This is a genomic window from Nocardia sp. NPDC058499, assembly GCF_042719915.1.
Taxonomy (GTDB): Bacteria; Actinomycetota; Actinomycetes; order Mycobacteriales; family Mycobacteriaceae; genus Nocardia.
Genome location: NZ_JBHXMZ010000009.1, coordinates 111,369 through 168,041 on the forward strand (window position 1 = coordinate 111,369; position 56,673 = coordinate 168,041).

At 67.8% G+C, this 56,673-nt stretch carries 55 protein-coding genes and 1 riboswitch (2 of these 56 running past the window's edge); of the genes, 34 read left to right on the forward strand and 21 right to left on the reverse strand.

Going from position 1 to position 56,673, the window contains the following annotated elements; translation table 11 throughout:
• A protein-coding gene (locus ACFWPH_RS25315) for a nuclear transport factor 2 family protein (RefSeq protein ID WP_378754598.1) crosses the window boundary here: on the forward strand, positions 1 to 74 show its final stretch. 304 nt of this gene lie to the left of the window's left edge; 74 of the gene's 378 nt are visible here — the last part of the coding sequence; its start codon lies beyond the left edge, outside the window; its stop codon occupies positions 72 to 74.
• A gap of 17 nt (positions 75 to 91) precedes the next feature.
• Here the strand turns inward: ACFWPH_RS25315 and ACFWPH_RS25320 are convergent, their stop codons facing one another.
• Positions 92 to 772 carry an EthD domain-containing protein gene (locus tag ACFWPH_RS25320; protein WP_378754599.1) on the reverse strand — a complete coding sequence of 227 codons (681 nt, stop codon included), beginning with the start codon at positions 770 to 772 and terminating at the stop codon, positions 92 to 94.
• Between the two features lie 76 nt (positions 773 to 848).
• On the opposite strand from ACFWPH_RS25320, the gene ACFWPH_RS25325 reads away from it, so the two are divergent.
• The 5 genes from ACFWPH_RS25325 (at position 849) to ACFWPH_RS25345 (ending at position 4,857) form a co-directional block, all read left to right on the forward strand.
• Positions 849 to 1,721, forward strand: a complete 873-nt coding sequence (locus ACFWPH_RS25325) for a TIGR03619 family F420-dependent LLM class oxidoreductase (protein ID WP_378754600.1) — start codon at positions 849 to 851, stop codon at positions 1,719 to 1,721.
• A gap of 29 nt (positions 1,722 to 1,750) precedes the next feature.
• The gene (locus ACFWPH_RS25330) at positions 1,751 to 2,491 is read left to right on the forward strand and encodes an SDR family NAD(P)-dependent oxidoreductase (protein WP_378754601.1); all 741 of its coding nucleotides are present in this window, start codon (positions 1,751 to 1,753) and stop codon (positions 2,489 to 2,491) included.
• A 96-nt stretch (positions 2,492 to 2,587) separates the two neighbouring features.
• Positions 2,588 to 3,091: a thioesterase family protein gene (locus ACFWPH_RS25335; RefSeq protein WP_378754602.1), complete on the forward strand. Its 504-nt coding sequence runs from the start codon at positions 2,588 to 2,590 to the stop codon at positions 3,089 to 3,091.
• Between the two features lie 139 nt (positions 3,092 to 3,230).
• Positions 3,231 to 4,028, forward strand: coding sequence for a mycofactocin-coupled SDR family oxidoreductase (locus ACFWPH_RS25340; protein WP_378754603.1), 798 nt, complete (start codon positions 3,231 to 3,233; stop codon positions 4,026 to 4,028).
• A 1-nt stretch (position 4,029) separates the two neighbouring features.
• Positions 4,030 to 4,857: a mycofactocin-coupled SDR family oxidoreductase gene (locus tag ACFWPH_RS25345; RefSeq protein WP_378754604.1), complete on the forward strand. Its 828-nt coding sequence runs from the start codon at positions 4,030 to 4,032 to the stop codon at positions 4,855 to 4,857.
• 272 nt (positions 4,858 to 5,129) lie between these two features.
• On the opposite strand, the gene ACFWPH_RS25350 is transcribed toward ACFWPH_RS25345, so the two are convergent.
• The 3 genes from ACFWPH_RS25350 to ACFWPH_RS25360 form a co-directional block, all read right to left on the reverse strand.
• Positions 5,130 to 5,387 carry a hypothetical protein gene (locus ACFWPH_RS25350; RefSeq protein WP_378754605.1) on the reverse strand — a complete coding sequence of 86 codons (258 nt, stop codon included), beginning with the start codon at positions 5,385 to 5,387 and terminating at the stop codon, positions 5,130 to 5,132.
• Positions 5,388 to 5,470: 83 nt separating this feature from the next.
• Positions 5,471 to 5,842: a nuclear transport factor 2 family protein gene (locus ACFWPH_RS25355; RefSeq protein ID WP_280417069.1), complete on the reverse strand. Its 372-nt coding sequence runs from the start codon at positions 5,840 to 5,842 to the stop codon at positions 5,471 to 5,473.
• A gap of 28 nt (positions 5,843 to 5,870) precedes the next feature.
• A complete protein-coding gene (locus tag ACFWPH_RS25360) occupies positions 5,871 to 7,406 on the reverse strand; it encodes an FAD-binding protein (protein ID WP_378754606.1) in 1,536 nt (511 codons plus the stop codon).
• A 234-nt stretch (positions 7,407 to 7,640) separates the two neighbouring features.
• Here ACFWPH_RS25360 and ACFWPH_RS25365 point away from each other — a divergent pair, with 234 nt between their 5' ends.
• Positions 7,641 to 8,258, forward strand: a complete 618-nt coding sequence (locus ACFWPH_RS25365) for a PadR family transcriptional regulator (protein WP_378754800.1) — start codon at positions 7,641 to 7,643, stop codon at positions 8,256 to 8,258.
• A gap of 475 nt (positions 8,259 to 8,733) precedes the next feature.
• Here the strand turns inward: ACFWPH_RS25365 and ACFWPH_RS25370 are convergent, their stop codons facing one another.
• On the reverse strand, positions 8,734 to 9,576 hold the full coding sequence (locus tag ACFWPH_RS25370) for an IclR family transcriptional regulator (RefSeq protein WP_378754607.1): 843 nt from the start codon (positions 9,574 to 9,576) through the stop codon (positions 8,734 to 8,736).
• 190 nt (positions 9,577 to 9,766) lie between these two features.
• Complete coding sequence (locus ACFWPH_RS25375; protein ID WP_378754608.1) at positions 9,767 to 10,957, reverse strand: Rieske 2Fe-2S domain-containing protein; 1,191 nt, start codon at positions 10,955 to 10,957, stop codon at positions 9,767 to 9,769.
• Positions 10,958 to 11,268: 311 nt separating this feature from the next.
• Here ACFWPH_RS25375 and ACFWPH_RS25380 point away from each other — a divergent pair, with 311 nt between their 5' ends.
• Entirely contained in the window at positions 11,269 to 12,189 is a 921-nt protein-coding gene (locus ACFWPH_RS25380; protein ID WP_378754609.1) for a universal stress protein, read from the forward strand.
• Positions 12,190 to 12,382: 193 nt separating this feature from the next.
• Here the strand turns inward: ACFWPH_RS25380 and ACFWPH_RS25385 are convergent, their stop codons facing one another.
• The 4 genes from ACFWPH_RS25385 to ACFWPH_RS25400 all read right to left on the reverse strand — a co-directional run bounded on the left by ACFWPH_RS25385 (position 12,383) and on the right by ACFWPH_RS25400 (position 16,933).
• Positions 12,383 to 13,699: a ferric reductase-like transmembrane domain-containing protein gene (locus ACFWPH_RS25385; RefSeq protein WP_378754610.1), complete on the reverse strand. Its 1,317-nt coding sequence runs from the start codon at positions 13,697 to 13,699 to the stop codon at positions 12,383 to 12,385.
• Positions 13,700 to 14,618: 919 nt separating this feature from the next.
• Positions 14,619 to 15,698 (reverse strand): saccharopine dehydrogenase family protein, encoded by a 1,080-nt coding sequence (locus tag ACFWPH_RS25390; protein WP_378754611.1) that lies wholly within the window; start codon positions 15,696 to 15,698, stop codon positions 14,619 to 14,621.
• Between the two features lie 120 nt (positions 15,699 to 15,818).
• The gene (locus ACFWPH_RS25395; protein WP_378754612.1) at positions 15,819 to 16,151 is read right to left on the reverse strand and encodes a rhodanese-like domain-containing protein; all 333 of its coding nucleotides are present in this window, start codon (positions 16,149 to 16,151) and stop codon (positions 15,819 to 15,821) included.
• Positions 16,152 to 16,492: 341 nt separating this feature from the next.
• The gene (locus ACFWPH_RS25400) at positions 16,493 to 16,933 is read right to left on the reverse strand and encodes a MarR family winged helix-turn-helix transcriptional regulator (RefSeq protein WP_378754613.1); all 441 of its coding nucleotides are present in this window, start codon (positions 16,931 to 16,933) and stop codon (positions 16,493 to 16,495) included.
• A gap of 267 nt (positions 16,934 to 17,200) precedes the next feature.
• Here ACFWPH_RS25400 and ACFWPH_RS25405 point away from each other — a divergent pair, with 267 nt between their 5' ends.
• Positions 17,201 to 18,268, forward strand: coding sequence for an enoyl-CoA hydratase/isomerase family protein (locus tag ACFWPH_RS25405; RefSeq protein WP_378754614.1), 1,068 nt, complete (start codon positions 17,201 to 17,203; stop codon positions 18,266 to 18,268).
• A 229-nt stretch (positions 18,269 to 18,497) separates the two neighbouring features.
• The gene (locus ACFWPH_RS25410) at positions 18,498 to 19,202 is read left to right on the forward strand and encodes a FadR/GntR family transcriptional regulator (RefSeq protein ID WP_378754615.1); all 705 of its coding nucleotides are present in this window, start codon (positions 18,498 to 18,500) and stop codon (positions 19,200 to 19,202) included.
• Positions 19,203 to 19,298: 96 nt separating this feature from the next.
• Here ACFWPH_RS25410 and ACFWPH_RS25415 read toward each other — a convergent pair whose 3' ends face one another.
• Complete coding sequence (locus ACFWPH_RS25415) at positions 19,299 to 20,225, reverse strand: enoyl-CoA hydratase (protein ID WP_378754616.1); 927 nt, start codon at positions 20,223 to 20,225, stop codon at positions 19,299 to 19,301.
• Positions 20,226 to 20,242: 17 nt separating this feature from the next.
• Positions 20,243 to 21,289: a phosphotransferase family protein gene (locus ACFWPH_RS25420; RefSeq protein ID WP_378754617.1), complete on the reverse strand. Its 1,047-nt coding sequence runs from the start codon at positions 21,287 to 21,289 to the stop codon at positions 20,243 to 20,245.
• A 236-nt stretch (positions 21,290 to 21,525) separates the two neighbouring features.
• On the opposite strand from ACFWPH_RS25420, the gene ACFWPH_RS25425 reads away from it, so the two are divergent.
• The 7 genes from ACFWPH_RS25425 (at position 21,526) to ACFWPH_RS25455 (ending at position 29,755) form a co-directional block, all read left to right on the forward strand.
• Positions 21,526 to 23,016 (forward strand): AMP-binding protein, encoded by a 1,491-nt coding sequence (locus ACFWPH_RS25425; protein ID WP_378754618.1) that lies wholly within the window; start codon positions 21,526 to 21,528, stop codon positions 23,014 to 23,016.
• Positions 23,017 to 23,058: 42 nt separating this feature from the next.
• Positions 23,059 to 24,237: a thiolase family protein gene (locus tag ACFWPH_RS25430; RefSeq protein WP_378754619.1), complete on the forward strand. Its 1,179-nt coding sequence runs from the start codon at positions 23,059 to 23,061 to the stop codon at positions 24,235 to 24,237.
• Between the two features lie 15 nt (positions 24,238 to 24,252).
• Complete coding sequence (locus tag ACFWPH_RS25435; RefSeq protein WP_378754620.1) at positions 24,253 to 25,014, forward strand: SDR family NAD(P)-dependent oxidoreductase; 762 nt, start codon at positions 24,253 to 24,255, stop codon at positions 25,012 to 25,014.
• Positions 25,015 to 25,048: 34 nt separating this feature from the next.
• The gene (locus ACFWPH_RS25440; RefSeq protein WP_378754621.1) at positions 25,049 to 25,813 is read left to right on the forward strand and encodes an SDR family NAD(P)-dependent oxidoreductase; all 765 of its coding nucleotides are present in this window, start codon (positions 25,049 to 25,051) and stop codon (positions 25,811 to 25,813) included.
• 38 nt (positions 25,814 to 25,851) lie between these two features.
• The gene (locus ACFWPH_RS25445) at positions 25,852 to 27,144 is read left to right on the forward strand and encodes an acyl-CoA dehydrogenase family protein (RefSeq protein WP_378754622.1); all 1,293 of its coding nucleotides are present in this window, start codon (positions 25,852 to 25,854) and stop codon (positions 27,142 to 27,144) included.
• Positions 27,145 to 27,638: 494 nt separating this feature from the next.
• Positions 27,639 to 28,247 carry a TRAP transporter small permease gene (locus ACFWPH_RS25450; RefSeq protein ID WP_378754623.1) on the forward strand — a complete coding sequence of 203 codons (609 nt, stop codon included), beginning with the start codon at positions 27,639 to 27,641 and terminating at the stop codon, positions 28,245 to 28,247.
• Positions 28,244 to 29,755 (forward strand): TRAP transporter large permease, encoded by a 1,512-nt coding sequence (locus tag ACFWPH_RS25455; RefSeq protein WP_378754624.1) that lies wholly within the window; start codon positions 28,244 to 28,246, stop codon positions 29,753 to 29,755. Before ACFWPH_RS25450 ends, ACFWPH_RS25455 begins: the two co-directional genes overlap by 4 nt.
• Positions 29,756 to 29,830: 75 nt before the next feature.
• Here the strand turns inward: ACFWPH_RS25455 and ACFWPH_RS25460 are convergent, their stop codons facing one another.
• Entirely contained in the window at positions 29,831 to 31,066 is a 1,236-nt protein-coding gene (locus ACFWPH_RS25460) for a CoA transferase (RefSeq protein WP_378754625.1), read from the reverse strand.
• A 111-nt stretch (positions 31,067 to 31,177) separates the two neighbouring features.
• On the opposite strand from ACFWPH_RS25460, the gene ACFWPH_RS25465 reads away from it, so the two are divergent.
• From ACFWPH_RS25465 to ACFWPH_RS25500, 8 genes are all read left to right on the forward strand, one after another.
• On the forward strand, positions 31,178 to 32,365 hold the full coding sequence (locus ACFWPH_RS25465) for an acyl-CoA dehydrogenase family protein (RefSeq protein ID WP_378754626.1): 1,188 nt from the start codon (positions 31,178 to 31,180) through the stop codon (positions 32,363 to 32,365).
• 2 nt (positions 32,366 to 32,367) lie between these two features.
• Positions 32,368 to 33,576: a CaiB/BaiF CoA transferase family protein gene (locus tag ACFWPH_RS25470; RefSeq protein ID WP_378754627.1), complete on the forward strand. Its 1,209-nt coding sequence runs from the start codon at positions 32,368 to 32,370 to the stop codon at positions 33,574 to 33,576.
• Positions 33,577 to 33,615: 39 nt separating this feature from the next.
• Entirely contained in the window at positions 33,616 to 34,356 is a 741-nt protein-coding gene (fabG, locus tag ACFWPH_RS25475; protein ID WP_378754628.1) for a 3-oxoacyl-ACP reductase FabG, read from the forward strand.
• Between the two features lie 156 nt (positions 34,357 to 34,512).
• Positions 34,513 to 34,662, forward strand: coding sequence for a hypothetical protein (locus ACFWPH_RS25480; protein WP_157112558.1), 150 nt, complete (start codon positions 34,513 to 34,515; stop codon positions 34,660 to 34,662).
• A gap of 25 nt (positions 34,663 to 34,687) precedes the next feature.
• Positions 34,688 to 34,828 carry a hypothetical protein gene (locus tag ACFWPH_RS25485; protein WP_280417694.1) on the forward strand — a complete coding sequence of 47 codons (141 nt, stop codon included), beginning with the start codon at positions 34,688 to 34,690 and terminating at the stop codon, positions 34,826 to 34,828.
• A 94-nt stretch (positions 34,829 to 34,922) separates the two neighbouring features.
• Positions 34,923 to 37,286: a CaiB/BaiF CoA transferase family protein gene (locus ACFWPH_RS25490; protein ID WP_378754629.1), complete on the forward strand. Its 2,364-nt coding sequence runs from the start codon at positions 34,923 to 34,925 to the stop codon at positions 37,284 to 37,286.
• A 3-nt stretch (positions 37,287 to 37,289) separates the two neighbouring features.
• A complete protein-coding gene (locus ACFWPH_RS25495; RefSeq protein ID WP_378754630.1) occupies positions 37,290 to 38,549 on the forward strand; it encodes an acyl-CoA dehydrogenase family protein in 1,260 nt (419 codons plus the stop codon).
• A gap of 53 nt (positions 38,550 to 38,602) precedes the next feature.
• A complete protein-coding gene (locus ACFWPH_RS25500) occupies positions 38,603 to 39,706 on the forward strand; it encodes an acyl-CoA dehydrogenase family protein (RefSeq protein ID WP_378754631.1) in 1,104 nt (367 codons plus the stop codon).
• 238 nt (positions 39,707 to 39,944) lie between these two features.
• Here the strand turns inward: ACFWPH_RS25500 and ACFWPH_RS25505 are convergent, their stop codons facing one another.
• Positions 39,945 to 41,336: an amidohydrolase family protein gene (locus tag ACFWPH_RS25505; protein WP_378754632.1), complete on the reverse strand. Its 1,392-nt coding sequence runs from the start codon at positions 41,334 to 41,336 to the stop codon at positions 39,945 to 39,947.
• Positions 41,333 to 42,526, reverse strand: coding sequence for a CoA transferase (locus ACFWPH_RS25510; protein WP_378754633.1), 1,194 nt, complete (start codon positions 42,524 to 42,526; stop codon positions 41,333 to 41,335). Before ACFWPH_RS25510 ends, ACFWPH_RS25505 begins: the two co-directional genes overlap by 4 nt.
• A 195-nt stretch (positions 42,527 to 42,721) precedes the next feature.
• Here ACFWPH_RS25510 and dctP point away from each other — a divergent pair, with 195 nt between their 5' ends.
• Entirely contained in the window at positions 42,722 to 44,005 is a 1,284-nt protein-coding gene (gene dctP, locus ACFWPH_RS25515) for a TRAP transporter substrate-binding protein DctP (protein WP_378754634.1), read from the forward strand.
• A 75-nt stretch (positions 44,006 to 44,080) separates the two neighbouring features.
• Here dctP and ACFWPH_RS25520 read toward each other — a convergent pair whose 3' ends face one another.
• From ACFWPH_RS25520 to ACFWPH_RS25530, 3 genes are read right to left on the reverse strand one after another with little or no spacing between them, the layout of a single operon-like run.
• Positions 44,081 to 44,872, reverse strand: a complete 792-nt coding sequence (locus ACFWPH_RS25520; RefSeq protein WP_378754635.1) for an SDR family NAD(P)-dependent oxidoreductase — start codon at positions 44,870 to 44,872, stop codon at positions 44,081 to 44,083.
• Positions 44,873 to 44,900: 28 nt separating this feature from the next.
• A complete protein-coding gene (locus ACFWPH_RS25525) occupies positions 44,901 to 45,905 on the reverse strand; it encodes a MaoC family dehydratase (protein ID WP_378754636.1) in 1,005 nt (334 codons plus the stop codon).
• Entirely contained in the window at positions 45,895 to 46,749 is an 855-nt protein-coding gene (locus tag ACFWPH_RS25530; protein WP_378754637.1) for an HpcH/HpaI aldolase/citrate lyase family protein, read from the reverse strand. Before ACFWPH_RS25530 ends, ACFWPH_RS25525 begins: the two co-directional genes overlap by 11 nt.
• Positions 46,750 to 46,954: 205 nt before the next feature.
• Between ACFWPH_RS25530 and ACFWPH_RS25535 the strand changes: the two genes are divergently transcribed.
• The 8 genes from ACFWPH_RS25535 (at position 46,955) to ACFWPH_RS25570 (ending at position 53,962) form a co-directional block, all read left to right on the forward strand.
• A complete protein-coding gene (locus ACFWPH_RS25535) occupies positions 46,955 to 48,109 on the forward strand; it encodes an acyl-CoA dehydrogenase family protein (RefSeq protein WP_378754638.1) in 1,155 nt (384 codons plus the stop codon).
• A gap of 3 nt (positions 48,110 to 48,112) precedes the next feature.
• Entirely contained in the window at positions 48,113 to 48,565 is a 453-nt protein-coding gene (locus ACFWPH_RS25540; RefSeq protein ID WP_378754639.1) for a MaoC family dehydratase, read from the forward strand.
• A gap of 14 nt (positions 48,566 to 48,579) precedes the next feature.
• Complete coding sequence (locus ACFWPH_RS25545; protein WP_378754640.1) at positions 48,580 to 49,776, forward strand: acetyl-CoA C-acetyltransferase; 1,197 nt, start codon at positions 48,580 to 48,582, stop codon at positions 49,774 to 49,776.
• Between the two features lie 51 nt (positions 49,777 to 49,827).
• Positions 49,828 to 49,924, forward strand: a riboswitch (TPP riboswitch).
• Positions 49,918 to 50,622 carry a TenA family protein gene (locus ACFWPH_RS25550; protein WP_378754641.1) on the forward strand — a complete coding sequence of 235 codons (705 nt, stop codon included), beginning with the start codon at positions 49,918 to 49,920 and terminating at the stop codon, positions 50,620 to 50,622. It overlaps the preceding riboswitch by 7 nt.
• Entirely contained in the window at positions 50,619 to 51,638 is a 1,020-nt protein-coding gene (locus ACFWPH_RS25555) for an ABC transporter substrate-binding protein (protein WP_378754642.1), read from the forward strand. Before ACFWPH_RS25550 ends, ACFWPH_RS25555 begins: the two co-directional genes overlap by 4 nt.
• Positions 51,616 to 52,458 carry an ABC transporter permease gene (locus ACFWPH_RS25560; RefSeq protein WP_378754643.1) on the forward strand — a complete coding sequence of 281 codons (843 nt, stop codon included), beginning with the start codon at positions 51,616 to 51,618 and terminating at the stop codon, positions 52,456 to 52,458. The genes ACFWPH_RS25555 and ACFWPH_RS25560 overlap by 23 nt, the downstream gene beginning before the upstream one ends.
• Positions 52,451 to 53,266, forward strand: a complete 816-nt coding sequence (locus tag ACFWPH_RS25565) for an ABC transporter ATP-binding protein (RefSeq protein WP_378754644.1) — start codon at positions 52,451 to 52,453, stop codon at positions 53,264 to 53,266. The genes ACFWPH_RS25560 and ACFWPH_RS25565 overlap by 8 nt, the downstream gene beginning before the upstream one ends.
• 102 nt (positions 53,267 to 53,368) lie before the next feature.
• Positions 53,369 to 53,962 (forward strand): hypothetical protein, encoded by a 594-nt coding sequence (locus tag ACFWPH_RS25570; RefSeq protein ID WP_378754645.1) that lies wholly within the window; start codon positions 53,369 to 53,371, stop codon positions 53,960 to 53,962.
• Between the two features lie 93 nt (positions 53,963 to 54,055).
• On the opposite strand, the gene ACFWPH_RS25575 is transcribed toward ACFWPH_RS25570, so the two are convergent.
• The 3 genes from ACFWPH_RS25575 to ACFWPH_RS25585 all read right to left on the reverse strand — a co-directional run.
• Complete coding sequence (locus ACFWPH_RS25575; RefSeq protein WP_378754646.1) at positions 54,056 to 55,126, reverse strand: alpha/beta hydrolase family esterase; 1,071 nt, start codon at positions 55,124 to 55,126, stop codon at positions 54,056 to 54,058.
• Between the two features lie 176 nt (positions 55,127 to 55,302).
• Positions 55,303 to 55,860, reverse strand: coding sequence for a G/U mismatch-specific DNA glycosylase (gene mug / locus ACFWPH_RS25580; protein WP_378754647.1), 558 nt, complete (start codon positions 55,858 to 55,860; stop codon positions 55,303 to 55,305).
• Between the two features lie 128 nt (positions 55,861 to 55,988).
• On the reverse strand, positions 55,989 to 56,673 hold the 3' portion of the coding sequence (locus ACFWPH_RS25585) for a LysR substrate-binding domain-containing protein (protein WP_378754648.1). Its footprint extends 299 nt past the window's final position; the window shows 685 of its 984 coding nt (coding positions 300-984); the start codon falls outside the window, past its right edge — the gene reads right to left on this strand; it ends in the stop codon at positions 55,989 to 55,991.

The window sequence follows — 56,673 nt, forward strand, 5'->3', positions numbered from 1 at the left end:
TGGTCGAGGACGGCGCGGTCAAGGAGAAGCATTCCTACGTCGACGGTGTCGCCATGCAGGCAGCTCTGGGATGACGTAGCCGGCGCCCGGGTCAGCGTCGGAGAGACCACCGGTATCGGCTGGTGGGTACCAGGTCCAAACCTTTATCGGCACCGAAGCGTGCGACGCTGGCCATGAGCTCGCTGATCCGGCGCTGGAGTTCGGCGTTGTCACCGCGGCTGCCGTAGAACGTATGCGGGTCGGTCATCGCGCCCATGGGGAAATGTTCCTCGACGATGGCCGCGACATCCGGTGCCGAGGGCGTGAGTTTCTCCTCGACGGTGTTCTGGACGTAGGCGACGGTGTTCTGGGTGCGGATGGCGATCGGGGTGTGCTGCACCTGCCAGTACTGCAGGTATTCCGCTCGCGGCATTCCTTCGGGCCTGCGCAGCAGGGCGATATTCGCCAGGGTGTCGCAGCGGGTGCCGTCCGGGACCGGCAGCGGGTCGAGGCGGATATGTTCGTGCACGCGATAGGCGTGGGGGGCAGGATCGCCTGCCGCATCGGCCACCGCGGAGGCGATCGCGGCGGGGTCGCCGTCGGTCCACACCGAAACGAGCGCGGTGATCGGTTCGCCGGGGCCGAACCGCATCGACGCGGGCGCGACCTCGGCATCGTCGAGGTTCACCTGCACCGCGTCCGCACCGCCGGCAGCCAGCGTTTCGCGGAATTCCGGTGTGTGGAACCGGCCGCCGATATCTGCGCCGTGCAGAGCGATGATCAGTTTCGCCATGGCGAAAAAGTAGCACGTGTTCTAATTTTGCCGAGACGAAACGGCCACCCGACGCCGAGCGCAGAAAGGCCGACCCATGCGGTTCACCTATGCCGAGACCATGACCGACCCCACCTACTACGTGCCGCTGGCACAGGCCGCCGAGGCCGCCGGGTACACCTCGATGGTCCTCGCCGACAGCATCGCCTACCCCCGCGACTCCGATTCCACCTACCCCTACACCCCGGACGGCAGCCGGGAGTTCCTGGAGGACAAACCGTTCGTCGAAACCTTCGTCCTCGCCGCCGCGCTGGCCGCGGCGACCACCACCCTGCGGTTCACCCCCTTCGTGCTGAAACTGCCGATCCGGCCGCCGGTACTGGTCGCCAAACAGGCGGCGTCGGTGGCGGCGCTCAGCGGTAACCGTCTCGGCCTGGGCGTCGGGATCAGCCCGTGGCCCGACGATTTCGAGATCTTCGATGTGCCGTTCGAGAAGCGCGGTAAGCGGATGGACGAATGCCTCGATATCGTCCGCGGACTCACCGCGGGTGGCTATTTCGAATTCCACGGCGAGTTCTACGATCTGCCGCCCATCAAGATCTCACCCGTGCCCACCGAACCGATCCCGCTGCTCATCGGCGGGCACAGCCGCCCGGCCCTGCGCCGCGCCGCCCAGCGCGGTGACGGCTGGATGCACGCCGGCGGCGACCCGGCCGAACTCGACCGCCTGCTCGCCGAACTCACCACCCTGCGCGCCGAATACGGCACCCGCGAGGATTTCGAGATCCACGTCATCTCGCTGGACGGTTTCACCGTCGACGGCGTGAAACGCCTCGAGGACAAGGGCGTCACCGATGTGATCGTCGGCTTCCGCGACCCCTACGGCCGCGAACAGGACACCGAGAGCCTGGACACCAAGATCGCGAATCTGTCCCGTTTCGCCGACGATGTCATCGCCCGCACCCAGTGAGCGCCGAAAAACGAGCCGAGGAAGTCGTAATGAGTAGTTTGGCGGGGAAAGTGGCGCTGGTGACCGGCGCCTCGTCCGGGCTCGGGGCGGCGGTCGCGCGACTGTTCGCTGGTCGCGGGGCCCAGGTCTTCGGCGTGGCGCGCGACGAAACCCGGCTGTCGGAGGTGTTCGCGGAGGTGCCCGGCGGCCGGTTCACCACCGGTGATATCGCCACCGCGCAGGCGTGCCGGTCGGTGGTCGAGGACTGCGCCGGCGCGTTCGGTCGCCTGGACATCCTGGTCAATGTCGCGGGCACGCATCGAATGCGCCACACCGGGGACGTCACCGACGAGGACTGGGAGCACGATCTCGCGGTGAACCTCAACGGCCCCTTCTACCTGTGTCGCGCCGCGCTTCCGCACTTATTGGAGACCGGCGGCAATATCGTCAACGTCGCCTCTATCGCCGGAGTCGAAGGCCAGGCGTATTCGGCAGGCTACTGTGCCGCCAAACACGGTCTGGTCGGCCTGACCCGCGCGCTCGCGGTCGAGTTCACCGCGGACCGGCTCCGCGTCAACGCGGTCTGCCCCGGCGGCATGCTGACCCCGCAGGTCACCGGGTTCACCCTGCCCGACGGTGCCGACCCGAACCTGGTCATGCGAGTCGCGTCCCCGCGGGGGATGAACCAGCCGGAGGAAGTCGCCTCGGTGATCGCGTTCCTGGCCAGTGCCGACGCCTCCGCGGTCCACGGTGCCGTCTACCTCGCGGACAACGGTAAAACCGCGGGATAGCCGTACCGTCGCTACCGGCCACGGCGGCGGAAAGGAGTGGTTCGCTGAGCGGGCAGCTCGGTGGATGTCCGGCGCCGTCGCTTCGAGAATGGCGGGATGATCGCTGAACTCCCCACCGCAGACGATATCGCCGCGCTGTCCGAATCGGCGACCGGCACCGTGACCGCCGAAATACTGGACGGTAACGACCATATGGATATCGTGCAGTATCTGACCTGGGGTTCGGCGGGAGCAGACGCGCTGGTCCGGGCGGTCGGTATCGACGATACCTACCGCAGCGAACGAAAAATGGGCGTGTTCACGGCGCAGCATCACCTGGCCTACTACCGGGAACTCCGCGCCGGCGACCGATTCGCCGTCGCCGGCCGGATCCTGGACCGGAGCGCGAAGGCGGTCCATATGATGACCTTCCTCGTCGACACCGGGCGCGGCCGAATCGCCAATACCCTCGAAATCCTGCTGATCCACGTGGATCTGCAGGATCGTCGTTCGGTCGAACTACCCGCCGATATCGCCGAAGCCCTGGACGAGCACATCGCCCGCTCCCGGGCGCTGCCGTGGCCCGCCCCGGTATGCGGTGCCATCGGGATCCGGCGATGAATGGTCACATTCGACCCGCGGTTTCCGCTCACCGGGAACGGTGCGCCTGACGGCCCGGTCAATGGGAAGACCGAGCTCGCCGGGAATCCGGCGGACCTAGCGTCGCCGGTATGAGTGCAGAAATCACCGGAGGTGCCCGATGACGCGCCTACCGGAACGAGTGGCGGTGGTAACGGGTGCGGCCGGCGGGATGGGCCGCGCTCACTGCCGCCGGCTGGCCGAAGAGGGGGCCGATATCATCGCCCTCGATCTCGCCGAGAACGCGGACGGCCTGGCCGCCACGGCCACGGAGGTCGAGCGCACCGGTCGCCGGTGTATCACCGGATTCGCCGACGTACGCGACCCACTGGCCGTAGAGGAAGCAGTGAACACGGGCGTGGCGCAGCTGGGCCGCCTCGACGTGGTCGTCGCCAACGCCGGTGTCTACGCGGACCACGCCCCGGCCTGGGAGGTGACCGACGAATCGTGGCAGCGGGCGCTGGATGTCAACCTGACCGGTGCCTGGCATACGGTCCGCGCCGCCGGTGGGCATCTCGGTGCGGGCGCGTCGGTCGTGATCGTCGGTTCCACGAACGGTGTGAAAGGTGGTGCGCGCGCCGCGCACTACGCGGCGAGCAAACACGCGGTGGTCGGGCTGGCCCGCACCCTCGCCAACGAACTGGGGCCGCGGGGTATCCGGGTCAATACGGTGCACCCCGGATCGGTGGCCACACCGATGATCCTCAACGACCGCGTATTCGCGAAATTATGCCCGGAGCTGCCGAACCCGACGCGGGAAGACGCGGCCAGGGTGCTCGCACAGCGCACGATTCTCCCGGTGCCGTGGGTGGATCCGGTCGATATCAGCAATGCCGTGTTGTTCCTCGCGTCCGACGAGTCCCGGTACATCACCGGGATCGAGCTCGTCGTGGACGCCGGACTTACTCAGAAGGTGTGAGATGGGACGGGTTTCGGGCAAGGTCGCGCTGGTCACCGGCGCGGCACGAGGAATCGGACGGGCACAGGCGATCCGGCTGGCGGAGGAAGGCGCCGATATCGTCGCCATCGATATCTGCGGGCCGGTGGATACGGTGATCATTCCACCGGCGACCCCGGCGGACCTCGAGGACACTGTGCGCGCGGTGGGAGCGACCGGGGCGCGCATCATGCCCGCGGTGGTCGACGTCCGCGACGGCGCGGCACTGCGCGCGGCCACCGACGCCGCGGTGAACGAGCTCGGCGGTATCGATATCGTCTGCGCTACCGCGGGCATCACCTCCAGCGCCCCCGGACTGGAACTGACCGAACAGCAATGGCAGACCATGCTGGATGTCAATCTGACCGGTGTATGGCAGACCTGCAAGGCAGCGGCCCCGCATCTCATCGCCCGCGGTAGCGGGTCGATGATCCTGACCAGTTCGATCGCCGGCCTGCGCGGGCTGGTGGGCGTGGCCCACTACACGGCGGCCAAACACGGTGTGGTCGGGTTGATGCGGTCGCTGGCGCAGGAACTCGCGCCGCACGGGATCAGGGTGAATTCGGTGCATCCGACCAACGTCGATACGCCGATGATCCAGAACGATATGGTCCGCGGATCCTTCCGGCCGGATCTCGAGCATCCCACCCGCGAAGAGTTCGCCGAGGCGGCAAGAACCATGAATATGCTGGCGATTCCGTGGGTCGAACCGGTCGATATCGCCAATGCCGCACTGTTCCTGGCCTCCGAGGAGGCCCGCTACATCACCGCGGTGACGCTGCCGGTGGACGCCGGCAGCACCCAGCGCTAGAAGGCGGTGCGGGGAAGCTGCCGTGCTTCCCCGCACCGTGGTTGATCAGCCCTGGGCTCCACCCTCTGCGAAGGTCCTCTGCCTCGTCGTCGTTGAACCACCTCGATGGCCGGGTCCTCGCAGTACAACCGGGGACGCCCGGCTGCCCGCCGCCACCGGGGGTGACCGTTTTATCGCATCGGACCGCCACCGCGGCGAAGGTCAGACAGACCCGGGGCGGGGTGGCGGTCCGGCCGGATTTCTGAGGGCACCTCCAGGGCCCCTCGGGTCGATCAGCCGAGCCGCCCCGGGACGGGTTCGCTGCGGTACTCGTCGGTGCGTAGTTCCCCTTCGGCGACCGCCCGTTCGATCGAATCGCGCAGCGCCGGACAGGTCGGGATCCAGTTGCTGGGCTCGCCCAGGGCCGCCCGCCGGGCGAACTCGGGGCAGGCGGCTTCGGCATCGTCGAGCCATTGCACGCTGGTATGACTGAGGCTGTACTTCTCCACCAGAACGCGGTTTCCGCAGTTGGCGCACTGAATATTTCGCACGATCACTCCTTTGTCCGCCGGGCGCGCGCCGCGCGCCGATATAGCCGTTCACCCTGGCATGGCCGAGGTGTCCGATCCAGGGCTCAGCCGAAATCGACGTCTTCGGCCGACCAGAACGCGCGCATACCGGTGATCCGCGCATCCTCGTCGAAGGTCATGACATCGATCGGCTCGACCGTGATCGTTTTTCCGCCGGTTTCGGTGACCACCCGGAAGGAAAACGCGGCGTTGTCGCCGCTCACGCGCACGCTCAGCAGTTCTGTCTGCCGGCGCGCCGATTCGAGAGGGCTGTAGAACTTCTCGATGGCCGCGCGGCCGGTATGCGCCGGCGAGCCGACGGGGTCCTCCAGTGTGGCGTCCGGGTGGTAAAGCGCGGCGATCTCGGCCGCGGTCCCGGTGGCGACGGTGTCGAGGTAGCGGCGCACGGCCGCACGGATCCGGTCCGGTTCCGGCATGATGTACTTCCTGTTCTGGTCGGGTGGGTCAGCGGCCGAGCATGTCGCGGACGGCGAGGTGGCTGAACAGCATCGAGGCGCCGATCGGATTACCGCCGCCGGGATAGACGGTGCCGCTGACGGCGGCCATGGTGTTGCCCGCGGCGTAGAGCCCCGGAATCGCGGTGCCGTCGCCATCGAGGACCCGGGCACCGGTATCGGTGCGCAGACCGCCCTTGGTGCCCAGATCGGACAGGCCGAACGCCGCCGCGTGGAAGGGGGCCCGATCGATCGGCACCAGGGGCGATTCGCCCTGGGAGAACGCGCGATCGTAGGCTTCGTCGCCGCGGCCGAAATCGGTATCGGCACCGGTCGCGGCCATCGCGTTGTAGCGTTCGACGGTCTCCACCAGGTTCGCGGCGGGCACACCGATCACCTCGGCCAGCTCCTCGAGGGTGTCGGCGGTCCGCCACAGTCCGGCGGCCACGTATTTCTCGGTCGCGTCGAACGACACATTGGGGGCCTGCACCGGAGGTGTCACACCGTCGCGATCGTCGTAGATCATCCAGTAGGGGAGGGTGAGCTCGCCTGCGCGCATACGGTCGATGGCGGCGCGCCCGAGCCGGTCGTACGGTGCGGATTCGTTCACGAATCGCCGCCCGTCCTGGTCGACGAAAATACCCCCGGTGAACCAGAGCGCGAACGCCGATCGGCCGTCCGGGTGGGTGAGTCCCGGCGACCACCAGGCCTGATCCATCAGATCGGTATCGGCGCCGGCCGCGATCCCGGCCTCGTGCGCCCGGCCCTGGTTTCCGGGCGGTCCCATGGTGTCGCGTGCACTGCCGGGCACACCGTAGCGCCGGCGCAGCTCGTCGTTGCCCTCGAATCCGCCGGCGGCCAGGATCACGCCGCGCCGGGCCCGGATCGCCATGGTGCCGCCGGGCCGTTCGATCAGCGCGCCGACCACCGCTCCGTCCTCGACGACGAGTTCGGTCAGGGCGGCGTTGCGGTGCAGACGGACCTCCGGATACGCGGACAACGCCCGCAGGAAACGTCCGATCAGGGCCTGGCCGCCGATCAGCACATCCGGCAGCGGTGCGCCGAGCCGGTCGGTGTCCAGCGGCCCGCGCAGATGCTCACGCAGTTCCCCGAGTTCGCCGGCCGGCAGCGGGACCGGCATGATGTGGCGCTGCCCGTCCAGACGGGCTTTCGGCGCCGCACCGAAGTAGTCGGGCCAGGGCAGCATCTGGAACGCGAAACGGTCGTCGGCCTCCAGATACTCGATGAGATCGCGGCCGCGGCGCACATAGGTTTCCTGTAGTTCGCGCGGGGTCCGGTCGCCGACGACCGCCCGGTAATAGGTGAGCGCGTCGTCGAGGGTGTCGTCGGTCCCGGCCCGCTCCAGCACCGGATTGCACGGGAACCAGACGCCGCCGCCACCGGAATACGCGGTGGTGCCACCGAACTTGTCGGTCGCCTCCACCACCGCGACCGACAGCCCCTCCCGGGCCGCGGTATAGGCCCCGGCGAGACCTCCGCCGGAACCCGCCACCAGCACATCGACCTCATCGTCGAAGTTCACCACTGCTCTACCGCCTTTTCGCGTTCCCGGGATTGTGCCGCCGCCGACGCTAGATCGGCCGCCGCGCGACGCGGGGTCGCCCTCCCGGTGACCGGGACACCCGGTTCGGCATCCGCCTCGTCGCGTAATGGGTGTTACGGACCGGTATACCGGCGTTGATAGCATTCGGCGGTGACTACGAGCGAACCCGATCCGGCGCAGGTCAACCTGCCGCCGACCAGCTGGGCGGTGCTCGCCATGCTCTCCTACGAGGAGGAGATCTCCGGGTACGACCTGAAGAAATGGGCCGACTGGAGTGTCCGGTACATCTACTGGAGCCCGTCCTACAGCCAGATCTACTCCGAGCTGAAGAAGCTCGAACGGCACGGATTCGCGCAGTCCCGGGTGGACAGCGACAACGCCATGCGCGGTCGCCGGCTCTACCGCATCACCCCGGCCGGCCGGGCCGCTGTCACCGTGTGGAGCAACAGTGCGCCCGTCGACCCGCCGATGCTGAAACACCATGTGATGCTGCGGGTCATGTTCGGGCACCTCAGTTCCCCGGACCGGCTCAAAGAAATCCTGCGCGACCATATCGCCGATGCCGAGCGCCTGGAACACAGCGCCGCCGTCGATTCCGAAGCCGCGAAATCCGAACCGGGATGGGCGTACTCGCAGATCGTGCTGCAATGGGCGCAGCGCTACTACGCGAGCGAACGCGACCTCGCCCGGCAGCTGATCGACGATATCGATGCGGCCGAATCGGCGCTGGTGACAGCCGAACACGATGAAACGTCCGACTATCCGCATCCGCTCCCGGGGCGTTGGCGTGAGGTCGAGCAGCGGGTCCGGCAGGAGGATCCCGAACGGCGCTGACGGTGTTCCGGTAGCGATGGGGCGACCCGGCCGATGTGGCCGGGGCGGGTCGTGGGCGGCCGTGAACCGTTCACACCGCTCCGCGAAGCCTATACCCTGGGTGTGGGTCACGTAGCCGCTGAGGAGATCGGTAGTCGCGCAATGTTTCTCACCGTCGCCATCGATATTCTGGGGCAAGCCGGTACTACCCCGCTCGAGTCGCCGCCCGGATCGGATAAATTCCTGCAGCTCACCCGGTACCTGATCTGGCTCGTCGTGATAGTGCCGATTGTGGCGTCGGCCATTGCGGTCCCACTGATCCTGGTGGTGGTGACTCGCCGATCCCGTCGGCGTGGACCGGATGGTGGCGGACCTGCCGGGCCGGGTATGCCCGGAGCCGGTCCGGGCTATGGCGGTCCGCACGGCCCCGGGCCGGGCGGCTCGGGCTGGACAGGCCCAGCGGGCGACGGGCCGCCCGGTTCCGGTGGTGGTCCGGTCAGGTGAGTGCCGGCTCGGCGTGGACGCCCGGCCGGAGTTTCGGTGCCGGTCCCAGGGGGCGGGGCTGTTGCAATGTGGGATGCACTCGTACCTCGCCGTCCTCGACATTGCGCCATATCCCGAGGGCGGTCATCCGTACCGGTGCCGCCAGCCGGTGGTCGAGGGTCATCCGCTGGATCGGCCCGCAGATCGATACTGCTGCCACCGCCCGGCCGATTTCCCCGATCGGCGCCGCCACGCAGCCGAACCCCGGCAGTGACTCTTCCCGTTCGAAGGCGACCCCGTGCGCCCGGACTTTGGCCAGCTCGGCCCGCAACTGCGCCGCCGTGGTGATGGAGTAGCGCGTTTTCGTCCGGGCGGTGCCGGCGTCGAAGAAATCGGCGGCCTCGGTATCGGCGAGGATCGCCTTGCCGACGGCCGTGCAGTGGGCGGGCTGGCGGCCCCCGACCCGGGTGGGGACCGCGTTACCGAGCCGGCCACCGACCTTGTCCAGGTAGACGACGTCCGCCCCGTCGAGTACGGCCAGGTGTACGACGTATCCGGTGCTGCGGTGCAGTTCGTGCAGGAAGGGGACGGCGGCGCGGTGCAACCGGTCCTGGTGTACCGCGAGCGAGCCGAGTTCCATCAGTCGCAGCCCGAGTTGGTAGTCGCGTCCGTCGCGGCGTAGCCAGCGCAGGCGCACCAGTTGCTCGAGGATGCGGTGTACCGAGGACCGGGGTAGCCCGGTCCGCCGGACGACCTGCGCATGCGTCAGGCGTCCGGGCCCCTCGAACGCGTCGAGGACCAGGGAAATGCGGTCGATCACTGCGCTCGGGGTCGCGGTGTCGGCGGGGATGGTCATGGAGCCCTCCATCGGGGTCTGCGAGCTGATGCCCAACGGAATATGCCGATTAGGCATATACCTATTTGTAACACCATGTTGTGCTCGCTGTCACACGAATCCCGGAAGATGGCCGAAAATGACGAACGGCCCTCCGGGTCGAGCGAAATGCTCGACTCGGAGGGCCGCATCCGGCGTCCGGCGGTATCGGCTACCGGGTGGTGGTGTCGACCACGGCGCCGCGGGCGATGTTGTCGGCGACCTCGGCTTCCCAGCTGCTGACCGCGCGTTCGGTATCGATCTCGAACTCGAACCGTTTGGTCATATCCTCGGTGATGTCCTCGACATCGACGTAGAACTGCTTGTACCAGCGACGCAGCTGGTAGACCGGGCCGTCCTCCTCGGACAGCAGCGGATTGTCGATCGGTGCCTTGTTCTTCCAGATCTCGACGTCCTGTTCGAAACCCACCTCGACACCGTGGGCGAACTGCGCCGCCATCGCGTCGGCATCCGCGTCCGACATCCCCTCCGGCTTCTTCACCATGGCGCCGTACTGCAGGACGAAGGCGTTCGAGGAGACCGGATAGTGGCAGTTGATCAGCACCGTTTCGATCGTCCTGCCGCCGGCCTCGTTCCACAGCCAGTCGATCATGTAGGACGGGCCGAAATACGAGGCGTCCGAACGCAGTGAGGAGTTCGGATCGTCGTAGTTGGTGCCGACATTGATATCGCCGCGCGGTGTGGACCGCATGTACTGCGTGGCCACATGACCTTCGAAAACGTTCTTGAAATAACGCGGGAAGGAATAGTGGACGTAGAAGAAGTGGGCCATATCCACCACGTTGTCCACGATCTCGCGGCAGTGTGATCCCTCGACCAGCAAGGTGTTCCAGGTCCAGTCGGTCCATTCGGCCGAGCCGTAACCGTCGATCTGCGGAATCGTCACCTCATCGGTCGGTTTACTGCCCTGCGGATCGTTCCAGACGAAGAGCTGGCCGTTGCGTTCCAGCGTCGGCCATGCCCGAGTCTTCGCCAGCGGCGGCACCCGCCGCGCATACGGGATTCCCGTACATTTGCCGTTCCCGCCCCAGCGCCAGTCGTGGAACGGGCAGGCGATGGAATCACCTTTGACCGTGCCCTGTGCAAGATTTCCGCCCATATGGCGGCAGTACGCGTCGATCACGTGCAAGGCGTCATCGGATTCGGACCGGAACACCACCAGTGTGGTGCCGAAGGCCTTGACCTCGTGCGGTTGGCCGTCCCGGAACGTTTTCGCCAGACCCAGGCAGTGCCAGCCGCGGGCGAACCGGGTCGGGGCCGCGGCCGCTTCGATCTGCCTGAATTCCTCGTCGCCGTGCTGGGTTTCCCCGTGAGCTACGTGAGCCGGCATCGGAACCTCCATTGTTCCCACCAAAGTTGTGTGTCTGCGCCCGATGGTGACGCGGGTCGGCGATCGCTGCGGGGTGAGGTCCCAGTCAGTGGGCTGAATTCGCCGCGGGTGCCTGCCTCCGGCTGTCTCGCGCCGGCAGCCGAGGCGCCCGGTTGCGCGCGTCGGGTCGGCGGCGATCCGCACGCAGCGTGTCGGCCGGCCGCCGGGGAGATGGTGGCTCCTATCCTGGGACCGGGGATCGGCCTGCCGGCCGGTCGGGGGGCGTTCGACCGGGAATCGTCATCGGAGAGTGATCGCGCCACGCTGAACGGAAGGTAGGACGGATGCAGCCAATCCCCGCGGGTAACCACATCGTGGTCGGCGTCGACGGGTCCGAGACCTCGCTGGCGGCCGCCGAATGGGCGACCGCGTTCGCCCGGAAGCTCGCCCTGCCGGTGCACCTGGTGCATTCCTCCCCGGCGCCGGGCTCGATGCCCGAGATCGCGATGACCCCCGGGGAGCTGGCCGAGCGGTACCGCGAGTATCGCTCGGAATTGCTGGCCACCGCCGAAGACGCGGTGCGCCGGTGGGCACCGGATATCGACCTGACTTCGGTCGCCGACAGCGAGCCGCCCGCCGCCGGATTGCTGAAAGCGGCCCGGGGTGCCGCGATGATCGTGATCGGTGCGACCGGCGCCGGGGCGGTCGAACGGTGGATTCTCGGATCGACCGCCTTGCGGGTGGTCGATCAGGCGCAGTGCCCGGTGGCGGTATGGCGCGGCGATCCCGGGCATCCGTCCCCGGACGATCGCCCGATCGTGGTGGGTTGCGACGGCAGTCCGCTGTCGGCCGGGGCGACCGAACTCGCGTTCGCCTGGGCGCAGCTGCTCTCCGTCCCGGTCGTCCCCGTGCGGACCTGGACCGACAGCGCGGCGGCCGGGGATTCGGTCCCCACGGCGATGCAGGTGTTCGGGCCGACCGCGATGACCGTCGATTGGGAGACCATCGCCCGCGCGGAGTCCGGAATACTGTCGACCATCGTCGCGCCGTACCGGGAGAAATTCCCCGGCGTCGCCGTCGAGGAGCGGTCCCGGCGCGGTTCGGCCGTCCGGGAACTGCTGCGGGCGCTCGACGAGGGGCAGATGCTGATCGTCGGTCACAAAGGCCGGGGGCGTTTGCGCGGCGCCCTGCTCGGTTCCACGACGCAGAACCTGCTGCACCGGGCTCAGGGGCCGCTCATCGTCTATCGCGGCCCCGGCAACTGACGGCCGCCGGCGTACCGGCTCCTGACCGCGCTGCCGGGGTATGAGCCCTGGGGCCAGGCGGTGACTGTCCGGATAGTCGTGGACAACGGCGGTCAGCCGGTGGCGAGCGCGAACCACGCGGATGCTGCCAGCAGGATCACGGTGATCGCGAGAACAGCGCGGGTGGTGTAGACGTGTCGCATGGGGGCCCCGTTCAGACGAAGTCGAAACGTTCGGTGTGCAGACGTTCGGCGGGAATGCCGAGGCCGGCCAGGGCCGCTTCCACGGCGGTGACCATAGGGCCCGGGCCGCAGGCGAAATACTGCCTTCGGGGATACCCGGTCGGCAGATGCCGGGCCAGTACGGCGCGATCGAGGTAACCCTGTTCGCCGGACCAGCCGGCGGGCGGTCGCTCCGGAACCCGGACCACCGTGAGATCCAGCCGCTGCTCCACTGCCCGGATCTCGTCGTCCAGGGTCGCTTCGGGCAGGGTCCGGACGGCATGGAACAGCAGGACCGGGCGGCGGTCTTCGCGATCCGCCATGGTTCGCAGGATGCTCACCATGGGGGTGATCCCGATACCGCCCGCGATCAGCACGAACCCGGGGCCCTCGTTGCGGTCGGGAGTGAAGACGCCGTGCGGGCCGGAGATGTAGGCGCGCGTTCCCACCGGGATATCGCCGACGGTCGAGGTGAAATCGCCCAGCGCCTTGATCGTCATCTCGACCCGCCGGTGTTCTTCGGCACTGGAAGAGAAGGAGAACGGGTGCGCGGTGATCGAGAACGGCGCGCGGTTCACCACGAGCCACCCGAACTGTCCCGGCTGGAATCGGAAACCGTCATGACCCACCGGCGCCAAGCCCAGCGTATGTGCGTTCCCCCGTTCTGCGGTGACCCGTTCGATTCGCCAGGGCCGGCGCAGCCGCAGCAGCGGTTCGACTACGCGCACCCACACGAGCAGTAGCACCAGCGCCAGCGTCATCAGTGCCCACAACCATTTCTTCCACACCGCATCGAGGTAGTAGTCGACGAGGAACATATGGGCGAGCGCGCACGCGACCACCAGCACGGACAGCACACCGTGGCAGATCTGCCAGATCTCGTAGCGGATACGCAGGCGTTTACGCCAGACGGAGGTGGCGATCAGGGTCAGCAACAGGACTGTCGAGGCGACCGCGAACCGTGCTCGCGGCGGAGCCTGCGCCAGGTTGAGCAGACCGATGATGTCGGTACCCGCGATCTGCAGCAGTACCGGATGGGCGAGGATGAACGCCAGCGCCACATAGGACACCTGCCGGTGGAATTGCACCAGCGCGTCCTCCCCGAACGGCGCCGCGACGGCCCGGAACCGGGCCACCAGCGCGAATTGCAAGCCCAGCATCGACATTCCGACGAAACCCAGCGCAACCGAGAATTCCGTCAGGAACCCGCGATCGGCGTCGGCGACACCGATCGCGGCGAATACCAGCGGGACGATCGCGGCTGCCAGGTACAGCCCGAACCACGCTGAACCGCGAGCGATGAGCGACAACTCGTCCTCCTGGTGATTCGACTCGACCGATATCTGCGAAAACCGGGACCGGCCCGGCGGAATTCTATGGCGCGCCGGGTGCTCCGGTCGCCGCGCCACGCAAGGACCGGGGCACGAGTTCAGGCTGCGCGGGCCGCCGGTCGAGGTGTGGCGCGAGCTGAATGTCGAAAACGTCTACACGCACCTTCCGCCGAGACTTCGGAAAAGGTCAGGCCACGGGGAGCTTGTGTTTTTCCGCCAAGCATCACAATTCGGCTGTTGATATCCGAAAGGTGCTCGTAATTCGATGAAGATAAGATTCGGTACCCGGCCGTGTCCTCCTGTTCGTTATGTGCGGGAAGCGGTCGTCTAACAGTTCTGATAATCCGTCCCGAAGAGCCCGGCCAAATGTGAGCTCATTGAAAGAAACCTTGTCCTCGGCCGAAGATTACCGTGGTGGGGGCGCGTTTCCTTGCGGGAGCGGCGAAAAACTCTTCGTCCGTGTGTGGTTCGGTGAAATGAGGTGCTGACGCGGACTTTACGAGGTGCTAATCTGCACACGGGAACTTCCCCGGGACGGGGACCCAGTGGGACGATGGCTCTGCCGGACACGGTTTTTGCGAATATCGCCGCCGAAGGATTCGCGGGGCCTCGTCGTTTCGAGCGATTTCTCAGCCGGAGAACAATACGAACGTTTCGTCGGAGGAAGCGAGGAACGTCATGAGTGCGATTATCGGCCTCGGCTCCGCGGCCGCGGGAGCGGCCCTGAGCCTCGCGTGGGGCCTACTGGGCATCATCATCTGAAGAAAGGAGGCGTCGTCCACCTGAACAGCAAAGATACTGCCGCCCGAGTAAAGAGGACGCTGTCGCCGGTCCGTGGCGCGCCGTAATGATGCGGCCACGGCCGGTGCGGTGTGCGCAATGCTCGGCGGTAACGGAGTTATCGGGTCAAGCCGGCTCCCGCGGCGCCGGCGGTGAGTTGGTCGAGGCCGAATGCTTCGACGGGGCCCAGCGCGCCGGTGTCGAGGAGATCGCCGTCGAGCGCGGTCCGGGCGCCCCAGGCGAGGATTGCCGCCGTGAAGTCGTAGGGGTCCACGCCGGTGAGCGTTACCGAGGCGCACGTGCGGCCCGCGGCATCGGATACATCCGCGACCGCCCAGGTGCGGGTGCGGGACCGGGCGGTGGGCGCCGGGCCGCCGGTAGAGCCTTTGACGATACGGGTCAGCACGGTTTCGGCCAGCTGTTTCACCGGCTTCACACGGGCGATCCCAGTGGTGACCAGCGAGGTTGCCCGCAGGCCGTGGGCGGCAGGCCCGGGAAGACCGAGGTAGACATCGGCTTCGCGGAGCTGCGGATACGAGCGGGTCAGCGCGAAATGCTCCGAACCCGGCACCGACGCCCCCGTGCGGGTGCGGCCCGCGACCTCGAATTCGCGTACCCGCGCGGCTGTTCGCTGCGGCACAACCCGGCCGCCGCGCAGGGCGAAACCGTCTTCGAACAGCATGCCCGCCATGGACGCACGAGTGCCACCGCTGGTGCCGGGGTCGGCGATGAAATAACCGATATCGGCGCGAACGGCATCCGGTGCCGCGGCGAGCGCGAGCCCCGCGGCCAGATTGCCCGGCACATAATCGAATCCGAAGGCGGTGAGCAATGCGACCCCCGCCCGGCGGGCCTCGTCGTCGTGGTCGAACACCGTGCGGATGAACGGGCCTTCTCCGGTGGAGTCGAAATAGTGTGCGCCCGCCGCGAGCGCCGCTGCCAGTGCAGGCTTTCCGTAACGCAGGAACGGTCCCACCGTTGTGATCAGTACATCGCCTCGGCCCAGTAGCGCACGGACCGAGGCGGGGTCGGTCACATCGGCCACCGCGGTTGCCGCGCCACCGATCTCGGTGGCCAGTTTCGCGAGCGAATCTGCGTTTCGGCCGGCGAGTACCGGCGCGGTGCCGCGGGCGCTCAGCGCCTGCGCGATCAGGCGACCGGTGTAGCCGGTGGCTCCGAACAGCACGATCTTCGGCATGGGCTGCTACTTCCGTTCTGTCCATCGGTCGGGCGGTGCGGTATCGCCGTGGCATGCACGACACTACGTCGGCCCGGCCTGTCCGCAGTGGACCGCCCGGACGCATGGCCGATCATGTCATCACCCCGGTTCCAGTGATCCGCCGGCGGCGCGCCAGTCGATCAGGCCGCCCGACATGTTCTTGGCTTCGAAACCGTATTCGAGCAGTAGGTTCGCGGCCCCGTAGGACCGCAGGCCGCCGGTGCAAAAGGTGATCAACAGCCGATCGTCGGGCAGCTCCGCGCACTTGTCCGTCAACTGCTCCAGGGGTAGATGGACCGCACCGGGAATACGGGTCCGATTCCATTCGAATCGTCGCCGTACATCGACGATCAGGGCGCCGGCTCGGACGGCGTCGATTGCTTCCGTTGCGGTGAGAGAGGGTGCGCGATACAGATAATGGCGGATGCTCATGCGGACAGGTCCTTTTCGTGGGTTCGGAACGGGAAAGTTGCGGTGGCAGGCTGGTCCTGTCAGGTGTGCGCGCCGGGCCGGATGATCATGAGGACGACGACGATCAGCCAGCGCGTGTTGTCGAGACCGGCGAGCATGCCGAGGGTTCGCCGGCCGGGCGCCGTCGCCCGGAACGTCCATGACCTCGCGCTGCACCCGAAAACGATGGCGCCAGGACGTGAACCGACAGCGGCAGTTGGTACATGGACCAGCCCCCTCTCAACCTTCAGGCTGACTGAAGCATAGCAGGGCTTTCAGGTCAGCTGAAGGTTATCTGCGTCGCACCTCCCGCTCCTCTGGTGTCAGTTCTCCATCCCGCGAAAGGCATCCACAACGGCGGTGCCGATCCGGCGCTGTACCGGGTCGGCCGCCGCGCCGAACAGCCGCTCGTCCACCTCGGTTACCACGTCCTGGGCGGCCCGCAACAGCCGCTCACCGTCCGCGGTGAGTTCGATCGCCGACGCCGACCCGGCGCGGGCGGTGCGGTCACGGACGAGTCCGGCAGTGACAAGTGCCTTCACCGCGGTATGCGCGCTCTGCACGCTGATTCCCGACATTCGCGCCAACTCGCTGAACGAGGCCCCCGGAACACCCGAAATGTGCCCGAGCAGACCGAGGCGCCCAACGGTGAGGTCCAAGGCGGCCAGCCCCGCATTGAGTTCGGTCTCCACCCGCCGCGCCAGCGTCAGCACGATGATCGAAGCACTGGTCACCGGCGGCGTCCGGTCGTTGTCGGTACTCACCACTTCAGTTTCGCGCAGCCGACCCGATTCACCGCTCGCAGGTGCCTCGGGCTCCGGTGCGCAGGCGATTCGTCCAGGACGAACCGGCGCGGCCCGACGCGACGCGGCTACGAAATCGTCGTCGGCCGGGTATCACGCGTCGGGCTCGTCCGGGGGCCGCGCCCGTAGGCGGTGGGGGCTTGTGGCGCGTCCGATAGGTTCACTGTGGGCCGGAAGCGCCGGTGGCCCGGTGCGACCGGGTGTCGAATGCGCAACCAGGAGGGTGGTATGGGGATGGAAGTACGCACCCTCGGCGCAGCGGAGCTGGCCGAGGGGGCCGCCGGTGAATTCGCCATGGACGCGACCACTTTGCTCGAACCGCTGCTCCTGATCGACCTCGACGGTGTCGATGGGGCAACCGCGGCGGCCGCCGCGGCGCGGATACCGGCGCGGGGCGGACCGGCGGTCGGATTCTGTTCCGGCGGTATCGCTGCAGAACTCGCCCCGTTGACGGCAGCGCTGGACCTGACCTACGCCGCGGGGGCGGTGAATCCGGCCGACCGGGCGGTTGTCGTGACCGACGACGCCGAGCGTGCGGTCGCCGAGTTCGCCGACTGTATGCGCCGGTATCCGCAGGCGGCGAGTTTCGCCGCGCAGGTAGTACGTGCTTCGGAGGGGCTTCCGGTGCCGGCGGCCATCGACGTGGAGTCCTTCGCGTACTCCACCCTCCAGGGCGGACCGGAATTCGGCCGTTGGCTGGCGGCACGCCGCCGGCTCGGGCGCCCGCTACCGCCGGCGCCCGAATCCGATCCGGTTCTCCTCACTGCGGACGGCGATACCCTCCGCATCACCCTGAACCGCCCGGAGCGGCGTAATGCCTACGGCACGGCCCTTCGTGACGCCCTGGTCGAGGCGTTGCGCACCGCGCTGCTCGCCGGCACGTTCGACAAGATTGTGCTCGACGGTGCCGGTGCGTCGTTCTGCGCCGGCGGGGATCTCGACGAATTCGGCCACACACCCGATACCGCGACGGCTCATCAGATCCGGACCCGCGGCGGGGCGGCCCGGTTGATGGCCCGGCTGGCGGAGCGCACCGAGGTCCGGTTGCACGGCCATTGTGTGGGCGCCGGGATCGAGATCTCCGCGTTCGCCGGACATATCGTTGCCGCCCCGGATACCGTGATCCGATTGCCCGAGGTGGCGATGGGCTTGATCCCGGGCGCGGGCGGCACCGTGAGCGTTCCCCGGCGGATCGGCCGTTGGCGGGCGCTGCACCTGTTCGTCACCGGTATCGCGCTGGGCCCGCAGTGTGCGCTCGAATGGGGGCTCGTCGACGAGATCGCGGATGGCGGGTGAGCAGGGGCAGGCGGGATGTATCGCCGCTCGCGCCGGACCGGGGCGCTGTCGACGGGGCCCGGGGTGCGTGGTGGACACGAAGCAGTTCGGGATGGTATTCGCCCTCAATATGAGGTAAACATAATCATAGATTGTCGGGGCTCGAACTCCAGTGGTTGCGGGGGAGCGGCCTGACCGTATGGAGGTATGTGTAGTGGGACAGCCAGGGCTTCGTCCACAGAAGACCGCGATGTTGGTCGCACAGCGCATTGTCGAGGGCATCAACAAACGTGGCAACAAGGTCGGTGACAAACTGCCGCCGGAACGGCTGATGCTCGAAGAGTACGAGATCGGCCGGGGAACACTGCGGGAATCGTTGCGGTTCCTGGAACTCCAGGGCGTTATCGCTCTCAAACCCGGTCCCGGCGGCGGCCCGATCGTGCAGCAACCCGACGGTATGGGTCTGCAGACCGCGATCACGCTACTGCTGCAATTCGAGAACGCACCGTTCCGGACCATCGTCGAGGCCCGTACGGCGCTCGAACCGATGATGGCCCGGCTCGCTGCCGACCGGATCAGCGAAGAACAACTCGCCACCCTGAAACATTCGGTGGACCATATGCGCGAGCACATCGACGACGAGGAGATCTTCGTCGAGATGAGCCGGGTATTCCACGACACCATCGCGCAGGGTTCCGGGAACGCGCTGTTCGGCTATCTGATCCATGCGCTGCTGGATATGCTCGACGGCTCCGCGGTGGGGATGGAGTACCCGGAGCGGCATCGTGTCGCGACCTGCGATATCCACGAGAAGATCTACAAGGCGGTGGCCGCCGGGGACGCCGGTGCGGCACTGACCGCGATGGAGGAACATATCGACGCGATCTGGCGGTACGAGGAGAAGAACTACCCCGAGGTCCTCGATACTCCGATCGCGTGGGGATCCCGCGGCTGATCGACCGGTGGGCCGGGGGTTCGGCGCTGACGGCCGCCGCTCGGGCAGTCTCCCGCGGTACCGGAAGATCCGCTACCGCGGGAGGGCCTCAACCGGTCAGGGGCGATAGGGATCTGCCCGTTCGACCGGCGGCGCCGTCTTCCAGTCGGGCAGTCCGTATTCCGGGGTGCCGACGGGGGATTTACCGCCCGACAGATGCGTCCACTGTGCGTGATTGAGTTGGTGGATGGAGAAGCAGGCGTCGAGCGCGGTGGTGAAGCCCATCGCGTCCTGACTCTGGTTCACCGAATCCTTCACCAGCAGTGCCGCCATACTGGGCACCCGCGCGATCCGGCGGGCGAACTCCAGGGTGTTCTCGCCGAGCGAGTCGGCCGGGAAGATCTTGTTCACCATGCCCAGCGCGAGTGCGTCCTCGGCATCGAGGCTGTCCCCGGTCAGCAATAGCTCCTTGGCCTTGCGTGGGCCGAATTCCCAAGGATGGCCGAAGTATTCGACACCGCAGACACCCAGCCGGGTGGCGACGACATCGGCGAACCGAGTGCCCTCCGCGGCGACGATGAGATCGCAGGCCCAGGCCAGCATGAGGGCGGCGGAGAAAACGTTGCCGTGCACCTCGGCGATGGTGATCTTGCGGAGTTTGCGCCACCGCCGGGTGTTCTCGTAGAAGTAGTGCCACTCCTGGTGGAAACGGGATTCGACGGCATCGTGGGTGGCGCCGGTGCAGGTGAAGGACCAGTGCTGATCGGGTCCGGGTTCGCGTTCGGCCCGGTAGTCGGGGCTGCCGAGGTCGTGGCCCGAGGAGAATACGGGTCCATCGCCGGCGAGAACGACCACGCGCACCGTATCGTCGGCTTCCGCCCGCAGGAAGGCGTGGGTGAGTTCCACGAGCAGTCCACGGTTCTGGGCGTTGCGGTATTTCGGGCGGTTCAGCACGATGCGCACGATCGTGCCGTCGTCGTGTGTTTCGTAGCGCAGGTACCGGTAGTCCACCGGGGTGGCGGGGTCGAGCAGAGCTTCGGTCATCGTGAATCCTTTTCTGGTCAGGCGGATCCGGACGGCGTCCGGACCAGCCCGCGGGCTTGATCGAGAAGTGCCTGCGCGACACCGTGGAAGCGGTGGCCGAGCGCGGTATCGGCCTTTCCGGCGCAGGCCCGCGCATAGGTGCCTTCGAGGATGATGGCGAGCCGGTAGCAGGCCAGGACCTGATACCAGTCGAAATCGGTCATATCTCGGCCGCTGACCTCGGCGTAGCGGGCGATGAGCTCGTCGCGGCCGGGAAGTCCGTCGAGTCGGCGGGCGAGCCCGACCGTGCGGGTTTCGGTGGGATCGGGCCAGGTCGCGAGGAGATGGCCGAGGTCGAGCAGGGGATCGCCGACGGTGCCCAGTTCCCAGTCGACGACAGCGGCCACGGCCGGCCGGTCGCGCCGGAACATGACATTGCCGAAGTGGTAGTCGCCGTGGATGATTCCCTTGCGCCACGCCGCGGGCCGGTGCGCGTCGAGCCAGCCTCCGATCTCGTCGACTCCGTCCAGTTCGGGCCCGGGCCATCCGTCGAGCTCGTGATAGGAGTCGAGCTGGCGTCGCCAGCGGCCGACCTGCCGGTCGAGCCAGCCGTTGGCCCGGGTGAGCTGGGCTTCGCCGAGGACGGCCGGATCGATCGAGCCGAGTGCCGCCGCGCTGTCGACCATGGACAGGCCCATCGCATGCTGCGTCTCGGCGGACGAGGCGTGCGGTTCGGGAACCTCGGTGGTGGCGGTGAAACCCTCCACCGCCTCCATCACGAAGAAGACGCACCCCATGACCTCGAGGTCCTCGCAGGCGGCTACGAGCCGCGGGTGGGGTACCTCGCTACCCGCGAGCGCGGCGAGCAGGCGCGCTTCCCGGCGCATCGTCTCGTCGCTGTTGCCGCGTTTGTGCAGCGGCGGTCGCCGGAATACGTAGTCGGTACCGTCCCGGGTGAATTTCACCAGGATGTTCTGGGTGCCTCCGGTCAACGGGACGATATCGGTGACGGGCCCGGTGCCCACCTCGTTGCGGTCGAGCCATGACGTCAGTGCGGTGACGTCCACCGGGTCCTGATCCCTCATCGATCCACCTCATGCCTTCCCTGTGTGACGTCTGACGGGGTGCCGTCGCACGTAGCGGCCGGAGGCACCCACCTACCGGAGACTACACATTCCTACGAACCATTGTCATGATTTCTTTCATATTCCGGCGCATAGTTGTTATCGTTAGCCGCGACGGGCCCGAAAGTCTCCTGCCGCGCGTGGCTCGGCACCTCGGGTGCACATCAACAATCCAAGCGTTCTCACCAGGTGGTGCAATGGGTATCGAAATGGTTCTGGACATGGCCGCATCGGTCCATCCCGAGCGGCTCGCGCTAGGGCGGCGCGATGCGGGGATGACCTATCAGGAGCTCAGCGACGTGGCCTCCGGCGGCGCCGCGGTCCTGGCCCGGTACGGTGCCGCGCATCTGGTGTTCGTGGGCGTCAACGGTCCGGTACTGCCGGTGCTGACCTTCGCGTCCGCCCGCGCCGGGGTCCCGCTGGCGCCGATGAACTACCGGCTGGCGGCCGATCAGCTGCGCGATCTCGTCGGGCAACTCGAACGACCGCTGATCGTCGCCGACCCCGCCTACCGGGACACCCTCGACGGTGCCGCCGAGACGGTGCTGACCAGCGCGGAGTTCCTGGACCTGGCCCGGGCCGCCGGACCCGGCACCACCGAACCGGCCCCCGACGATGCCACCGCCGTCGTGCTGTTCACCAGCGGCACCACCTCCGCGCCCAAAGGCGTGCTGCTGCGCCACCAGCATCTGCTGTCCTATCTGCTCAATACCGTGGAATTCGGCTCCGCCGCCGAGGACGACGCGACACTGGTCAGCACGCCGCCGTACCACATCGCCGGGATGGGGGCCGTGCTCAGCAACATCTACGCAGGACGGCGGATGGTGCATCTACCCGACTTCACTCCGCAGGGCTGGCTCGATATCGTCCGTGGCGAGCGGATCACGAGTGCCATGGTGGTGCCGACCATGCTCGCCCGCGTCGTCGAGCACCTGGACGGCGCCCCCGGCGAGGCCCCGAACCTGGTGTCACTGGCCTACGGCGGCGCCCGGATGCCGCAACCCGTTCTCGAACGGGCCCTCCGCGCTTTCCCGGAGACCGGATTCGTCAACGCCTACGGGCTGACCGAAACCAGTTCGACCATCGCGGTGCTGGGCCCCGACGATCACCGCGAGGCCATGGCGGATCCGTCGCTACGCGGCCGGTTGTCGTCGGTGGGGCGGGTGGTTCCGGGGATGGAGGCCGAGATCCGGGGCGAGGACGGCACCGTGCCGGCCGCCGGCGAAACCGGCCTGCTGTGGGTGCGGGGTGCGCAGGTCAGCGGCGAGTACATGGGCAAGGGATCGGCGCTGGACGCCGACGGCTGGTTCCCCACCCGCGACCGCGCCCGCATCGAGGACGGTTACCTCTATATCGGCGGGCGCGCCGACGACACCATCATCCGTGGCGGCGAGAACATCGCCCCGGCCGAGATCGAGGATGTGCTGGTCCACCACGACGATGTGCGCGAGGTCGCCGTGATCGGCGTACCGGACGACGAATGGGGCGAACGGATCTGTGCGGTGATCGTCCCGGCCGGACCCGGACACGCCGATACGGCCGCCATCCGGACCTGGTGCCGCGAACGCCTGCGGGGTTCGCGCACGCCCGAAGAGGTCGTGTTCGTGGACGAACTGCCCAAGACACCCACCGGGAAACTGGTGCGCCGCGATCTCGTCGCGCAGGTCACCGCGCCGGTCGCGCCCTGACCGTTTCGCTCAACATCTGTTCCACATTCCTCTGGAGGATCCATGCGTAGTGCCGTGCTCGTCGACGTCGTCCGTTCGGCGTCGGGTAAGGGCAAGGCCGGTGGCGCCCTGTCCGATATCCACCCGATCGATCTGCTGGCCGAGGTACTGCGGTCGCTGGTCGCGCGTAACGATATCGACCCCGTCCTCATCGACGATGTCATCGGCGGCTGTGTAAGCCAGGCCGCGGAACAGGCCGGCAATATCACCCGTTCGGCCGCACTGGCGGCGGGTCTGCCCGAATCCACCCCGGCCACCACAGTGACCCGCGCGTGCGGTTCGAGCCAGCAGGCGGTGCATTTCGCGGCGCAGGGCGTGCTGGCGGGCTCCTACGATGTGGTGATCGCCTGCGGTGTGGAATCGATGAGCCGGGTGCCGATGGGTACCGCCCCGATGGGCCGGGACCTGGTCGGCGCCGGACTCGCCCAGCGGTACCCGGAGGGCTGGATCAGCCAGGGGGTGGCCGCCGAACTGGTGGCACAGAAGTACGGGCTGACTCGAGACGATGTCGACCGGTACGCGCAGCAATCGCATCGGCGGGCCGCGACCGCCGCCGCTGCCGGGCATTACGGCCGGGAGATCGTGCCCGTGCCGGTGCCGGGCGGCGCGCACGAAACCGACGAAACGATCCGCGCGGCGACCACGCTCGAAAGCCTGGGCACGCTGCGGGCCTCGTTCCACTCCGCGGATTCGGACCGGCGTTTCCCCGGCCTGGGCTGGATGATCACTCCCGGCAACTCCTCGCCGCTCACCGACGCGGCCGCCGCAACCCTGATCATGTCGGAGGAGAAGGCCGCACACCTCGGGCTCACGCCGCGCGCCCGCTTCGTCGACTTCACGGTCGCCGGTGACGACCCGTTGTACATGCTCACCGCGCCGATCCCCGCGACCCGCAAACTGCTCGACCGCACCGGCCGGACACTTGACGAGATCGATATCTACGAGGTCAACGAGGCCTTTGCGTCCGTACCGCTGGCGTGGGCGCGGGAATTCGACGCCGACCCCGCCCGGCTCAACCCCGCCGGCGGCGCCCTCTCGCTCGGCCACGCGATCGGGGCGTCGGGTGTGCGCCTGCTGGCCACCATGGTGGGCGAACTGGAGCGCACGGGCGGGCGCTACGGCCTGCAGACCATGTGCGAACACGGCGGTATGGCCAACGCCCTGCTCATCGAACGTCTCTGACCGAAAGGCATATACGTGGACATCAACGGCAAAGTCACCCTCGTCACCGGGGGTGCGTCCGGGCTCGGCCTGGCGACCGCCCGCCAGGTGCTCGATCAGGGCTCGAAAGTGGTCCTGCTCGATCTGCCGGCGTCGAACGGGGCCGAGGTCGCCGCCGAACTCGGGCCGAACGCCCTGTTCACCCCGGCCGATATCACCGACGAAACCGCCGTGGCGGCCGCGCTGGACGCGGCCGAGGAATTCGGCGAACTGCGTGCGGTCGTCAGCTGCGCCGGAACCGGCCGGTCGCTGCGCGTCGTCGGCCGGCAGGGTGTTTTCCCGCTCGATGTGTTCACCCGTGTCGTCACGATCAACCTGATCGGTACGTTCAACGTGGTGCGGCTGGCCGCCGAACGGATGTCGCGGCTGGATGTCGAGAGTGAGGAGCGCGGCGTCATCGTGACGACGGCCTCGGTCGCCGCATTCGAGGGCCAGATCGGCCAAGCCGCGTACGCCGCCTCCAAAGCCGGTGTCGCCGGGATGACGCTGCCGCTGGCGCGGGATCTGGCCTCACTGGCGATCCGGGTCGTCTCCATCGCGCCCGGACTGTTCGACACCCCGCTGCTGGCGGGCCTGAACGACGAGGCAAAGGCCTCGCTGGGTGCCCAGACCCCGCATCCCGCCCGCCTCGGCGATCCGCGGGAATTCGCCTCGCTGGCGGCGCATATCCTGTCCAACCCCATGCTCAACGGTGAGGTCGTCCGGCTGGACGGTGCCATCCGGATGGCACCGCGCTGATGGCGGCGCCCGCGCCCCACAAGGAGGAACAACCATGACGGCTCCGGCACTTCCGCTGGAAGGCAAGGTCGCGCTGGTCACCGGCGGCAGTCGCGGACTCGGCCGCGAGATGGTGCTCGCGTTCGCGCGGGCCGGCGCCGATACGGTCATCGTCAGCCGCAAACTCGACAGCTGCGAGAAATTGGCCGCGGAGGTCACGGCGGCCACCGGTCGCCGGGCCTTGCCGGTCGCCTGCCATGTCGGCGACTGGGATGCGCAGGACCAGCTGGTGACCCGCGTCTACGACGAGTTCGGCAAGGTCGACGTTCTGGTCAACAACGCCGGGATGTCCCCGCTGTACTCGAGCCTCGAGGAGATCTCGGAGGCGCTGTTCGACAAGGTCTTCGACGTCAACCTCAAGGGTGCGTTCCGCCTGACGACCCTGATCGCGCCGCGGATGGCCGCCGCCGGGGGCGGCTCGATCATCAATATCAGTTCGATCGCCTCGGAGCGCCCCACCCCCGACGACCTGCCGTATGCGGCCGCCAAGGCCGGGCTGAACATCCTGACCAAGGGGTTCGCGCAGGCCTACGGGCCGGCGGTGCGGGTCAACGCGATCATGGCGGGGCCGTTCCTCACCGATATCAGCAAGGCCTGGGATATGGACGCGGTCGCCGAGAAGCTGAAGGCGCTACCGCTGGGCCGCGCGGGCGATCCCGGTGAGATCGTCGGCGCCGCGCTCTACCTTGCCGGGCCGGGCTCCACCTATACCTCCGGCGCGATCATCCCGGTCGACGGCGGCCGCACCGCGATGCGCTGACCGCGCCCGCAGACCTCTTTTCAGAAAGGAACCAGGATATGAGCTGGGGATTCGAGACCGACCCCGAGTACCAGCAGGTGCTCGACTGGGCCGACGAATTCGTCGCCCGGGAGGTCGAGCCGATCGACCAGGTCATCACCCATGCGTGGGATCTGCAGGATCCGTTGCGCCAGAAGCTGGTCCCGCCGCTGCAGGACACAGTCCGCGAGAAGGGGCTGTGGGCGACGCACCTCGGTCCCGAACTGGGTGGACAGGGTTACGGTCAGCTGAAACTGGCCTTGCTCAACGAGATCGTCGGACGCACCCATTCGGGCCCGATCGTCTTCGGCTGTCAGGCCCCGGATTCCGGCAATACCGAGATCCTCGCGCATTACGGCACGCCCGAACTCAAGGAGCGGTATCTCGCGCCGCTCATCGAGAACAAGATCGTTTCCTGTTACGCCATGACCGAACCGCAGGGCGGTTCCAATCCGGTCGAATTCGACACCACCGCCGTCCTCGATGGTGACGAATGGGTGATCAACGGCGAGAAGTGGTTCGGTTCGAACGCGCGGTTCGCCTCGTTCTTCATTGTCATGGCCGTCACCGATCCCGACGCCGAACCGCACCGGCGGCTGTCGCAGTTCGTCGTCCCGGCCGAGACGGCGGGGCTCGAGATCGTCCGCAATACCGGCGTCTGGGGTCACGATTACGAGGTCGGTACCCACGCCTACACCCGCTGGACCGATGTCCGGATTCCCAAGGACCATATCCTCGGCGGCGTGGGGCAGGGGTTCGAGGTGGCGCAGACCCGGCTGGGCGGCGGCCGTATCCATCACGCCATGCGCACGGTCGGCCTGGTGCGGCGTTCCCTGGACATGATGCTGGAGCGGGCCGTCTCACGGACCACGCGCGGCAGCCGGCTCGGCGATAAACAGCTGGTTCAGGAGATGATTGCGGATTCGTGGCTGCAGCTCGAACAGTTCCGGCTGCTGGTGTTGCGTACGGCGTGGCGGATCGACAAGGAGAACGACTACCGCAAGGTCATCAAGGACATCGCGGCGGTCAAGGCCGCGATGCCGAAGGTGCTGCTGGACGTGACCTCCCGGGCCGTGCAGCTGCACGGTTCGCTCGGCGTATCCAAGGAACTTCCGCTGGGCAAATGGCTGTTCGAGGCGTACCACATGGGTCTTGCGGACGGTGCCACCGAAATTCACAAGATCGGGCTGGCCCGCCAGCTGCTGCGCGATGCCACACCGTACGACGGCCTGTTCCCCAGTTACCACCTGCCGGCGCTGGAGGATCGGGCGCGGGAGAAGTTCGCGGCCGAACTGAGCGCTCTGGCGGAATAGTCCGCTTGCGTGCCGCCGGCGGAGTGCCCCGGCCGGCGGCGGCACCCGCCGCCGCGAACGCCGACAGCGTCAGGATGCTGCCGACGCACGTATGGGTGCCGGGGTGCTCGGCGCGCCAGCTGTGCGTGCACCCTGGTAACTGGGGTCCAGCGTGAAGGGATACCGGTCGCGGTGCCCGCTGTGTACGCGTGCAGCGTCGCGGCTGCGGACCAGCAGCCTGTGCGAGTAGACCTGCGGCGAAACAGACCCAGCCGCTCCCGGTGGGGCGTGCGGGCGGCACGCAGGCGCCGGGCGCCGTCCACTACCGGGTCGGCCGAGCTGTCTCGATACAGTCGAGGCAAATGATTCGCATGAAAGCTTGACTTGGCGCAAATTCAGGCGAATGATATTCACAACTTCGGTGACGTGGATCACGACCGAAGTACCTGCGGTCGCGCCGCGTGGTCACTCCCACCCGCCACCGCGTTCCATCCCTCAAATCCTGCGGAGTTCACATGAGCGCATCAGCGCGCGCTTCAGGTGCGCGGCCCCACCGGCTGCGGCTCCTGATCGAGGTCCCGGCAGTCATCGTGCTCTTCGTCATGATGATCCATGTGACCGCCAACGCCCTGCTCCGGGCGTTCGCCTCGAGCCCCATCCAGAACACCCTCGAGATCACGCAGTACATCTACCTGCCGATCATCGCGCTGCTCGGGTTCATGGCCGCGCAGGCGCGCGGCGAGCACATCGTCGCGGACCTGGTCACGCACTACTTCCCGCGCCCGGCCCGCCGGGCGGTCCTGTCCGGTGGATACCTCCTTGCCCTGATCGTGACCGCCGGCTTCGCCTGGTTCGGCCTGGAAGAAGCCCTGCACGCCCGCGATATCGGCCAGACCGCGGGGGTGTCGACAGTGGTGTCGTGGCCGGTGCTGTTCCTTGTACCGGTCGCCTTCGCTGTGCTCACCGTTCAGTTCGGCTTCGCCGCGGTGCGGGCGCTACGCGGCGCCGAGGACGAGACCGAGGACGAGGACGCCCCTGTGGCCGGCGATATCGGCGGCGAGATCCAGGCCGGGCACAGCAGTACGGTCCCGGCCGGCACGACATCGGATTCGGAGAAGAAATGACCACCGCCGCTGCGCCCGCGGGAAACGCGGGCACCCGCCCCCTCACCCCACCGCCGGTCGGGCCGAGCCGCCGGCACCTGTTCCGCGCCTGGTCCGTCTTCGGTGTCCTCGTCGTGGTGCTCCTGGGCACCGTTGCGGCGATGTTCATGCCGCTGAAGCCGCAGGCGATCGGGTGCGCGGCCCTGGTGATGATGCTGACCCTGCTGCTCCTGCGCCTACCGGTGGCCCTGACGATGATCATTCCGTCGTTCGCGGGCCTCTACGCCCTTCGCGGTGAGAAAACCGTGGCCAGTGCGCTGTCGTCACTGCCGTACCACCAGGTCGCCAGCTGGACCCTCAGCGTGGTGCCGATGTTCGTCCTGATGGGCCTGCTGATGTGGCGGTCCGGGCTGACCGCCAACCTCTACGCGGTGGCGCGACACTGGCTCGGCTGGCTACCCGGCGGCCTGGCGGTGGGCACCAATGTGGCCGGTGCCGGCTTGTCGACCGTGAGCGGTTCGACCACCGGGACCGCGTATGCGCTCGGCCGGATCGGTATCCCCGAAATGCTCAAGGCCGGCTACGACCGCCGGCTCGCGATCGGCGCGGTTATCGTGGCGGGGCTCCCCGGTCAGCTGATCCCGCCGAGCATCCTGCTCGTGCTGTACGCGGGGATCGCCGAGGTCCCGGTGGGGAAACAGCTGCTCGCCGGCATCGGCCCGGGCATCCTGGTGGCGATTCTGTTCACCCTCGCCATCATCCTGTTCGCGGTCTTCGGTAAGGATCTGGCCGGCCCGAACCGCGGCCGCAGCACCGAGACCGTGCCCTGGAAAGAGAAGCTCACCAGCCTGGTACAGGTATGGCCCGTTCCGGTGCTGATGCTGGTGATCGTGGGCGGCATGCTGTCGGGCATCTTCACCGCGACGGAGGCGGGCGCCGCGGCGGCGCTGTGCTCGGTGGGCGTGGTGCTGCTGTGGAAGCGTAAGACCGGCGGCGCGTTCCAGGCGCTCGCCGACGGGGCCGTGGGCACGGTGTCGACCGTGGGTGCGGTGTTCCTGCTCCTGCTGGGCGTCGAGGCGCTGTCCCGGATGATGACCTTGAGCGGAATCAGCAACGGTTTCGCCGATCTGATCGCCGGAATGGAACTCGGCCGGGTCGAATTCCTGCTGCTGATGGTCGTGGTGTACCTGCTGCTCGGGGCGTTCATGGACCCGCTGCCGATGATGGTGCTGACCGTCCCCATCCTGATCCCGACCCTGGAGAGCCTGGATATCTCGCTGCTGTGGTTCGGCGCGTTCACGGTGTTCATGGGCGAACTGGCGATCCTGTCACCGCCGGTCGGTGTGCTGGCGATGGTGATCCACTCGATCGTCAAGGATCCGGAGGTGAACCTCGGCCGCAAGATTCCGTTGAAGGATGTTTTCGTCGCCTCGCTGTGGTTCCTGCCGATGGCGATCGCGGTGGTCCTGCTCCTGATCTTCTTCCCGGAGATCTCGACATTCCTGTCGGATAATTCGAGCGCGGGCTGATATCGGATACCCACGTAGTTCGGCCGGAGCGAATTCGCTCCGGCCGAACTGCTGATGTGCGCAGGCCGTTCCCGCTTATGTGCGGGACTTTTCGGCGAGGACGCCGGTATGGGTGAGCGCGGCGATCTCGGCGTCGCCCAGTGCGAGGACGTCTCGGAGGACGTCGCGGCCGTCGGCACCCAGGTCGGCGGCAGGTCCGGTCCGCAGGTGGACGCCGTCGAACGACGCCGGCATGGCGGCCGCCAGGTAGTCGCCGATCCGCGGCTGGGACAGCGTGGCGAACAGTGGGTTGCGCTCGAGATCGCCGGACCGGACGACCTGTTCGAAGCTGCGGTACCGCTCGTGCAGCACCGAGGTACCGGCGAGGGCCCGGCCGACCTCGTCGGCATCGTGGGTGCGAAACCAGCGCGCGAACAGGGCGGTGAGTAGGTCCCGGTGTTCGAAGCGGTCGCTTTCCTGCCCGAAGTCGGCGCCGAGGGCGGTTTCCAGTGCCGCGACGGTCTCCTGGGTTCCGGTGAGCGCGGTGAGATCGCGGAAATGACGCGGAGTCAGTGTGACCACCATGAACCGTGCGCCGTCCGCGGTGACGAAATCGGTGCCGTAGGTGCCGTAGACGTCGTTACCGGTGGCCGGCCGGCCGGTGCCGTTGACCTGAACCTCCGTGAGGTATCCCAGGGTGCCCGCGGTCGCGAGCGCGACATCTTCGAGAGGAAGCACGATCTGCGACCCCGCCCCGGTCGTGGCACGGCGGTGGACCGCCGCGGTGACCGCGAGGGCGGCGTGCAATCCGGCGGCGATATCCCATGCGGGCAGCACATGGTTCACCACACCGTTGTGATCGTCCGGCCCGGTGATCTGCGGGAAGCCGAGTGCGGCGTTGACGGTGTAGTCCACGGCGGGCCGGCCGTCGCGGCGGCCCAGCAGTTCCAGAGTGATGACATCCGAGCGCACGGCGGCCAGCGCGTCGTGGCTCATCCACGCCCGGCCGCCCGTATTGGTCACCAGGATCCCGGCACCCGGGCCGGGCGCGGTCACCAGGCGCCGGACGATGTCCTGTCCCGCGTCGCTGCGCAGATCCAGGGCGAGCGACCGTTTGCCCCGGTTGAGACCGGTCCAGTAGATCGATTCCCCGGTGGCGGTCAGTGGCCAGCGCCCGGTATCGGCGGCCCCGCCGAGTGGGTCGATCCGGATGACCTCGGCGCCGAGCTGGCACAGCGTGAGCCCGCACAGGGGAGAGGCGACGAAACTCGAGATCTCGACGATGCGGAGTCCGCTGAGGGGGCGGCCGGGAGTGTGTTCGGGAGCGGTCATGCCGGTCTGTCCTTCTGTCGTACGGTGGCTGAGCTGGGCAAATCATAATTAATGATAATAAATCACACCATAGTATTGACACGCATCTTTATCGGCAGCAATACTGCCTGCATGGCCACCATTTCGGCAGTCGGTCCGGAAGATTTCGCTGACATCCTGGCGCAAACCCGTGCGTTCATCCGCAAGGAAGTGCTGCCGCGCGAGCAGGAGATCGCGGATACCGACAGCATTCCCGACGATATCCGCAACAACGCCGCGGCGATGGGCCTGTTCGGCTACGCGATCCCCCAGGAGTGGGGCGGCCTGGGGCTGGACCTGACCCAAGACGTCGAACTGGCAATGGAATTCGGGTACACATCGCTATCGCTGCGGTCGATGTTCGGCACCAACAACGGTATCGCCGGTCAGGTGCTGGTGGGTTTCGGTACCGACGAACAGAAATCGCGCTGGCTCGCCGATATCGCCTCCGGAGACGTCGTCGCCTCCTTCGCCCTCACCGAACCCGGCGCGGGATCGAACCCGGCCGGACTGCGCACCAAGGCGGTCCGGGACGGTGACGACTGGGTGATCAACGGTGAGAAACGTTTCATCACGAACGCCCCGCTGGCCGATCTGTTCATCGTCTTCGCGCGCACCCGCCCCGCCGACGAGAACGGCACCGGGATCGCTGTCTTCCTCGTCCCCGCTACGACGCCCGGTGTGGAGGTCGCGCCGAAGGACCGCAAAATGGGTCAGGAGGGTGCCTGGACGGCCGATGTCCATTTCACCGATGTCCGGGTGCCGCACGCCGCGCTCGTCGGTGGCAGTGAGGATGTCGGCTACCGGGCCGCGATGACCTCCCTGGCGCGCGGCCGCGTGCATATCGCCGCTTTGGCCGTCGGTGCGGCCCAGCGTGCGCTCGACGAATCCGTCACCTACGCCGCGACCGCCACCCAGGGTGGAACACCGATCGGGGATTTCCAGCTGGTGCAGGCGATGATCGCCGATATCGCCACCGGTGTCCTGGCGGGTCGCGCGATGGTGCGGGAGGTCGCCGCCCGCTATGTCTCCGGCGAGGACCGCCGGACCGGCCCGTCGGCCGCGAAACTCTTCTGTACCGAAATGGTCGGTAAAGCAGCCGATCTCGCGGTGCAGATCCACGGTGGTTCCGGCTACCTGCGGGAGGTCGCCGTCGAACGGATCTACCGCGATGTGCGGCTGCTGCGGTTGTACGAGGGCACCAGCGAGATCCAGCGCCTCATCATCGGTGGCGGTCTGGTGAACGCCGCCGAGAAATCGGCCTCAGCGGGAGGGCGCTAGAGATGCAGTCCGACGCAGTCACCGCCGATACCGGCCTGCCGCTCGCCGGGTTCACCGTCGTCAGTCTCGAACAGGCCGTCGCGGCTCCCATCGCGACCCGGCATCTCGCCGATCTCGGTGCCCGGGTGATCAAGGTCGAGCGGATCGGCGAGGGCGATTTCGCCCGCAACTACGATGCCGCCGTGCACGGGCTCGCCTCGCATTTCGTGTGGTTGAACCGGGGTAAGGAATCGCTGTGCGTCGATCTGAAGGCCGGCGCGGGAATCGCCGCGGTCCGCGCACTGATCGCCGGGGCGGACGTTTTCGTGCAGAATTCCGCCCCCGGCGCGGCCGAGCGGCTGGGGCTGGGTGCGGAGGAATTGCGCGCCGATCACCCCGGGCTGATCGCGGTCAACATGTCCGGGTACGGAACCTCGGGCCCGTTCGTGGATCGCAAGGCCTACGACATGCTGGTCCAGGCCGAGACCGGGCTCGTATCGATCACCGGAACCCCCGAGACGGCCACCAAGACGGGTATCCCGACCTCCGATATCGCCGCCGGGATGTACGCACTATCGGCGATCCAGGCGGCGCTGCTGCGCCGGGAGCGCACCGGAACGGGCGCGACCATCGATATCGCGATGTTCGACGCGACCGTCGAATGGCTCGGGCATTCCATGTACATGCAGATGTACCAGGACGTCCAGATCAAACGGATGGGACTGTCACACGCCTCGATCGCGCCCTACGACGCCTATCCGACCCGGGACGGGCAGATACTCATCGGCGTCCAGAACGACCGGGGCTGGCGCACGCTGGTCACCGATGTGTTCCAGCGCCCGGATCTCGCCGATGACCCGAAGTTCGCGACCAATATCGAACGGGTGCGGCACCGGGCCGAGGTCGACGCCGTGGTCGGCGAGCTCACCGGTGGCTTCGATACCGCCGATCTCGACGACAGCCTTGCGAAGGCGGGTATCCCGGCCGCGCAACTGGGCGATATGAAAAATCTGATCGCGCATCCCCAGCTGTCGGCCCGGGACCGGTGGCGCGAGGTACAGACCGAGGCCGGGCCGATTCGGGCCGTGCTGCCGCCCATGACTTTCCGCGATATCGAGCTGCGGATGGGCGCGGTGCCGGCGCTGGGGGAGCAGACCGATGCGGTGCTCGCCGAAATCGGCTTGGACACCGAACGGATCGCGGAATTGCGTTCGGCCGGAATCGTGCAGTAGGCGCACGTCGTATTCACAGATCAACGGATTGGAGCGGTAGTGGGACTGCTGGCAGGAAAGGTTGCCGTCGTCACGGGGGCCGCGCAGGGTATCGGCCTGGAGATCGCGCGCACCTTCGTCCGTGAGGGTGCCAAGGTCGTGGTGGCCGATATCAACGACGACGCCGGCGCACAGGCGGTGGCTGAGCTCGGCGGGGCGGACAACGCCGCGTACGTGCGCTGCGATGTGCGCGACGGCGCCGCGGTGTCGGACCTGGTGGGTACCGCCGAGGACACGTTCGGTCCGCTGGGTGTCTTCGTGAACAACGCGGGGATGACCCGGGACGCGACCATGCGCCGGATGAGTGAAGAGGATTTCGACGATGTCGTCGCGGTCCACCTGAAGGGCGCGTGGAACGGTACCCGGGCGGCCGCGGACCGGATGCGTGAGCACGGATCGGGGGCGATCGTGAACATCTCTTCGCTGTCGGGCAAGGTGGGTCTGGTCGGACAGACCAACTACTCGGCCGCCAAGGCCGGGATCGTCGGTCTCACCAAGGCCGCGGCCAAGGAGGTCGCGTTCAAGAATGTGCGGGTCAATGCCGTGCAACCCGGGCTGATCCGGACTCCCATGACGGAGGCCATGCCCGAGCGGATCTGGGAGCAGAAGATGGCGGAGATCCCGCTGGGGCGCGCGGGGCTGCCCAGCGAGGTCGCCTCCGTGGTGTTGTTCCTGGCCAGCGACCTGTCGAGCTATATGACGGGCACGGTGCTCGAGGTGACCGGTGGCCGGCTGATGTGACCCGCTGCCGGCCGTGCCTGCGGCCGGCGGGTCATGGGATGAAACCTTGCCTTAATTCATGACTATGATTATGGTGAACTGGCGAACATTTCGTATCCCGGCAGGCGTGGAAAGCAGTCCCGTACCACCGATGCCATCCACAGCGAAGGAGTGAGGATGTCCGACAACACCGCAGGCACCGAGGCCGGTAACGGCAGCCGGTTGCGCTGCAACGAATGCGGCTCGGAAGCGATCGTCACGACCGCCGGCGGTTCCGCACTGACCTGCTGCGGCGTCGCACTCGAGATCACTTTCGCCGGTCGCTGACCGCATCAGATCGAGGAGGAGCCCGATGAACGAAACCGGTAAGCGCTACACCTGCGCCACATGTTCGACCCAGGTCATCTGCGTCAAGAAGGGCGAAGGCCGCTTCACCTGCCACGGCGCGCCGATGGAACTGCTCACCGCCAAACCGCTGCCCTCGTCCGACTAGGACCGCGGCACCACTCGGAAGTCATGTGCCGCGATATCGCGCGCCCCCGGCGGGCGCGGGCCGTGCGGCAATCGTGCAACAGAAGGAGTCTCTGATGGCTGGTCCACTCGACGGACTCGTCGTGATCGACGCGAGCTGGGGTATGCCCGCGGCCATCTCGACGATGCTGCTCGCCGACTACGGCGCCCGGGTCGTCAAACTCGAACGTCCCGGCGGACCGGCCGACGCGGATTCCGTCCTGCGCAAATCGACCGATCGCGGGAAGTGGAGCGTCGAGGCCGACCTGAGCACTCCCGAAGGCCGCGCGATCGCCGAGCGGCTCGTGGCCGGTGCGGACGTTTTCGTCGAATCCTTCGGCGCGGGCCGGGCCGACGCCCTCGGGATCGGCTACGACGCGTGGCACGAGAAGTTCCCGGAATTGGTGTACTGCTCGGTCACCGGATACGGCACCGACGGACCGCTCGCCGACCGTCCCGGCTACGAAGCGCTGCTCAACGCGCGCCTCGGCCAGATGGCCGAACAGCAGGGACATCGCGACGGGCCGGTGTTCATGGGGCATCCGACGGTGTCCTACGGGACGGCGTTCATCACCACGATCGGCATTCTCGCCGCGCTGCGGGCCCGCAAGGTCAACGGCACCGGGCAGAAGGTCGACACCTCGCTGCTGGACGGCATGCTGGCCATCTCGTCGATGAACTGGTGGTGGAACGAGCAGGACATCTCCTATCTCGCCCGCAGCGGCAACCAGAAGGGTTTCGGCAGCAAACGGCTCATCACGGACCCCTTCCAGTGCGCGGACGGTAAATGGCTGATCCCGCACACCGGCGGCCCGGGCTCCTACAAGCGGATGATGGATCTGCTGGGCTTCGGCGAGCAGACTCGGACCATCGCCGGACCGGAGATGGCGGTACCGCTCGACGAGGTGGAACTGGACATCGCCCGGAACAAGGTGCCGGAGGCGTTCCGGTCCCGCCCGCGCGACGAATGGCTCGAACTGTTCCACGCTGCCGATATCGCGGCCCTGCCGGTACTGCATCCCGAGGAGACCTTCGCCGACGACCAGGTGCGGTTCGCCGAGATCGCGGTCGATATTCCCGACCCCGACCACGGCACCCTCCGCCAGATCGGCCCGGTGATCCGCTTCGAGAAATCCGCGCCGGGCACGCCGGACCCCGCGCCGCGCGTCGGCGCGCACAACGACCGGATCGACGAGATCACCCGCGCACCACAGTGGGCGCCCGCGCCGACCGGTGACCGGGTGGCCGCACCGCTGCAGGGCGTACGCATTCTGGACTTCAGCTCCTATTTCGCCACCGGTTTCGGCGCCCGGCTGCTGTCGGATCTCGGCGCCGAGGTGATCAAGATCGAACCGCTGATCGGTGACCAGATGCGCCCGCTCGGCGACCTGTTCGAGGGCGCCAACCGCGGTAAGCGCACCATCGCGCTCGATCTGCGCTCCGCCGAAGGACAGGAGATCGCGCACCGCCTCGTCGCCGACGCCGATGTGGTGATGCAGAACTACCGTCCCGGCAAGGCCGAGAAGATCGGCCTCGGCGACGAGCAGTTGCGGGCGATCAACCCCGACCTGATCTACGCCTACCTGCCCGGATTCGGTTCCGCGGGGCCGAAATCCACGTTGAAATCGTTCGCCCCGCTCGTCTCGGGCCTGGTCGGGCTGAACTTCGAAGGCGCCGGCGAGGGGAACCCGCCGATCCGCCGGGTGATCGGCAACGAGGACCTCTACAACGGATTCCTCGGTGCCGTCACCGTTCTGCTGGCCCTGCACCACCGGGCCAATACCGGTGCGGGACAGTACGTCGAGAGCCCGCAGTTGCATTCGAGCCTGTTCGTGATCAGCGAGCACTGCGCCACCGTGGACGGCGGGGCGGTACCCGCGCACCGGCTGGACGCCGAGCAGATGGGTCTGTCGCCGCTCTACCGGCTGTATCGCACGATCGACGGCTGGATCGCGATCGCGGTGTTCGGTGACGCGGCCTTCGCCCGGCTCACCAGTGCCTTGAACCTGGGCGATCTGGCCGCCGACCCGCGGTTCGCCACCACCGCCGACCGGGCCATGCACGCGGACGTATTGGCCCAGCGGCTCACCGAACGGTTCACGGAACTCACCAGCGCCGACGCGTTCGAGGTGCTGGACGGCAACAAGGTGCCCGCCGAGATCCCCCTCGACTACCCGATCATGCCCGAACTGCTGTGGGAGGAGTGGGCACTCGACTCGCAGCGCGTGGTCGAACACCACCATCCCGAATACGGCTGGTCGCGTGAGGTCGGCATGGTGATCCACCTGTCCGATACGCCCGGCCGGTTCAAGGGCGGCAGCCCCCGGCTCGGCGAACATTCGGCCGAGATCCTCAGCGAAATCGGCTACTCCGCCGACGAGATCACCGCACTGATGGCGACCGTGTGCGCACTGCCCGCGGCCGCGGCAAAGGAATCCTGAACCATGGATATCACCTATCCCGCCGAAGCAGAGGCGTACCGCGGAACGATCCGTGCGCTGCTCGAATCGAAGCTGCCGCAGGGGTGGCGCGGTATCGGCGCGCTGTCGGAAGCCGAGCAGGAAGAATTCCTGGCGAGCTGGCGCAAAGTGCTCTCCGACAACGATCTGCTCGCCGTCTCCTGGCCGCAAGAGTACGGCGGGGCCGGCCTCTCGAGTATCGAACAGGTGGTGCTGAACGAGGAGCTCATGCGGCTCGGCGTACCGGACGGCACCGAGAACGACACCCTCGGTATCAAACTGCTCGGCAACACCATGACCGTACTCGGCACCGAGGAGCAGAAGCAGTACTTCCTGCCCCGGGTGCTGTCCGGCGAACATATCTGGTGCCAGGGTTATTCGGAGCCCGAAGCCGGTTCGGACCTGGCCGGGATGCGCACCCGCGCCGTGCGCGAGGGCGACGAATGGGTGATCAACGGCCAGAAGACCTGGACCTCGCAGGGGCACCGGGCCAATTGGATCTTCGTGATCGCCCGCACCGATCCGGCGGTGGCCAAACACAAGGGGTTGTCGTTCCTGCTGGTGCCGATGGACCAGCCGGGGGTCGAGGTGCGGCCGATCGTCAACGCGGCAGGCTATGTCGCGTTCAGCGAGGTCTTCTTCACCGACGCGCGGACACCCGCCTCCTATGTTCTCGGCGGTGTGAACGGCGGCTGGAATACGGCCAACACCCTGCTCGGCTTCGAGCGCGGGGTGCGGGCGACCACCGACGCCGTCCGCTTCGGCCGCGAGGTCGAACGGCTCATCGAACTGGCCCGGGAGCGCGGTCTCACCTCCGACCCGCGGATTCGCGCCGAACTGGCCTGGTGCTGGTCGCGGGTGCAGACCATGCGCTTCCGCGGCTACCGCGCGCTCACCAAACTGCTCAACGGCGGTTCCTACGGTGTGGACGGTTCGTTCTCCAAGGTGATCTGGAGCGAATTCTTCCAGCGGCTCACCGAGGTCGGAATGCAGATTCTCGGCCTCGAGGTACTCACCCCGACCGGCGGCGGCAACGACGGCATGCTGGTGACCCCCAATCCCGGCGCCGACAATTCGTCGCGCTGCTGGACCGATATCGCGCTCTACGCCCGCGCCGCCACCATCTACGGCGGTAGTTCGCAGATCCAGCGCAACATCATCGGCGAACAGCTGCTCGGGTTGCCGAAGGAACCCCGCCTCGACGGCGGCCCCTTCCAGGACATCGGACGCCGTAAGAGCGCCTGACCCGCTGCTTTCCGCCATCACCGTGGCGGAACGGAAGAACGGAAAGTTACACCGTGTACTTCGCTTTCGACTGCGACCAGGAGGAGTTCCGGAGCTCGCTGCGCCGTCTCCTGTCCGAACGTGCCCCGATGACCCGCGTGCGCGAGGTCGCCGAACACGGCACCTACGACGCCGAGACCTGGCAGCTGCTGACCTCGAACATGGGGATTCCGGGCCTGCATATCGCCGAGGAGTTCGGCGGCGGCGGGTTCAGTGTCCTCGAAACCGTGATCGTCGCCCAGGAACTGGGCCGTGCGCTCACCCCGGTGCCGATGCTCACCACCACCGGCGCCATCGAAGCCGTCCTACGGCTCGGCAGTGCCGAACAGCATCGGGCTCTGCTGCCGAAACTCCTCGACGGCAGCGTGATCGGCACCCTCGCGCTCAGTGGAGCCCAAGACACCACGGCAGGCGCCGCCCAGGTACGCGCCACCGGCGACCCCGCCGCCGCGCTGCTCACCGGCCGGCTCGACTACGTCGCCTTCGGGCATGTGGCCGACCTGCTGGTGATACCCGCGCTGACGCCGGCCGGGGACACGGTGGCCCTGTATGTCGTCGAAACCGGGGCAGCCGGGGTGAGTGTGACGGCGCAACCGTCACTGGATCCGACCCGTCCCGTCGCGACCGTCGAATTGGCCGATACCCGTGCCGCCCTGCTGGGTTCGGACCCGGAAGCTATCGGCCGCGTCGTCGATCTGGTCCGCACACTGCTCGCGAACGAGGCACTCGGTGCGGCCGAGGCCGTGCTCGAAATGGCCGTGGCGTATGCCAAACAACGCGTCCAATTCAACCGCCCGATCGGTTCGTTCCAGGCGATCAAGCACAAATGCGCCGATATGGCGATCGCGATCGACGCGGCGCAGGCGACGGTGATGTACGCGTCGATGTGCGCCGAAGAGGACAACGAGGAATTTCCCCGCGTAGCGGTCATGGCGAAATCGCAGGCGGCGGAATGCCTGTCCCTGTGCGCGTCGCAGAACATCCAGATCCACGGCGGTATCGGGTTCACCTGGGAAGCCGACCCGCATCTGTACTTCCGCCGGGCGAAGGCCACCGAGCCCCTGTTCGGCGACCACGCCCACCACACCGACCTGCTCGCCGACCTCGTCGGCATCTGATCCGCGCCGCTGCCGATCCGGCACCTGCCGGTTTCGCAGTACGACGGTAGCCGCGCCGGAGTCACAAGGGCCCTGCAGTGCATAGGCGGGCGAGTTCGAGTCCCCCTGGTGGTACGACGGAACCGATGGACGGTGAGCGTGGTCCGGAGCCCCGGAAGGGCGGCAATCGCCCGCATCGGCTGACCCCGGGGCGGTGCCGCAGCCGCACGAGTCGGACATGTCGAGGGCTTCCCGCCAATTATCGCGCGAAAGCTGTTACACCCTGAATGAAGGTGGCGCGTACCGCGTCGGAGGTGGGGGCCAGGAACATTCGCTCGATCGGCCGGTCCAGGAGGACGAGGTCGGCCGGCGCGCCCGCCGCCACGGTGCGGGCCGGGCCGCCGGGGTTGTGTAGCGGCGCGAGATAGCGGCCGAGGGCCGTGGGCGCCCCGAGTGTTTCGGTGGCGCCCACCACGGCACCATCGGGCGCGCGGCGCGCGACGGCCGCGGCGATCACCTGCCAGGGGTCGAGCGGTCCGTACGGGGCGTCACTGGAAAGGGCCAGCCCGACACCGCCGTCCGTCAGGCTCCGGCAGCGATACAGGTCGGGTAGGTCTTCGGGTTCGGTCCGGCGCCGGTAGTCGTCGCCCCGATCGGCGAGGAAACCCGGCTGGGTCACCACGGTGATCCCGAGGCGGTTCAGGGTCCCGATGGATTCCGCCGGAATCAGCGCTCCGTGTTCTATCCGGTCACCCGGGACGGTACCGGTGTCGTCGAATGCGGCGAGCAGGATGAGCAGCGCCTCGCGGCTCACGCAGTGCACGGCGACCGGGCGGCCGAGCGCGTGGGCGCGTGCGATGGTGGCCACCAGGGTGTCGATATCGGGGAGCCCGGAATCGGCCAGCACGATCTTGTACGCGCCGGTGGTGATGTCGGGACCGCCGGTGTGACCGAGCGGAACGCCGAGGAGATTCAGGTGCTGGGGGAGCGCGCCGGTCCGCCGCGCGGCGATCAGTGCGGCGAGGGTGTCCTGCGGGAGATCGGGGGTCGCATCGGTGATCCCGGTGATCCCGTAGCGGGCTAGCCGGGCGCCGATCTCCGTGAGGTCGGGTGGTCGGGTATCGGGCAGTCGCGACCGCAGCCAGGTATCCGCGCGCCAGACCCGCCCCGTGGCGTGCCCGGAGTCATCGCGTTCCACCCCGGGTTCGGTCGCGGTATCGAGGCCGACGAGGCCGGCGGCTGCGGAGTTGAGAATCCACATCGCGCCGCTGCGATGCTGCATGCGGACCGGGCGGTCACGGCACAAGGTATCGAGTCCGGCCGAATCGAGTAACCCGGCAACCGTTTCGGCATAGCCGACTCCCCGGATCCATCCGTTCCCCGGTGCGGTGGCGAACGCGCGGGCGAGGTCGCCGGCGGTATGCGCGTGCGGGGGTCCGCACCGCACCGAGTTCGTATCCGCGGCCAGGGCGTGGAGATGCAGGTGGTGGTCGTGCAGTCCCGGCAGTAGTGCCCCACCGCCGGCCTCCAGAGTCGGTAGGCCGGTTGCCGGCAGGTGGGGCCCGATCGCGGCGACGGCGCCACCGCGGATCAGGACGTCGGCACGGCTCCCGGCGGATATCTCTGCGCAGCGGATCAGCAGCTCCGTCACCCGGGCCGTACCCCCAGCTCGGCGAGAACGGCGGTGGTGTCGCGGCCGCTCTCGGGTGCCACGCCGCTCGGTTCGCGCCGCTGCGGGGCAAGGACTGCCGAACCGTCTACCGGCACGGCGGTCGAGCCGGAATCGAGGGTCGCGGCGACCACCGCCGACATGGAGATATCCCATAGATGGCCGGAACCGCCGGCGGGCGCCGACATGGCCAGGACCGCCGCCGTCAGGCCCGTCAGCGGATCGGCGATCGCATCGCCCACGAACAGCGGTGTGTTCCCGCCGAACCGGGCCACCAGGCCCGCGGTCGCGGCGATATCGTCGCCGAAACCGATCCGGTTCGATGCCCGGCCGTGCGCGGTGATCGAGACCCATGTGCCGCCGGATTCGACGAATTCCGCCGCGTCCAGCCCGAAACCGGCGAGCGCGCGCGGCCGGGACGCCTCGATCACGATATCGGCGGATTCGACGAGGTCGTGCAGGGCGCGACGCTGCTTGTCGTCACCGGGATCGAGGACCACGGATTCGTGACCGCCGTGCAGCAGCCGGTAGAACTCGGGATCCCCGCGGCGGGCGCCGTCGGGCCGCACCGGAGTTTCGACTTTGATCACGCGGGCGCCGGCCAGTCCGAGCAGATGGGCGCACAGCGGACCCGCCCACAGCGCGCTGAAGTCGACCACGCGCAGTCCGGCCACCGGGCGCACGCCGAACGGTTCCGGGACCCCGGTGGTGACGGTATCGATCGGGCCCGCCGCCAATCCCAGCAGCTCCGCGCCTTCGGCGAGTTCGGCGCCGGTATGTGTCCGCAACCAGTCCGTCACCGCCGGCCACGGATCGTCGCCGATATCGGCGCATACGAGGGCACCGAGCAGAACGGGGTCGTCCGGGCGGGCACAGCTGACGGCGGCCCAGCCGTCGGCGGTGGGCAGTAGGCGGCAGTGGCGGCCGGCCGATATCGTGCCGCCGCGGCGGGAGCCGGTGAATGCGGCGCGTTCGGACAGCAACCGCGCACCGTCCAGGCGGACCCGGCCGTCGGTGATCGCCGCGAGACGGTCGGTATGCCGCCGGGCCGCCGACGCCGCAGAGCCGGGGGGAACGAGCGGCGGCCCCTCGGGGTGCCCGGTGAGCGCGGTGATACCGCTGTCCAGCCAGTCGCGTATTCGCTGCGAGTTTTCTACCGCCGCCTCGGGCACCGCCCGATGCTACCTCATACTAATAATCATGCGCAGGGATAATTGAGGCGCATAGATATTGACATGACCGAAATTCAGACGCATGATTAGCATCATCACAGTGAGGCGGCTCACTCCCATTGCGAGGGTTGTGTGTGCACGAACCAACCCGCTCGCATCGTGTTCCAGCCGTCAGTTCCATTCGAGGGAGACTCAGTGTCGAAGTTCTTCACCCGCGCGGGCACAGCCGGTCGTGTCGGTGCTCTCGCTGCCGCCGGTGCGCTGGTGCTCGCCGGTTGCGCCGAATCGAGCCTCGGCGGCGCGAACGGCGGCGGCACGAGCGTCGCCTACGGTGCCACCAAGGCCGAGTACCAGGCGGCCTTCGCGGATATGGACACGATCCTGCTGCATACGCAGTCGCCGGGTGCCAAGGGGTCGGTCGCCGGATCGTTCGTGGAGAAGTACGTCGCCGCCGTGGAGGACTGGTCCGGCGGCAAGATCGACTTCGACGTCGCGTACTCGGATGCCATCGCCAAATCCACCGAGATCGACGACGCGATCAGCGACGGCCGCCTCGATATGGGCCAGGTCCTCACGGTCTACGAACCCAAGGAATTCCCCGCATCGGCCGCCCTGCTCGACGCCGGGGTGCTGTCGGACCAGGGCGTGATCACCGGCACCATGCAATCCAACGCGTGGCCGGCCGACGTGGCCTTCTCGACGCCCGAGATCGTCGCCGAGTTCGAGGACAAGGGCCTGCACATGATGATGCCGGCCTACAACGCCGGTGTGAACGCGCTTTTCTGTGCGCAGCCCACCACCAGTCTGTCCGATTTCGCGGGCAAGAGTATCTCGGTGGGCAGTACGGTCGCCGGTGAGCAGGTGTCGGCCCTGGGCGGTACCTCCACATCGGTCGCCTACACAGAAGCCTACGAGGCGCTGCAGCGCGGGGTCATCGACTGCGCGATGGTCAGCCCGTCGGCCGCGCAGATCGGCGGCCTGATCGAAGTCGCGCCGCATACCGTCATCGATCCCGCGGCCGGTCTGGCCGTGCCCACCGGCAATATGGTGTTCAACGCCGACCTCTGGGACAACCTGCCCCTGGCCGCCCGGCAACTGCTGTGGGACCGGCTCGACGTTTTCCTCTCCGCGTCCATCGAGGACAAGATCTGGCCGGTGACGGCGAATGTCGTCAAGGAGATCGAACAGTACGGGGGAGCGGTCGCGCCGTTCGCCGACGATGCCCGTGCGCGGCTGACCGAGGCCAACGACAAGATCGTCGACGGGATCGCCGAGAACTCGGCCCTGGACGGCGCGGCATTCGCGACCGCGGTCCGCGAGAAAACCGGGAAATGGAGCGATATCATCGCCGGGCTCGGCTACGAGAACGACGCCGACTACAACGGTTTCGGCGAATGGTTTACACCCGGGAAGATCGATATCGAACCCTACGTGCAGCAGGTCTTCGATGAAGTCCTGCTCGACCGTCGGCCCGCCTGACGGCACCGGCACCTGAGCGCCCGAAAAGCCCGGTAGGACAGGAATTCCCGTCCTACCGGGCTTTTCGGCGTTCGATCAGAAGGCGCTGCGGCCACCGTCGACGGTGTAGATCCCGCCGGTGACCCAATTGGCCTCGTCGCTGGCGAGGAACAGCGCTGTCGCGGCCAGATCGTCCGGTGTGCCGAGGCGGCGCAGCGGGAAGCGGGCGGCGGCGTCGGCATCCAGCGCGGCCTGGTCGGCCTCGGGTGCGGCCGCGCCCCGGTCCACCCGCGACCGGTAGACCAGCGGTGTCGGGATGGTGCCCGGGCAGAGCGCGTTGACCCGCACATTATCGGGTCCATAGGTGACCGCCATCTGCTTGGTCATGGCAATGACCCCGCCCTTCGCGGCGGTGTAGGGGAAGATCCCGGGCAGGCCGATGAGACCGCCCATACTGGCCTGGTTGATGATCGACCCGGCCCGGCGCTCGATCATATGGGGCAGCGCGTACTTCGAGGTGAGCCACACGCCTTTGAGGTTGATCGCGATGACCCGGTCCCACTCGTCCTCGGTCGTATCGGCGGCATTGCCCGCGCCGTTGATCCCGGCATTCGCGAATACGATATCGAGCCGGTCGAACTCGGCGAGTGTTTCGGCGATCATGCGGCGGGAATCGGCGTCGGAGGTGACGTTCGCGGTCACCGGAAGCGCATGCCCGCCTGCCGTGGTGATCTCTGTGGCCACGGATTCGGCGGCCGCGGGATCGAGGTCGACGACGGCGACCGCCGCGCCTTCGGCGGCGAAGCGCAGCGCCGAGGCGCGGCCGAGTCCCGAACCCGCGCCGGTGACGAGGGCGATCTTGCCGGCCAGACGTCCGGTCGTGCTCATGGTGAAACCTCTCGTGAGTAGGTGGGTATCAGGCGAACAGGGCGGTGAACCGCCAGTCCAGCACCGGGGCGGGGGCATCGTCGCCGCGATGGGCGTACACGCACGACCGGAGGTCGAGTGTGCCACCGCCGCCGGGTAGCGCTTCGGCGGTCTCGACGTGCAGCGAACTGGTGAGGGTATCGCCTTCGTGGACGGGGCCGGTGTGATCGCAGGACTGCCAGCCCAGGACGGTCACCATATCGGGTAGCGCGCGGCAGGCCTGGGCAAGTGCGAGGCCGATCGTATGACCGCCGTAGACGAGGCGTCCGGCGGCGCCGGCCCGCTCGTCGTGATGGGTGGCGGCGATATTGAGGGTCAGGCGGGCGAGTTCGGGGGCGCCGGTGACGACGTCACCGCTGGAGGTGAAGGTCGTGCCGGCCAGCGAGGGATCGAAATGGGCGCCGGGTACGCGTGTGCGGTAGGCCGCCAGGTCCAGTTCGGCGGGGGCACTGTGCAGCGGTGCAGTTTCCGGGCCGAGGGCGGAGAGGTCGTCGGTGTGCAGCGGCGCCCCCGGCGCGGGGTCTTCGCGCAAGGGCAGCATGGCGCAGCGGTGGAAATCGAGTACCGTCGCGCCGTGCTGGTCGGTGGTGGTGATCCGCAACGCGGCCAGTCCGGTCGGCCGCCGCCCCGGCTTCGCCGAATTGTGCTTCAGCCCGGCCACTTCCGTGGTGGTATGCAAGGTGTCGCCGATACGCGGCAGCCGGTGGAATCGCAGTCCCCGGTAGAACAGATTGGCCTTGACATGGTGGGTGACCAGCGTGGACTGTCCGATCGACAGATCGGCCACGAGCCCGGGATGCGCCACGGGGGCTCCGGCGACGGCGGTGGCGAGATGCGCGTCCAGGGGGAGGCGCAGCCGGTCGCCGAGAATGCTCTGGTGGACGGCGGCGAGCCCGTCGGTGAGTGTCACCGCGGGGGCGGTATCGAAGATCTGGCCGGCCGCCAGTTCGTCGAAGTACGGGCCGCCGACGGTGCGTACGAGGTCACTGCTCATCGCCGGCTCCTGCCATCGACAGGGTGCGGCGGGCCGCTACCGCGACGGCCTCGTCCAGCATCTGGCCGTCGAGCTGGGCGGCTCCCGCGCCGCGGGCCGCTGCTTCCGCGAGGGTCGACAGCACCCGTCGCGCCTGATCGGCCTGTTCGGGGGTCGGGGTGAACGTATCGCGCACCGTGGCCCTCTGGGCGGGATGGATAATCCATTTCCCGTCGAACCCGAGGTCGGCGACCCAGCGCGTCGCCGCCCGGAAGGGCTCGTCGTCGGCGATACCGAGGAACGGCCCGTCGACGGCCTGGATACCGGCTGCCCGGGCGGCGTGCAGCACCCGGTCCTGGACGAACAGCCACTGCTGCGGGGGCACCGTGCGGACCCGGCCGAGTGCGGCACCGAGGTCGGCGTACCCGATCACGACCGCCGTCAGGCGCGGACCCGTCGCGATCTCGTCGAGGGCGGCGACTCCGGCGGGCGTTTCGATCAGCGCCTGTGCGGGCACATCGGTCCCGGCGCCGAGCAGGGAATCGGCGGCGACCAGGTCCGCACGGCTCTCCACCTTCGGGACCACGATCGAGGTGAGGGCGTCACCGAGTGCGGCGCAGGCCGCGAGATCTTCGGCGAACCAGTCGGTGGCCCGGCCGTTCACGCGGATCGAGACCGGCCGGGTCCGCCCGTACTCCCGGACCAGCTCCGAGACCAGGGACCGGGCGTCGGCCTTCAGGGCGGGGGTGACGGCGTCCTCGAGATCGAGGATCACCTCGTCCGCGCTGCCGGTGAGGGCTTTCCGTGCTTTCTTCTCGTCGGAGCCGGGGGTGACGAGTGCTGCTCGTCGGCGGATTGATCTCACGGGCGGTTCCTTCTCGATCGTGCGCTGCCTGCAGGGATATTCGCGTGGGCGGGTCGTCCGCTCCCGGGGAACGGAGAGGAGGCGGTCCGCCGGCGAAGACCATGCATATGCTTATCATGATTGACATTTTCTTTCAGCCGGTCGACTATGGCCGTACAGATCTCCGCGGGCTCGCCGGGCCCGCCACACGGTGAGGACTCCGCGCGTGAGCTACTACCTGAACGACGAAGAAGCGCTGCTGGTACGAACGGTGCGCGAGTTCATCGATCGTGAGGTGAAACCGTCGGTACAGGAGGTCGAGCACGCCAACCGGTACCCGGAAGCGTGGATCGACCAGATGAAACGGATCGGTATCTACGGTCTGGCCGTACCGGAGGAATTCGGCGGCACCCCCGTCTCGATGCCGTGCTACGTACAGGTCACCGAGGAACTGGCCCGCGGCTGGATGTCGCTGTCCGGTGCGATGGGCGGCCATACGGTCGTCGCGAAACTGATCGGCCTGTTCGGTACCGAGGAACAGAAGACGCAGTATCTGCCGAAGCTGGCCACCGGCGAAATCCGGGCGACCATGGCGCTGACCGAGCCCGGTGGCGGCTCGGATCTGCAGGCCATGACCACCCACGCGAAACGTGACGGCGACGATCTGGTGATCAACGGGGCCAAAACCTGGATCACCAACGCGCGACGGGCGGGGGTTATCGCCCTGCTCTGTAAAACCGACCCGGCCGCGACCCCGCGGCACCGGGGTATGTCGATCGTGCTCGCCGAACACGGGCCCGGGCTCACGGTCTCCCGGGACCTGCCCAAACTCGGCTACAAGGGCGTGGAGAGCTGTGAGCTGTCGTTCGACGGCTACCGCATCTCCGCGGACGCGATCCTCGGCGGCGCGCCCGGTAAAGGCTTCGCCCAGATGATGAAGGGGCTCGAAACCGGCCGGATCCAGGTGGCGTCCCGGGCGCTGGGTGTCGCCGCGGCCGCCCTCGAGGATTCGCTGGCCTACGCGCAACAGCGCGAGAGTTTCGGCGAACCGATCTGGAAGCACCAGTCGGTCGGCAACTACCTGGCCGATATGGCCACCAAACTGACCGCCGCCCGCCAGCTCACCCGGCACGCAGCCGAAATGTACGACCGTGGGGAACGCTGCGATATGGAGGCCGGGATGGCCAAGCTGTACGCCTCCGAGGTCGCGATGGAGATCGCCCTCAACGCGGTCCGCATCCACGGCGGGTACGGGTACTCCACCGAATACGACGTCGAACGCTATTTCCGGGACGCCCCGCTGATGATCGTGGGCGAGGGCACCAACGAGATCCAGCGCAATGTGATCGCGGCCCAGCTCGTCGCCCGCGGGGGTGTGTGAACCATGCGGGTTTTCCAGGGAATCGAGGAGGTGGCGGCCGCGGTCGGCACGCACCTCGGCTTCAGCGACTGGATCGAGGTGACCCAGGCCCGGATCGACGCCTTTGCCGACGCGACCGGCGACCATCAGTGGATCCACGTCGATCCCGAGCGGGCGGCCGCGGGCCCCTACGGCAGCACGATCGCGCACGGGTACCTGACACTGTCGCTGCTGCCCGCACTGGGCGCCACGATCTTCGATATCGACGGCGTGCGGATGAAGATCAATTACGGCATGAACAAGGTCCGCTTCCCCGCGCCCGTACCGGTCGGATCGAAGATCCGGTGCGGCGCCCGGCTGGAATCGCTCGAACGGACCGCCAAGGGCGCGAACCTGATCACCACCTACACCATCGAGATCGACGGCGCGCAGCGTCCGGCGCTGGTCGCCGAGGCCATCCGCGTCCTGGTTGATTGAGGAGCGAATTCCCCATGACACGCGCAGCATTGGTGGCGCCCGTCCGCACCCCCGTGGGCCGCTTCGGCGGAGCGCTGAAAGATGTACCGGCCGTGACCTTGGCGACCACCGTCATCAAAGAAACCGTCGCACGATCCGGAATCGACCCCGAACGTATCGACGATGTCGCCCTGGGCCAGTCGTACGCGAACTCGGAAGCCCCGTGTATCGGCCGCTGGGCCGCCCTCGACGCCGGGCTGCCGATCTCGGTCGCCGGATTGCAGACCGACCGCCGCTGCGGCACCGGCCTCCAGGCATTGGTGACCGCCGCGATGATGGTGCAGACCGGCGCCGCGGAGGTTGTACTCGCCGGCGGCGTGGAATCGATGAGCACCATCGAGCACTACACGACCGGCGCGCGCTGGGGCGCCAAATCCGGTGGGCTGCACCTGTTCGACCGGCTCGATCGCGGTCGCGAACGTTCCCAGCCGGAATGGCGATTCGGCCGGATCAGCGGAATGATCGAAACCGCCGAGAACGTCGCGGCGAAATACGGGATCACCCGGGCGGAATCCGATCGGCTCGCCGCGGAAAGCCATCATCGCGCCCACGCGGCCTGGGAAGCCGGGCGCTTCGACGCCGAGGTCGTACCGGTCGAGGTCACCGATCGCAAGGGTGCGGTGACGGTATTCGCCCGGGACGAGGGCATCCGGCCCGAGACCAGCGCCGATTCACTCGGGAAGCTACGGTCCATCCAGCCCGGCGGCGTGGTGACCGCGGGTAACGCGAGCCAGCAGAACGACGCCGCCGCGGCGGTGCTCGTCGTCGCCGAGGACCGCCTCGACGAACTCGGTCTCGAGCCGATCGGCTTCCTCGAAGGCTGGACGGCGGCCGGCTGCGACCCCGCCCTGATGGGCCTCGGCCCCGTCGCCGCCGTGGACAAACTGTTCGCCCGCACCGGGCACGGCTTCGCCGACTACGACCTGATCGAACTCAACGAAGCCTTCGCCTGCCAGGTCCTGGGCGTGCTGCGCGGCTGGGGCTGGGACGACCGGGACAAGTTGAACGTCAACGGTTCCGGGATATCCCTCGGCCACCCGATCGGAGCCACCGGTGTCCGCATGCTGACCACGGCACTGCACGAACTCGACCGCCGCGGTGGCGGGCGCGCGCTGCTCACGATGTGTATCGGCGGCGGCCAGGGTATGGCGGCGTCGGTGGTATCGGCCTGAGCCCGAGACCGGGCCACTTGTCAAGCGACGCGCCACTGGTATGGTCGGATTCGTTCTGACACGGGGTGCTCCGCACGAGGCGGGGCTGAGATCACACCCGAGAACCTGTCCAGGTAATGCTGACGAAGGGATGTCTTGGCGTTGTCCGCGCATACGACGGAAACCGGCCGCTTCACCGATCACCTCTGGGACCGGACGAAGGCGCTGCGCGGCGCCATCGACGATCTCGAATTCCTCCGGTTGCTCGGCGCCGGCATCCTGCCGCCCGAGGTTTTCCGCACCTATATCGAGCAGGATTCGCTGTACCTGACCGGATATTCGAAGGTGCTGGCCATCCTCTCGGCCAAGGCACCCGATGCCGAGGCCGCACGGTTCTGGGCGAATTCGGCCGCCTCGGCGGTATCGGTCGAATCCGCCCTGCACGACGAACTGCTCGGTAGCGGGAAACTGCCCGCACGTGTGGGGGAACCGGAGCATTCGGCCGCCTGCCTCGGCTACGTGTCCTATCTGATCGCGACCGCCGCCACCGAATCCTATGCCGTGGGCGCGGCGGCGGCGCTGCCGTGTTTCTGGATATACGCCGAGGTCGGGCGGGATCTGGCCGCCCGCGCGGCCGCCGTCCTCGCCGCCGATCCCGACCACCCCTACGCGCGGTGGGTGGCCACCTACGGCGACGAGGAGTTCCAGGAATCGGCGGCCGCGGCCCGGACCATGGTCGACGCGGCGGCGGAGGTCGCGAGTGAACGGGAACGCGCGGCCATGAGGACGGCGTTCACCGTCGCCACCCGGTACGAGCTGATGTTCTGGGATACCGCCCTGCATCCGCAGCCGTGGCCCGCCCCGTGAGCGGCCGCCTCCGCCGGATCCTGGCCACGGCCGCCGCCGCGCTGGTAGCGCTGTCGGCGCTCACCGCCTGCACCGCGGGAACCGACGACGACACCATCCGCTTCGCTCTGGACTGGACGCCGAATACCAACCACACCGGGTTGTTCGTGGCACAGCAGCGGGGCTGGTTCGCCGAAGCCGGCCTGGACGTGGAGATCCTGCCGTACAACAACACGGCCGTCGATACGGTCATCGACGCCGGTAACGCCGAATTCGGTATCAGCACCCATAATTCGTCGACCTTCTCCCGGGCGTCCGGCGGGCATACGCTCTCGGTGCTCGCGCCGCTGCAACACTGGGCGACCGGTATCGGAGTCGAGGCGGACCGTGCCGATATCACATCCCCGAAGGACCTGGACGGCAAGACCTATGCCGGTTTCGGTGATCCGGGCGAGGTGGAAGCGCTGCAGCAGGTGATCCGCAACGACGGCGGTACCGGCGAATTCGAATCGGTCACCCTGGGGACTTCGGCGTACGAGGCGGTCTATTCCGGACAAGCGGATTTCACCGTCTCCTACCTCGCCTGGGAGGGGATCGAGGCCGAACACCGCGGCACACCCATGAAGTACTTCCGCTACACCGATTACGGTTTCCCCGATGCCTACGCCATCGTGATCGACGCCAACCAGGACTGGCTGACAGCCAATCCCGACCGCGCGGCGAAATTCGTCCAGGCGCTGCAACGCGGATACCAGTTCGCCGCCGACGAACCCGCGGCCGCCGCCCAGGACCTGCTCGACGCCAACCCCGGTGCCTTCCCCGACGAATCGCTGGTGTTCGAGAGTCAGCGCATGCTGGCCGAGCAGTTCATGAAAGACCCCGAGGGCCGGGTGGGCACCCAGACGCGCGAGCAGTGGGCGGCGAATTCCGGTTTCCTGTTCGACAAAGGCCTGCTCACGGGTCCGGACGGTGCACCCTTGGCCGAGGAACCCGACTGGTCGACGTATTTCACCGATGAATATCTCGCCTCCCCGTAGCACCGCGGCGCCCGGCACTCCACCGTCGCCCGCATCATCCGGTTCGGGGTTCGCGGCGCTCGGCCGCCTGGTGCCGGCGTTCGTGACGGTGGCGGTTCTGGTCGCCTGCTGGCAGGTCTACGTGCAGGTCAGTGGTATCCGTCCGCAACTGCTCCCGTCACCTCTGCGTGTGCTGGAACAGGGGTGGACACACCGCGACGAAATAGCCGTCCACGCCGCCGCCACCCTGCAGGTGACCGCCACCGGTTTCGCGTTGTCGCTGAGCCTGGCCTGGCTACTGGCCGTGGTGGTCGATTTCTCGCCCTGGCTGCGCCGTGCGTTCGTCCCGCTGTTCGTGGCCTCGCAGACCTTGCCGATCATCGCGATAGCGCCGTTGATGATCATCTGGTTCGGGTTCGGACTGCTGCCGAAGGTCCTCGTCGTCGCGCTGGTCACCTTCTTCCCGATGGCGATCGGCCTGATCGAAGGTTTCGCCGCGGCCGACCGGGAAGCGGGCGCCCTGCTGCGCAGTATGGGTGCTTCACGCGCGCAGATCTTCCGCTATGTGCGCCTACCCTCGGCGATACCCCGGTTCTTCACGGCGCTGCGGATCGGGATCACCTACGCCGTGGTCGGCGCCGTGTTCGCCGAGTACGTCGGGGCACGCCGAGGGCTGGGCATCTACATGAGCCTGCAGAAGAACTCGTTCCGCACCGACCTGGTACTGGCGGCCGTGTTCGTGACAGCGCTGATCAGCATCGCGCTGTACCTGCTGACGTTCGCCGTCGAGCGGATCGTCGCGCCGTGGTCGCGCACCGAGAACAGGAGCCACCGTGGCTGATCCGCACGGTAACCGGCTCGTCGTCGACTCCCTCGGCAAATCGTTCGCGCTACCCGGCCGGCAGCAGGGGCACCGACAGGTTCTGGCCGGTGTGTCGTTCACCGCGCAGCCCGGCGAGTTCGTCTCCGTCATCGGTCCGAGCGGGTGTGGTAAGAGCACCCTGTTCAATACGCTGGCCGGGCTGGAAACCCCCGATTCGGGCCGTATCCGCTTCGGCGACGAGACCCGGCCCGCGGCCGCGCACTGCGCCTACATGCCGCAGAAAGATCTGCTCTTTCCGTGGCGAACTGTTCTCGACAACACCATTCTCGGACTCCAGGTGCACGGTGTCGCGAAAGCGGAGGCCCGGCGCCGGGCGCTCGAACTGTTCGATGCCTTCGGACTGTCCGGATTCGAGGATGCCCGCCCGTCCCAGCTGTCCGGCGGTATGCGGCAGCGTGCGGCGCTACTGCGCACCGTCGTCCAGGAACGTGAATTGCTACTCTTGGACGAGCCTTTCGGTGCGCTCGATTCGCTGACCCGCACCGAGATGCAGGGCTGGTTACAGGACGTCTGGCAGCGCTATCGCTGGATGGTGCTGATGATCACCCACGATATCCGCGAGGCGGTGTACCTGTCGGACCGCGTCGTCGTCCTGTCCACCTGCCCGGCCACGGTACGCCGCGAGGTGCGTGTCGATCTGCCCCGGCCACGCACCCTGTCCATGATCACGGAGCCGGAGTTCGCCGCATCGGAGCAGGAATTGCTCGATGTACTGACAGCGGAAACACCTCCGCCGCCGGGCCGGATTTCTTCTCGGCGATCGTGACCCCACAGGGCCCGTCCGGCCGGTTATGCCGAATCAGGAGAAGACCATCGGCATTCGGCCTGCTCGGACGGGAGTGTCGGTGCGCTGTGCCAGGATGCGCGTGTGGGTGACTTCTTCGAACGGATCGTCGACCTCGACGTGACCGCGTCCGACGCGAGTGCGCTGGCCGAGCACATGGTGGACTGGATGGTGTCGCGGCGCTGGCTGCTCCGGGAGACTTCGCGCGACGCGATGTACAGCCTCCAGGCCGACGAAGGCTATGTGCCGGGCCCGGACTGGTCGCAGATCACCCAGGATTGGGGCGCCGACTGGATTCCCGCCCCCGTCGCCGTCATCGTCGGCCGCCACGACCACTACGCCGGGCAGGGTTGTATCGAACCGGCGTCCGCGGTCTGCCCGCGGTGCCGGACCACCACCGTGATCATCGACTACCCGCAGCAGTGGGAGGCCGATCCCGCCGTATGGCAACCGTTCTCGGAAGCGATCGACGCCTGGAAACACACGGGCACCGGCGCGGCGACCTGTTCCTCCTGTGCCCTGGCGAGCTCCATCACCGGCTGGCAGTGGGACGACGGCTTCGCCTTGGGGGCACTTGCCTTCGACTTCTGGGGCTGGCCGCCTCTGACCGAGGAATTCCTCACCGAATTCGCTGCCCGCCTGGGGCATCGGATCGAACATCACACCGGCAAGTTCTGATCCGCGACGGCCGGCTGCGCGACGCGAATACGCCGCGGTGCTCATTGCGATGCCGTAGACCGAATTCCGCTGCCCGGCCGGCCCGGTGACGACTCATTCCGGTAGTGGATGGGCTTCGAAGAAATCCCAGATCAGCTGCGTGGCGTCGATCGAGGTGGTGTTCTTGCCGACGAAGATCTCCGGGAACGGGACCGCGGTGTCTCCGGGCCAGACATGACCGCCGCCCTGGACGGAATACAGCTCGACGTCGGCACCGGCGGGGCAGGGATAGCGTTCGCGGTAGACATCGGGTGCTATCTGCTGCCGGTCCGGTTCGGCGCCGCAACCGTTGCGCCGCGCCCATCCTGCGACGCTCTCCGGAACGCTCGCGGGACCCGGCCCGTTGACCGTGGGACCGTTGCGCTCGGTGCCCACGGAGGATCCGGTGCCGTCGGGAGAGGGCAGTAAGCGGGCATTGGGCCCCGCGCCCCCGGTATAGGCGACGATCGGGTCCGCGGTGCCGTGGAAGGCGATAACCGGCACCGGCCGGGAAGTCTTGCACCAGGCGAAATCCTGTACTCCCGCGACCGGTGCGATGGCCGCTATCCGGTCGGACAGGTGGCAGGCCAGCGACGAGGTGGTGAACGCGCCCATGGACAGCCCGGCGGCGAAGATACGCCGGGTGTCGACGCATTGGGTCGCGCCGATGTGGTCGATCAGCCCGGCGAGCCACTGCATATCGGCAGCCTGCGGTTCGAAATTCCAGCGCGGTGGACCGGGCTGGTCGAGTTGGGGGGTGACGGTGATGAATCCCTGTGCGGCCCCGTAGTCGCCGAAACCGCTGGAGGCGTGCGCGATCACGGCCGGCTCCAAATAGCCGTGCAGGTCGAGAACGACAGGGCGCGGCCCCGGAGCTGCGGGGATATCCCGGATATAGCTTCCGGCCCGGCCGGCGGCCGCGAAGTGCTCGAGCGTGCGGCCGGGTGCGGCCGGTGCCGCGGTGCATCCGGGCGACGGGGCGGCGGAAACGTCTTCTGCGTTGGCGACGCCTGCGAACAGGGTGAACGGTCCGAGCATTGCGATGGCCGCGGCGGCGATCCCGAGGGCGCGGATCGAGGTGTGCCACCGGGTCCGCCGGGATCGTGCCACCCGGCCCGGCAGACCGGAAACGGTATTCCACTTCACGGAAGTGAGTTTCTCACGGTATCGGTGAGCGGTCCGGGGATTCGGGCGATGGGTGACGACCGGCAGCGAAGCGAACCTCGGCCGCGGCCGGTCGCGGTGGAACGCCGGTATCTGCCCGCACCCGGAAAGAGGTGGCGCAGCCCGGCGCCGCATGGTCGGTCCCCGGCACCCGGGGCCTAGTCCAGTGCCGTGCGCAGCGTACGGAATACTGCGGCCAATGCGTCCAGCGTGTAGTGCGCGTTGAGACCGCTCGGATTAGGCAGAACCCAGACCTCGGTTCCGCCGAATGTATCCGGCTGCCGGCCCACGGTGGTCCGGGGCCGGGCAAATGCCGTGCGATAGGCCCCCAGACCGAGTACCGCGAGGACCCGCGGACGGTACTCGTGCACTCGCTCGGAGAGGTCGCGGCCACCGTCGCGCAATTCCTGCGCGGTCAGCTCCGCGGCCTTCGCCGTCGTGCGGGGTACGACATTCGTGATACCCAGACCCAGCTCGAGTAATTCGGCCTCCTCGTCGGGGCGCAAGAGGCGAGGCGTGAACCCCGAGCGGAAAAGCGCCGGCCAGAAACGATTACCGGGTCGGGCGAAATGATGACCGGTCGCCCCGGACCACAACCCCGGATTGATACCGCAGAACAACACCCGCAAATCGGGTGCCAGCACATCGGGAACGGTTGTGCCTTCGGCGGCCGCCAGCTCGGCCGGGGAGGGGCGGTACGCAGCGGAACGTGCCATCAGGACAGTCTGCCGCAACCTTGCGGCCGTGCGAGCAGCGCCACCGAGCGGCACCGGTGCGCGCGCTGCCCGGCCGTTCGGTGCAGGAGATGCGCCGGTAGATCAGGGCAGTCCGGGCGACCGCCGGCTCAGCCGAGTCCGAGGCTCTGGCCGTCCACCTCCTGCGGCGGCGACTCCGTAGCGGCCGGGGCGGGGAGTGCGGTATCGGCACCCAGGCCCTTCTCCGCGGCGGCGGTCCGGATCGCGTCCACCACGAGCAATAGCGCGGCCCGGCGGGCCGAATTGGTGCGGTAGGCCAGGGATACGGTCCGGGTGAGGATGTCACCGAGCGCGATGATGTCCACGCCCGGCGGTCGCAGGGCCAGGCCGAGATCCGATACCAGGGTCACGCCCAGACCCGCCGCGACCATCGCCATCGCGGTCGCCTGCTCCTCCACCTCGTGGTCGATCCGCGGCGCGACCCCGGCCGATTGGAACGCCAGCCGCGCCGCCTGCCCGAAATGGGAGCGCGCCGGGGCGAGAATCCACGGGTGTTCGGACAGTTCGGCGAGGGTCACGCTGGCCCCCGGCACCGCCCCGGACGGGACGGCGGCATGGATCCGCTCGACCGCGATCACCGCGCGTTGCAATCCGCGGTCCCAGGCCATCGGGTAGTTCGAGTAGTCGAGGACGAAGGACAGATCGAGTGCGCCGTCGCGTACCGCCGCGGCAGTTGCTTCCGGGGCGAGCTCCCGCGTCCGCACCCTTATCCCCGGATGTGTCCGGGCGAGGGAGGTGAGCGCGTCGGGCATCAGACCGGAGGCCACCGACGCC

Coding starts and splice junctions, on each gene's coding strand:
- ACFWPH_RS25440 (WP_378754621.1), top strand. CDS start 25,049: ATGACGGCTCCGGCACTTCCGCTGGAAGGCAAGGTCGCGCTGGTCACC.
- ACFWPH_RS25525 (WP_378754636.1), bottom strand. CDS start 45,905: ATGAGCAGTGACCTCGTACGCACCGTCGGCGGCCCGTACTTCGACGAA.
- ACFWPH_RS25465 (WP_378754626.1), top strand. CDS start 31,178: ATGGCCACCATTTCGGCAGTCGGTCCGGAAGATTTCGCTGACATCCTG.
- ACFWPH_RS25540 (WP_378754639.1), top strand. CDS start 48,113: ATGCGGGTTTTCCAGGGAATCGAGGAGGTGGCGGCCGCGGTCGGCACG.
- ACFWPH_RS25325 (WP_378754600.1), top strand. CDS start 849: ATGCGGTTCACCTATGCCGAGACCATGACCGACCCCACCTACTACGTG.
- ACFWPH_RS25345 (WP_378754604.1), top strand. CDS start 4,030: ATGGGACGGGTTTCGGGCAAGGTCGCGCTGGTCACCGGCGCGGCACGA.
- ACFWPH_RS25405 (WP_378754614.1), top strand. CDS start 17,201: ATGGGGATGGAAGTACGCACCCTCGGCGCAGCGGAGCTGGCCGAGGGG.
- ACFWPH_RS25410 (WP_378754615.1), top strand. CDS start 18,498: ATGTTGGTCGCACAGCGCATTGTCGAGGGCATCAACAAACGTGGCAAC.
- mug (WP_378754647.1), bottom strand. CDS start 55,860: ATGGCACGTTCCGCTGCGTACCGCCCCTCCCCGGCCGAGCTGGCGGCC.
- ACFWPH_RS25320 (WP_378754599.1), bottom strand. CDS start 772: ATGGCGAAACTGATCATCGCTCTGCACGGCGCAGATATCGGCGGCCGG.
- ACFWPH_RS25330 (WP_378754601.1), top strand. CDS start 1,751: ATGAGTAGTTTGGCGGGGAAAGTGGCGCTGGTGACCGGCGCCTCGTCC.
- ACFWPH_RS25365 (WP_378754800.1), top strand. CDS start 7,641: ATGCTCTCCTACGAGGAGGAGATCTCCGGGTACGACCTGAAGAAATGG.
- ACFWPH_RS25340 (WP_378754603.1), top strand. CDS start 3,231: ATGACGCGCCTACCGGAACGAGTGGCGGTGGTAACGGGTGCGGCCGGC.
- ACFWPH_RS25560 (WP_378754643.1), top strand. CDS start 51,616: ATGAATATCTCGCCTCCCCGTAGCACCGCGGCGCCCGGCACTCCACCG.
- ACFWPH_RS25445 (WP_378754622.1), top strand. CDS start 25,852: ATGAGCTGGGGATTCGAGACCGACCCCGAGTACCAGCAGGTGCTCGAC.
- ACFWPH_RS25480 (WP_157112558.1), top strand. CDS start 34,513: ATGTCCGACAACACCGCAGGCACCGAGGCCGGTAACGGCAGCCGGTTG.
- ACFWPH_RS25460 (WP_378754625.1), bottom strand. CDS start 31,066: ATGACCGCTCCCGAACACACTCCCGGCCGCCCCCTCAGCGGACTCCGC.
- ACFWPH_RS25430 (WP_378754619.1), top strand. CDS start 23,059: ATGCGTAGTGCCGTGCTCGTCGACGTCGTCCGTTCGGCGTCGGGTAAG.
- ACFWPH_RS25380 (WP_378754609.1), top strand. CDS start 11,269: ATGCAGCCAATCCCCGCGGGTAACCACATCGTGGTCGGCGTCGACGGG.
- ACFWPH_RS25415 (WP_378754616.1), bottom strand. CDS start 20,225: ATGACCGAAGCTCTGCTCGACCCCGCCACCCCGGTGGACTACCGGTAC.
- ACFWPH_RS25485 (WP_280417694.1), top strand. CDS start 34,688: ATGAACGAAACCGGTAAGCGCTACACCTGCGCCACATGTTCGACCCAG.
- ACFWPH_RS25375 (WP_378754608.1), bottom strand. CDS start 10,957: ATGGAGGTTCCGATGCCGGCTCACGTAGCTCACGGGGAAACCCAGCAC.
- ACFWPH_RS25455 (WP_378754624.1), top strand. CDS start 28,244: ATGACCACCGCCGCTGCGCCCGCGGGAAACGCGGGCACCCGCCCCCTC.
- ACFWPH_RS25390 (WP_378754611.1), bottom strand. CDS start 15,698: ATGCCGAAGATCGTGCTGTTCGGAGCCACCGGCTACACCGGTCGCCTG.
- ACFWPH_RS25420 (WP_378754617.1), bottom strand. CDS start 21,289: ATGAGGGATCAGGACCCGGTGGACGTCACCGCACTGACGTCATGGCTC.
- ACFWPH_RS25370 (WP_378754607.1), bottom strand. CDS start 9,576: ATGACCATCCCCGCCGACACCGCGACCCCGAGCGCAGTGATCGACCGC.
- ACFWPH_RS25335 (WP_378754602.1), top strand. CDS start 2,588: ATGATCGCTGAACTCCCCACCGCAGACGATATCGCCGCGCTGTCCGAA.
- ACFWPH_RS25495 (WP_378754630.1), top strand. CDS start 37,290: ATGGATATCACCTATCCCGCCGAAGCAGAGGCGTACCGCGGAACGATC.
- ACFWPH_RS25520 (WP_378754635.1), bottom strand. CDS start 44,872: ATGAGCACGACCGGACGTCTGGCCGGCAAGATCGCCCTCGTCACCGGC.
- ACFWPH_RS25425 (WP_378754618.1), top strand. CDS start 21,526: ATGGGTATCGAAATGGTTCTGGACATGGCCGCATCGGTCCATCCCGAG.
- ACFWPH_RS25470 (WP_378754627.1), top strand. CDS start 32,368: ATGCAGTCCGACGCAGTCACCGCCGATACCGGCCTGCCGCTCGCCGGG.
- ACFWPH_RS25490 (WP_378754629.1), top strand. CDS start 34,923: ATGGCTGGTCCACTCGACGGACTCGTCGTGATCGACGCGAGCTGGGGT.
- ACFWPH_RS25355 (WP_280417069.1), bottom strand. CDS start 5,842: ATGCCGGAACCGGACCGGATCCGTGCGGCCGTGCGCCGCTACCTCGAC.
- ACFWPH_RS25545 (WP_378754640.1), top strand. CDS start 48,580: ATGACACGCGCAGCATTGGTGGCGCCCGTCCGCACCCCCGTGGGCCGC.
- ACFWPH_RS25395 (WP_378754612.1), bottom strand. CDS start 16,151: ATGAGCATCCGCCATTATCTGTATCGCGCACCCTCTCTCACCGCAACG.
- ACFWPH_RS25450 (WP_378754623.1), top strand. CDS start 27,639: ATGAGCGCATCAGCGCGCGCTTCAGGTGCGCGGCCCCACCGGCTGCGG.